The sequence below is a fragment of the Pseudomonas sp. 06C 126 genome (assembly GCF_001855215.1).
Classification (GTDB): domain Bacteria; phylum Pseudomonadota; class Gammaproteobacteria; order Pseudomonadales; family Pseudomonadaceae; genus Aquipseudomonas; species Aquipseudomonas proteolytica.
This window is the reverse complement of the sequence record NZ_MIFU01000102.1, coordinates 1-40,619: the sequence shown is the minus strand read 5'-3', so window position 1 is coordinate 40,619 and position 40,619 is coordinate 1. Positions and strand designations below refer to the sequence as shown.

Annotated in this window: 38 protein-coding genes and 1 pseudogene; 25 read left to right on the top strand and 14 right to left on the bottom strand. The window is 61.2% G+C overall.

Annotated features, from left to right (window positions below):
- Window positions 1-200: 200 nt before the first annotated feature.
- From BHC62_RS20175 to BHC62_RS20160, 4 genes are all read left to right on the top strand, one after another.
- Complete coding sequence (locus tag BHC62_RS20175; RefSeq protein ID WP_029295934.1) at window positions 201-455, top strand: hypothetical protein; 255 nt, start codon at window positions 201-203, stop codon at window positions 453-455.
- Window positions 456-485: 30 nt separating this feature from the next.
- Window positions 486-1,055, top strand: a complete 570-nt coding sequence (locus BHC62_RS20170) for a lipocalin family protein (protein WP_070995914.1) — start codon at window positions 486-488, stop codon at window positions 1,053-1,055.
- A gap of 173 nt (window positions 1,056-1,228) precedes the next feature.
- On the top strand, window positions 1,229-2,077 hold the full coding sequence (locus tag BHC62_RS20165; protein ID WP_029295938.1) for an EamA family transporter: 849 nt from the start codon (window positions 1,229-1,231) through the stop codon (window positions 2,075-2,077).
- On the top strand, window positions 2,077-3,000 hold the full coding sequence (locus BHC62_RS20160; protein WP_070995913.1) for a LysR substrate-binding domain-containing protein: 924 nt from the start codon (window positions 2,077-2,079) through the stop codon (window positions 2,998-3,000). Before BHC62_RS20165 ends, BHC62_RS20160 begins: the two co-directional genes overlap by 1 nt.
- A gap of 50 nt (window positions 3,001-3,050) precedes the next feature.
- Here the strand turns inward: BHC62_RS20160 and BHC62_RS20155 are convergent, their stop codons facing one another.
- Complete coding sequence (locus tag BHC62_RS20155; RefSeq protein WP_070995912.1) at window positions 3,051-4,415, bottom strand: formimidoylglutamate deiminase; 1,365 nt, start codon at window positions 4,413-4,415, stop codon at window positions 3,051-3,053.
- 147 nt (window positions 4,416-4,562) lie between these two features.
- Between BHC62_RS20155 and hutC the strand changes: the two genes are divergently transcribed.
- From hutC to hutG, 12 genes are all read left to right on the top strand, one after another.
- Entirely contained in the window at window positions 4,563-5,273 is a 711-nt protein-coding gene (gene hutC / locus BHC62_RS20150; protein WP_237150459.1) for a histidine utilization repressor, read from the top strand.
- Window positions 5,270-5,830 carry a HutD family protein gene (locus BHC62_RS20145; RefSeq protein ID WP_029295947.1) on the top strand — a complete coding sequence of 187 codons (561 nt, stop codon included), beginning with the start codon at window positions 5,270-5,272 and terminating at the stop codon, window positions 5,828-5,830. The genes hutC and BHC62_RS20145 overlap by 4 nt, the downstream gene beginning before the upstream one ends.
- 392 nt (window positions 5,831-6,222) lie before the next feature.
- Window positions 6,223-7,908, top strand: a complete 1,686-nt coding sequence (hutU, locus tag BHC62_RS20140; RefSeq protein WP_070995911.1) for a urocanate hydratase — start codon at window positions 6,223-6,225, stop codon at window positions 7,906-7,908.
- A gap of 177 nt (window positions 7,909-8,085) precedes the next feature.
- Complete coding sequence (locus tag BHC62_RS20135) at window positions 8,086-9,543, top strand: cytosine permease (protein ID WP_070995910.1); 1,458 nt, start codon at window positions 8,086-8,088, stop codon at window positions 9,541-9,543.
- A 68-nt stretch (window positions 9,544-9,611) separates the two neighbouring features.
- The gene (locus tag BHC62_RS20130; protein ID WP_029295953.1) at window positions 9,612-10,580 is read left to right on the top strand and encodes an ABC transporter substrate-binding protein; all 969 of its coding nucleotides are present in this window, start codon (window positions 9,612-9,614) and stop codon (window positions 10,578-10,580) included.
- 72 nt (window positions 10,581-10,652) lie between these two features.
- A complete protein-coding gene (locus BHC62_RS20125) occupies window positions 10,653-11,504 on the top strand; it encodes a proline/glycine betaine ABC transporter permease (protein WP_070995909.1) in 852 nt (283 codons plus the stop codon).
- Entirely contained in the window at window positions 11,501-12,325 is an 825-nt protein-coding gene (locus BHC62_RS20120; RefSeq protein WP_050492906.1) for a glycine betaine/L-proline ABC transporter ATP-binding protein, read from the top strand. The genes BHC62_RS20125 and BHC62_RS20120 overlap by 4 nt, the downstream gene beginning before the upstream one ends.
- Before the next feature lie 142 nt (window positions 12,326-12,467).
- On the top strand, window positions 12,468-13,991 hold the full coding sequence (gene hutH, locus BHC62_RS20115; protein WP_029295960.1) for a histidine ammonia-lyase: 1,524 nt from the start codon (window positions 12,468-12,470) through the stop codon (window positions 13,989-13,991).
- A 19-nt stretch (window positions 13,992-14,010) separates the two neighbouring features.
- Window positions 14,011-15,549: a histidine ammonia-lyase gene (gene hutH, locus BHC62_RS20110; RefSeq protein ID WP_143007563.1), complete on the top strand. Its 1,539-nt coding sequence runs from the start codon at window positions 14,011-14,013 to the stop codon at window positions 15,547-15,549.
- Between the two features lie 181 nt (window positions 15,550-15,730).
- Window positions 15,731-17,140 carry an amino acid permease gene (locus tag BHC62_RS20105; RefSeq protein ID WP_070995908.1) on the top strand — a complete coding sequence of 470 codons (1,410 nt, stop codon included), beginning with the start codon at window positions 15,731-15,733 and terminating at the stop codon, window positions 17,138-17,140.
- Window positions 17,141-17,155: 15 nt separating this feature from the next.
- Window positions 17,156-18,361 carry an imidazolonepropionase gene (gene hutI / locus BHC62_RS20100; RefSeq protein WP_070995907.1) on the top strand — a complete coding sequence of 402 codons (1,206 nt, stop codon included), beginning with the start codon at window positions 17,156-17,158 and terminating at the stop codon, window positions 18,359-18,361.
- Window positions 18,362-18,372: 11 nt separating this feature from the next.
- Window positions 18,373-19,170 (top strand): N-formylglutamate deformylase, encoded by a 798-nt coding sequence (hutG, locus tag BHC62_RS20095; protein ID WP_070995906.1) that lies wholly within the window; start codon window positions 18,373-18,375, stop codon window positions 19,168-19,170.
- A gap of 55 nt (window positions 19,171-19,225) precedes the next feature.
- On the opposite strand, the gene BHC62_RS20090 is transcribed toward hutG, so the two are convergent.
- Window positions 19,226-19,705: a hypothetical protein gene (locus tag BHC62_RS20090; protein WP_070995905.1), complete on the bottom strand. Its 480-nt coding sequence runs from the start codon at window positions 19,703-19,705 to the stop codon at window positions 19,226-19,228.
- A gap of 374 nt (window positions 19,706-20,079) precedes the next feature.
- Between BHC62_RS20090 and pip the strand changes: the two genes are divergently transcribed.
- From pip to BHC62_RS20050, 8 genes are all read left to right on the top strand, one after another.
- Entirely contained in the window at window positions 20,080-21,051 is a 972-nt protein-coding gene (pip, locus tag BHC62_RS20085; RefSeq protein WP_029295970.1) for a prolyl aminopeptidase, read from the top strand.
- Complete coding sequence (gene dtd / locus BHC62_RS20080) at window positions 21,048-21,485, top strand: D-aminoacyl-tRNA deacylase (protein ID WP_070995904.1); 438 nt, start codon at window positions 21,048-21,050, stop codon at window positions 21,483-21,485. Before pip ends, dtd begins: the two co-directional genes overlap by 4 nt.
- A gap of 267 nt (window positions 21,486-21,752) precedes the next feature.
- Complete coding sequence (locus BHC62_RS20075; protein ID WP_029295974.1) at window positions 21,753-23,489, top strand: glucan biosynthesis protein G; 1,737 nt, start codon at window positions 21,753-21,755, stop codon at window positions 23,487-23,489.
- Window positions 23,482-26,052 carry a glucans biosynthesis glucosyltransferase MdoH gene (mdoH, locus tag BHC62_RS20070; protein WP_029295976.1) on the top strand — a complete coding sequence of 857 codons (2,571 nt, stop codon included), beginning with the start codon at window positions 23,482-23,484 and terminating at the stop codon, window positions 26,050-26,052. Before BHC62_RS20075 ends, mdoH begins: the two co-directional genes overlap by 8 nt.
- 229 nt (window positions 26,053-26,281) lie before the next feature.
- The gene (locus BHC62_RS20065; protein WP_070995903.1) at window positions 26,282-27,082 is read left to right on the top strand and encodes a transporter substrate-binding domain-containing protein; all 801 of its coding nucleotides are present in this window, start codon (window positions 26,282-26,284) and stop codon (window positions 27,080-27,082) included.
- 222 nt (window positions 27,083-27,304) lie between these two features.
- A complete protein-coding gene (locus tag BHC62_RS20060; protein ID WP_029295979.1) occupies window positions 27,305-28,102 on the top strand; it encodes a transporter substrate-binding domain-containing protein in 798 nt (265 codons plus the stop codon).
- A 123-nt stretch (window positions 28,103-28,225) separates the two neighbouring features.
- Entirely contained in the window at window positions 28,226-29,185 is a 960-nt protein-coding gene (locus BHC62_RS20055) for an amino acid ABC transporter permease (RefSeq protein WP_070995902.1), read from the top strand.
- A complete protein-coding gene (locus BHC62_RS20050) occupies window positions 29,178-29,912 on the top strand; it encodes an amino acid ABC transporter ATP-binding protein (protein ID WP_029295984.1) in 735 nt (244 codons plus the stop codon). The genes BHC62_RS20055 and BHC62_RS20050 overlap by 8 nt, the downstream gene beginning before the upstream one ends.
- Before the next feature lie 15 nt (window positions 29,913-29,927).
- Here BHC62_RS20050 and BHC62_RS20045 read toward each other — a convergent pair whose 3' ends face one another.
- From BHC62_RS20045 to ubiE, 12 genes and pseudogenes are all read right to left on the bottom strand, one after another.
- A complete protein-coding gene (locus BHC62_RS20045; protein WP_070995901.1) occupies window positions 29,928-31,835 on the bottom strand; it encodes a methyl-accepting chemotaxis protein in 1,908 nt (635 codons plus the stop codon).
- A gap of 187 nt (window positions 31,836-32,022) precedes the next feature.
- The gene (locus tag BHC62_RS29370; RefSeq protein WP_371128927.1) at window positions 32,023-32,736 is read right to left on the bottom strand and encodes a methyl-accepting chemotaxis protein; all 714 of its coding nucleotides are present in this window, start codon (window positions 32,734-32,736) and stop codon (window positions 32,023-32,025) included.
- Window positions 32,737-32,877: 141 nt separating this feature from the next.
- Window positions 32,878-33,939: pseudogene (locus BHC62_RS29365) on the bottom strand (methyl-accepting chemotaxis protein); the annotation flags it as partial.
- Window positions 33,940-34,131: 192 nt separating this feature from the next.
- Window positions 34,132-34,839: a 16S rRNA (uracil(1498)-N(3))-methyltransferase gene (locus tag BHC62_RS20035; RefSeq protein ID WP_029295990.1), complete on the bottom strand. Its 708-nt coding sequence runs from the start codon at window positions 34,837-34,839 to the stop codon at window positions 34,132-34,134.
- Entirely contained in the window at window positions 34,836-35,627 is a 792-nt protein-coding gene (tatC, locus tag BHC62_RS20030) for a twin-arginine translocase subunit TatC (RefSeq protein ID WP_029295992.1), read from the bottom strand. The genes BHC62_RS20035 and tatC overlap by 4 nt, the downstream gene beginning before the upstream one ends.
- A complete protein-coding gene (tatB, locus tag BHC62_RS20025) occupies window positions 35,624-36,031 on the bottom strand; it encodes a Sec-independent protein translocase protein TatB (RefSeq protein ID WP_029295994.1) in 408 nt (135 codons plus the stop codon). The genes tatC and tatB overlap by 4 nt, the downstream gene beginning before the upstream one ends.
- A gap of 10 nt (window positions 36,032-36,041) precedes the next feature.
- Entirely contained in the window at window positions 36,042-36,320 is a 279-nt protein-coding gene (locus tag BHC62_RS20020) for a twin-arginine translocase TatA/TatE family subunit (RefSeq protein ID WP_070995899.1), read from the bottom strand.
- A 27-nt stretch (window positions 36,321-36,347) separates the two neighbouring features.
- On the bottom strand, window positions 36,348-36,680 hold the full coding sequence (locus BHC62_RS20015; protein WP_029295998.1) for a phosphoribosyl-ATP diphosphatase: 333 nt from the start codon (window positions 36,678-36,680) through the stop codon (window positions 36,348-36,350).
- 2 nt (window positions 36,681-36,682) lie between these two features.
- The gene (hisI, locus tag BHC62_RS20010; protein WP_029296001.1) at window positions 36,683-37,075 is read right to left on the bottom strand and encodes a phosphoribosyl-AMP cyclohydrolase; all 393 of its coding nucleotides are present in this window, start codon (window positions 37,073-37,075) and stop codon (window positions 36,683-36,685) included.
- Window positions 37,076-37,139: 64 nt separating this feature from the next.
- Window positions 37,140-38,744 carry a ubiquinone biosynthesis regulatory protein kinase UbiB gene (gene ubiB / locus BHC62_RS20005; protein WP_070995898.1) on the bottom strand — a complete coding sequence of 535 codons (1,605 nt, stop codon included), beginning with the start codon at window positions 38,742-38,744 and terminating at the stop codon, window positions 37,140-37,142.
- The gene (locus tag BHC62_RS20000; protein WP_070995897.1) at window positions 38,741-39,364 is read right to left on the bottom strand and encodes an SCP2 domain-containing protein; all 624 of its coding nucleotides are present in this window, start codon (window positions 39,362-39,364) and stop codon (window positions 38,741-38,743) included. The genes ubiB and BHC62_RS20000 overlap by 4 nt, the downstream gene beginning before the upstream one ends.
- On the bottom strand, window positions 39,364-40,134 hold the full coding sequence (gene ubiE / locus BHC62_RS19995; RefSeq protein ID WP_003209306.1) for a bifunctional demethylmenaquinone methyltransferase/2-methoxy-6-polyprenyl-1,4-benzoquinol methylase UbiE: 771 nt from the start codon (window positions 40,132-40,134) through the stop codon (window positions 39,364-39,366). Before ubiE ends, BHC62_RS20000 begins: the two co-directional genes overlap by 1 nt.
- A 157-nt stretch (window positions 40,135-40,291) precedes the next feature.
- Here ubiE and BHC62_RS19990 point away from each other — a divergent pair, with 157 nt between their 5' ends.
- Complete coding sequence (locus BHC62_RS19990) at window positions 40,292-40,567, top strand: polyhydroxyalkanoic acid system family protein (RefSeq protein WP_070995896.1); 276 nt, start codon at window positions 40,292-40,294, stop codon at window positions 40,565-40,567.
- The last annotated feature ends 52 nt before the right edge of the window (window positions 40,568-40,619 follow it).

The following is a 40,619-nucleotide window of genomic DNA, read 5'->3' as shown; positions in this document are numbered from 1 at the left end:
ATACCTCCTGACCATGCGTATTAACCTGTAAACCATGTCCCCGGTTAGAAATGTAAACGATGTCCCCGGTTTGTACCGGGACAAGCCCCCTCGCCACAGGGGGCTTTTTTTGTTTTTGCCTTCCGGGAACCAGACCCCCCTTTTCCCTTCTAAGCTTCTGGCAGACCCCCACTGCTGCGTGTCCCTCCAGGAGCTCTACCATGTCGTTACGCCGTCTCGCACTCTTGTGCTTTTGCGTCCTATTGGCCGCTTGCAGCAAGGTCACCCAGGAAAACTACCAAAAGCTCTCGGCTGGCATGGCCAAGGCTGAAGTGGAGTCGTTGCTGGGTAAGCCCACCGATTGTTCCGGCGCGCTGGGCATGTCCAGTTGCACCTGGGGCGATAAAACCAGCTTTATCAGCGTGCAGTACGCCGGTGACAAAGTTCTGATGTTTTCCGGGCAAGGCCTGAAGTAAACCGGGGCGCAAGCCTGCGGGAGAAGAAGAATGATGCGTTTCGTTTTATACCTTTGCGCCAGCCTGTTTTTGGCAGGCTGCGCCAGCCATTCTGGCGATGATCTGCAACCCAAGACCGTCGGCAGCGTCAACCTCAAGCGTTACCAGGGCACCTGGTACGAGTTGGCCCGCCTGCCCATGTACTTCCAGCGTAACTGCGCGCAGTCCGAGGCCCGTTACTCCCTGCTGCCCGATGGCGACATGTCAGTGTTCAACCGCTGCCTGACCACCGAGTGGAAGTGGGAAGAAGCCAAGGGCACGGCCACGCCGCAAGTACCGGGCAAGACCGACAAGTTGTGGGTCGAATTCAATAACTGGTTCACCGCGCTGTTGCCGGGCGTGGCCAAGGGCGATTACTGGGTGTTGTACGTCAGCGACGACTACAAGACCGCCATCGTCGGCAGCCCGAGCCGGCGCTACATGTGGCTGCTGTCGCGCACGCCGACCGTCAGCGCCGACACCCGCGAAGACCTGCTCAGCAGGGCACGCCAGCAGGGTTACGACACCACGCGTTTGATCTGGCGTACGCCGGATAAGCAGATGGCCAAGACGTCGCAGTAATGCGAAATAGAAAGGGCGGGTTTTTTAATAAACCCGCCCTTTTTTTTGCCCGCAGGGTTTGACCGCGTCGGGAACCATGATGGATTTTGATGGCTGTGCTGATGAGGATTCGCTTCTGGTCAGCGCGCGAGGCTGAGTTAAATACCCGCCTTTTCCTCTGAACAGCCGACTCCATGGACAACTCCGATATTGCGGTCACCCTGGTCCTGATCTCCGCCTTTATGCACGCCACCTGGAACGCCGTTGTCCGGGCCGGCAGCAGTCGCTTCATGACCCTGGCCCTGGTCGATGGCACGGCATTGCTGATCTGTCTCGCGGCGTTGCCACTGGTCAATGTGCCGAGCTTGCAGGTTTGGGGTTATGTGCTGCTCTCGGTGGTGCTCAATACGATCTATCGCCTGTTTCTGATCAAGGCCTATGAAACGGGCGACTTCGGCCAGGTCTATCCGGTAATGCGCGGCGTACCGCCGGTACTGGTCGCGCTGTTTTCCTACTTTCTGCTGCACGAACACCTGTCTTTCCAGGCGCTGGCAGGGGTGTTGTTGATTTGCCTGGGGATCATCAGCCTGACGTTTGTGCGCAGGATGACGACGCTGATGCTCCGGCCGATCCTGATGGCGGTGGGCGCGGGAGTGTTTATTGCGTCTTACACGGTGGTGGACGCCAAGGGTGTAAGAGCCAGTGAGACGGTGCTGCAATACATCATTTACCTGACGGTGTTCCAGAGTATTCCAATCCCGTTGCTGGCGTTTCTCAAGGCGCGTACGCAGTTTGTCCAGGCGATTGGCCGTCAGTGGCGGGTGGGCATGCTGGGCGGGGTTTTTTACCTGGCGTCCTACGGCCTGGTGTTGTTCGCGCTGTCCTTGGACGCGGTGGCCAAGGTCTCAGCACTGCGGGAAACCAGTGTTATCATCGGCGCCATTATTGCTGCACTGTTCTTTCGTGAGCGGTTCGGCTGGCGGCGGACGCTTTCGGCGCTGGTGATTGTTTGCGGGATCATCCTGATCAAAGTGAGCACCTGATGGCCCAGCGCCCGCCACCGACTCCTATGCTTCAAGCCTTTGTCAGCGCTGCGCAATGTGGCAGCTTTGCGCGTGCGGCGTCTGAGCTCAACCTCACAGCCAGTGCCATCAGCCATCAGATTGCGGGCCTGGAAGCGTGGTGGGACGTGCAGTTGTTCGAGCGCCACTCGCGGGGCGTCACGCTGACTGAAGCGGGGCAGGCCTTGCTGCCGGTGACCGCTGGATTTTTCCGCGAGCTGGATGGCGTGCTGCACTCCCTGCGCCCGGACACACCTCAACCGCTGTACCTTTCGTGTACCTCGTCCCTCTGCTCGACATGGCTGATCCCCAGGCTGCACGGCTCGCATACCGAGGCCTCGTTCAACCTGGACCTGATGTTGACCAGTACGGATAACCTGGGCGCCCATCAATACGACGTAGCCGTGGTGATGGGGTACGGCGACTATCCGGAGCATCACGTCGAACTGCTGATGCGTGATGCGGTATTCCCCGTCTGCTCCCCAGAGTTTGTGCGGGGCAATGGCGATATTTCGCTGGAGGATATCGCCCGGCACCCGCTAATCCACCGGGTCGACGATCAAGTGTGCCCGGGCTGGGAAAGCTGGTTTGCGTTCCAGGCACTGGCGGCTCCACCGTATCACCGTGGCCCGCGATTTCCGGATTCCAGCCAGGCCATCAGCCTGGCCGCAAAAGGCAGTGGGATTGCCCTGGGCAGGACGGCGCTGGTGTATGACGCGCTGAAAGAGGGGAGCCTGCTGGCGTTGAACGGTCCGGTGATGATGTCGCCGGCGGCGTACTACATCATTTGTCGAAACGGGCGACAGTCTGAGCCGGATATCGCCCGGCTATTTGCTTGGCTCAAGGCGACTGCCGATGAGTTTGTGGGAGAAGTCCGCGAGCAGTGTCCGCAAATCTGTAGCTGAAGAGGTGCATGTAGGAGCTGGCAAACCAGCTCCTTCAATGGGATGTACTGTTAGGACAGTAGGTCTCTAAGAACCTGCGTGAAGGCCCGGCTGCTTTCTTCCTCGCCAGCATGCCGCCCATCGCGCACCACCCACTGGCCATTGACCAGCACATCACGCACTTGCCGATCACCCCCGGCGAACAGCCAGCGGTTGAGAATCCCGTCTTCACTGGCCGTCGCCAGGTACGGATCGTTGCCGTCCAGCACCAGCCAGTCGGCGCGCTTGCCCACTTCCAGGCGGCCAATCGGCTGGCCCAGGGCCTGGGCGCCGCCGTCGAGGGCGGCGTCGAACAACGTACGCCCGACCATCGGTTGATCGCTGCGATACAGCCGGTTACGCCGCTGGTCGCGCAGGCGCTGGCCGTATTCCAGCCAGCGCAGTTCCTCGACCACGCTCAATGACACATGGCTGTCTGAGCCAATCCCCATGCGCCCGCCCTGGGCCAGGAAGTCCACAGCCGGGAAAATCCCGTCGCCCAGGTTGGCTTCAGTGGTCAGGCACAACCCAGCAATCGCTCGGCTCTGGGCCATCAGCGTCACTTCTTCAGGGTTGGCGTGGGTGGCATGTACCAGGCACCAACGCTGGTCCACTTCGACATTGTCATACAGCCATTGCAGCGGGCGCTTGCCGCTCCAGGCCAGGCAGTCATCGACTTCCTTTTGCTGTTCGGCTATGTGGATATGCACCGGGCAGGCCTGGTCACTGGCGGCCAGGACTGCGCTGATCTGTTGTGGCGTTACCGCGCGCAATGAGTGGAAACACAGGCCCAGTTGCTGTGCCGGTTGCGCGGCCACTATCGGTTGCAAACGCGCTTGCAGGTCCAGGTAGTTTTCGGTGCTGTTGATAAACCGCCGCTGGCCTTCGTTCGGCGCCTGGCCGCCAAAGCCCGAGTGGCTGTACAGCACCGGCAGCAACGTCAGGCCGATCCCGCTGCTGGCCGCCGCCAGGCTGATCTGGCGTGACAGTTCGGTGGGGTCGGCGTACGGCTGGCCGCTGACATCGTGGTGTACATAGTGGAACTCGGCGACCGAGGTGTAGCCGGCCTTGAGCATTTCGATATACAGCTGGCGGGCGATGATTTGCAGTTGCTCGGGGCTGATCTGGCCGACCATGCGGTACATCAGGTCGCGCCAGGTCCAGAAGCTGTCATTGGGGTTGCCGGCGACTTCCGCCAGCCCTGCCATGGCCCGCTGGAATGCATGGGAATGCAGGTTTGGCATGCCTGGCAACAACGGGCCTCTGAGCCGCTCGGCGCCGTCTGCGCTGGCATTGGCCGTTACGTTGGTCAGCAGGCCGTCGGCGCTGACTTCAAGACGTACATCAGTGGCCCATCCATTAGGCAGCAGCGCGCGTTCGGCAAAGAAAGCGGACATGATCAAGGCACCCCGGTCGTGTGTTTATTTGTATATACATATACAGACGTTTGCCTGCTCGGTAAACTCCGGCAATCTATGCATCTTTTCCCCCTGCAAGGATTCCCCGTGCCGACTCCGCCCGCCAAGTCCCCGCTGGCTGCCCACATGGACGAAAGTCCGGCGCCCTTGTATGCCCGCGTCAAGCAGATGATCAGCCAGCAGATTCTCAACGGCAACTGGCCGCCGCACTATCGCGTGCCGTCGGAAAGCGAGTTGGTCAACCAACTGGGCTTCAGCCGTATGACCATCAACCGGGCGCTGCGGGAGCTGACCGCCGAAGGTCTGCTGGTGCGCATGCAAGGCGTCGGCACCTTCGTCGCCGAGCCCAAGAGCCAGTCGGCGCTGTTCGAGGTGCATAACATCGCCGATGAGATCGCCTCCCGCGGCCACCGCCACACTTGCAAAGTCATTACCCTGGGCGAAGAGGCCGCTGGCTCCGAACGTGCCGTGGCCCTGGAGATGCGTGAAGGCGGGCGGGTGTTCCACTCGTTGATCGTGCACTACGAAAACGATATCCCGGTGCAAATCGAAGACCGCTTCGTCAATGCACTGGTCGCCCCCGAATACCTGCAACAGGATTTCACCCAGCAAACCCCCTATGCCTATCTCAACCAGGTGGCACCGCTGACCGAGGGTGAGCATGTGGTGGAAGCGATCCTGGCCGACGCACAGGAGTGCAAGCTGCTGCAGATCGAGGCCGGCGAGCCATGCCTGCTGATTCGTCGGCGCACTTGGTCCGGCCGCCAGCCGGTGACCGCTGCGCGTCTGATCCACCCCGGCTCCCGTCATAGCCTCGAAGGACGTTTCAGCAAATGAATGCAGTAAAGGTCTGGCGTGCTGCCGATTACGTGCGTATGCCGTGGAAGAACGGTGGCGGCAGCACCGAAGAAATCACCCGTGACGCCGGCCATGGCCTCGACGGCTTTGGCTGGCGCCTGTCGATTGCCGATATTGGCGAATCGGGCGGCTTTTCCACGTTTGCCGGGTATCAGCGGGTCATCACCGTGATCCAGGGCGCGGGCATGGTGCTGACAGTGGACGGTGAGGAGCAGCGCGGGTTGTTACCGCTGCAACCGTTTGCCTTCAGCGGTGAAAGCCAGGTGGCGTGCCGCCTGATCACCGGGCCGATCCGCGATTTCAACCTGATCTATTCGCCCCAGCGTTACCACGCGCGTTTGCAGTGGGTGGATGGTGTGCAGCAGTTTTTCAGCACCGCGCACACCGTGCTGGTGTTCAGTGTGGCGGATGAGGTGAAGGTGCTGGGCCAAGTGCTGGGGCATCATGATTGTTTGCAGGTGGACGGTAACACCGGGCTGCTGGACATTGCAGTAACTGGCCGCTGCTGCATCATCGAACTGACCGCACGCGCTTAAAAATGTGGGAGCTGGCTTGCCTGCGATAGCAATGTGTCTGACGCATCGCAATCGCAGGCAAGCCAGCTCCCACATCGGTTATGTATTAGCTACAAAATCTGTTTCCAGTCCCGCACCAAGTTGTTACCGAATGCCCCAGCATGGCGCAATGCCCTGCTTCAGTAGCAATCCCCCGGCACTTCAAAACCCCTCTGTAAGAAATTTCATCAAGCCCGGAAGCCTTGTTTTCCGAGGCTTACACGCACCCCACAAGAAAATCTTAGGCACATGGCGCAGAAGTTGGCCGCTTGATTGCATATGCTTGTATGTACAAGTAAAGGTGTGTGCATAAGAGTCGCTGGACATCCTCTTCGCACCATCGTGTTCGCGCATCGATTGCTGAGGAGTTTTTTGTGACTGACTTTTCCCAGAACAAGCCTACCAAGTACCGCGACGTTGAAATCCGCGCCGCCCGTGGCAACACGCTTACCGCCAAAAGCTGGCTGACTGAAGCACCGCTGCGCATGCTGATGAACAACCTCGACCCGCAAGTGGCCGAGAACCCCAAAGAGCTGGTGGTATACGGTGGCATCGGCCGCGCGGCGCGTAACTGGGAGTGCTACGACCAGATCGTCGAAAGCCTCACCCACCTGAACGACGACGAAACCCTGCTGGTGCAATCCGGCAAGCCGGTGGGCGTGTTCAAGACCCACAGCAACGCGCCCCGCGTACTGATCGCCAACTCCAACCTGGTGCCGCACTGGGCCAGTTGGGAACACTTCAACGAACTGGATGCCAAGGGCCTGGCCATGTACGGCCAGATGACCGCCGGCAGCTGGATCTACATCGGCAGCCAGGGCATCGTCCAGGGCACCTACGAAACCTTCGTTGAGGCTGGTCGCCAGCATTACGACAGCAACCTCAAAGGCCGTTGGGTGCTCACCGCCGGCCTCGGCGGCATGGGCGGTGCCCAGCCTCTGGCCGCGACCCTGGCCGGCGCGTGCTCGCTGAACATTGAATGCCAGCAGGTCAGCATCGACTTCCGCTTGAACAGCCGCTATGTCGACGAACAAGCCACCGACCTCGACGACGCCCTGGCGCGCATCGCCAAGTACACCAAGGAAGGCAAGGCCATCTCCATCGCCCTGCTGGGCAACGCTGCCGAAATTCTCCCGGAACTGGTCAAGCGCGGCGTGCGCCCGGACATGGTCACCGACCAGACCAGCGCCCACGACCCGCTCAATGGCTACCTGCCAGCCGGCTGGACCTGGGACGAGTACCGCGCCCGCGCCAAGACCGAGCCCGCCGCCGTGATCAAGGCGGCCAAGCAGTCGATGGCCGTGCACGTCAAAGCGATGCTCGAGTTCCAGAAACAAGGCATTCCGACCTTCGACTACGGCAACAACATCCGTCAGATGGCACAAGAAGAGGGCGTAGAAAATGCCTTCGACTTCCCGGGTTTTGTGCCGGCCTACATCCGTCCGTTGTTCTGCCGTGGCATCGGCCCGTTCCGTTGGGCGGCACTGTCGGGCGACCCGCAAGATATCTACAAGACCGACGCCAAGGTCAAAGAGCTGATCCCCGACGACGCCCACCTGCACAACTGGCTGGACATGGCCCGCGAGCGCATCAGCTTCCAGGGCCTGCCGGCGCGCATCTGTTGGGTCGGCCTGGGCCAACGCGCCAAGCTTGGCCTGGCATTCAACGAGATGGTGCGCAGCGGCGAGCTGTCGGCGCCGGTGGTGATCGGCCGTGACCACCTGGACTCCGGTTCGGTGGCCAGCCCCAACCGCGAAACCGAATCCATGCAGGACGGTTCCGATGCCGTGTCCGACTGGCCTCTGCTCAATGCCCTGCTCAATACCGCCAGCGGTGCGACCTGGGTTTCGCTGCACCACGGTGGCGGCGTAGGCATGGGCTTCTCCCAGCATTCGGGGATGGTGATTGTCTGCGACGGTACCGACGAAGCCGCCGAGCGGATTGCCCGCGTGCTGCACAACGACCCGGCCACTGGGGTAATGCGCCACGCCGATGCGGGCTATCAGATCGCTATCGACTGCGCCAAGGAGCAGGGCCTCAACCTCCCGATGATCAAGTAGCGCCTGGCTCGGTTCCTGTGGCAGCCGGGCTTGCCCGCGATGGCATCACTGTGGTCTGCCTGACAGACCGAGTTGTGCGTATCGCAGGCAAGCCAGCTCCCACATTTGACCTGCTGTGTACACAAGACCTGTTTTATCCGCGTCACCGAATAACAATCCATTAGAGGTTGAACCCCCATGGCTGCAAAAGACGCACGTGCAAGCTCCACCCCGTTGATCGAAAGGCGTTCGATCGACTACATCCCGGAAGCGGAAAGACACGGTCGTCTATTTAGCCAGTTCACCCTCTGGATGGGGGCCAACCTGCAGATCACCGCGATTGTCACCGGGGCCCTGGCCGTGGTGTTGGGCGGTGATGTGTTCTGGTCGTTGATCGGTCTGTTGATCGGCCAACTGCTGGGCGGCGCGGTGATGGCATTGCATGCGGCGCAAGGACCACGGCTTGGCCTGCCGCAGATGACCTCCAGCCGGGTGCAGTTCGGGGTATATGGCGCGGCCATTCCGATGGTGCTGGTGTGCTTGATGTACCTGGGGTTCACCGCCACCGGGACTGTGCTTTCCGGCCAGGCACTGGGCCAGTTGTTCGGGGTCAGTGACAGCCTCGGCATCCTTATCTTTGCCAGTGTCATCGTGCTGGTCACGGTGCTCGGTTATCGGGTGATCCATTTCATCGGCCGTGTCGCCAGCGTCATTGGGGTGATTGCCTTTGTCTACCTGTTCAGCCGCCTGATGAGCCAGACCGATGTTGGCGCACTCCTGCAAATCCGCCACTTCAGTTGGTCCAGCTTCCTGCTCGCGGTGTCGCTTGCGGCCTCCTGGCAGATCGCCTTCGGGCCCTATGTGGCTGACTACTCACGCTACCTGCCGAGCAACACGTCTTCGGTGAAAACCTTTCTGGCCGCAGGCGCAGGCTCGGTCATTGGTGCGCAGGTGGCAATGATCCTCGGGGTGTTTGCCGCCGCCATGTCCAACGGGCAATTTGCCGGTAACGAAGTGGCCTACATCGTGGGCCTGGGCGGCACCGGTGCTACGGCGGCGCTGCTGTACTTCAGCATCGCGTTCGGCAAGGTCACCATCTCCACGCTCAATTCCTACGGCAGCTTCATGTGTATTGCGACCATCGTCAGCGGTTTTCGGGGGCGTATGGAGGTGACGCGTTTGCAGCGCCTGGTTTTCGTGCTGTTGATCGTCGGCGCGGCGACCCTGATCGCGTTGCTCGGCCAGCACTCGTTCCTCAGTGCGTTCAAGTCCTTCATCCTGTTTTTGCTGGCGTTCTTTACGCCCTGGAGTGCAATCAACCTGGTGGACTACTACTGCATCACCCGCGATCGCTATGACGTGCCGGCGCTGGCCGATCCGAACGGTCGCTATGGCCGCTGGAACCCGCTGGGTATCAGCGTGTATGTGTTCGGTGTGCTGGTGCAGTTGCCGTTCATCGCCACCAAGTTCTACACCGGCCCCCTAGTGGCCAGCCTGGGGGGTGTGGATATTTCCTGGATCATCGGCCTGGTACTGCCTGCCGCCCTGTATTACGTGTGTGCAAAAAAATGGCACGGCGAGATTCCGCAGCGACTGATCCTGCCGGTAGAGCAGGGCGCTACGCCAACAACAACCGGGCAGCTTGCACAAGCCTGATGGGACGTGGACGAGGCAGGATGCCTTTTGACTGCCGTAATCCATTTCATGATTGGGAGCGTCACACAATGAAAATGCATAAGACCCTGCTGACCCCATTGCTCGCCGCAGGCTTGCTGGCCAGCGCTGGCGCCACCCAGGCGGCCGGCTGGTGCGAGTCAGGCAAACCGGTGAAGTTCGCTGGCCTGAATTGGGAAAGCGGCATGCTGCTGACCGACGTCCTGCAAGTGGTCCTGGAAAAAGGCTACGACTGCAAAACCGATAGCCTGCCGGGCAATTCCATCACCATGGAGAACGCCCTGGGCAGCAACGATATTCAGATCTTCGCCGAGGAGTGGGTCGGCCGCAGCGAAGTGTGGAAGAAAGCCGAGAAGGCCGGCAAAGTCGTCGGCGTCGGCGCCCCCGTGGTCGGCGCGGTTGAAGGTTGGTACGTGCCGCGTTATGTGATCGAAGGCGACGCCAAGCGCAAGCTTGAGGCCAAGGCGCCGGACCTGAAAAACATTGCCGACCTGGCCAAGTACTCTGCGGTATTCAAGGACCAGGAAGAGCCTGCCAAAGGCCGCTTCTACAACTGCCCGGCCGGCTGGACGTGCGAGCTGGACAACAGCGAAATGCTCAAGAGCTATGGCCTGGAAAGTTCCTACACCAACTTCCGCCCAGGCACCGGCCCGGCGCTGGATGCGGCGGTGCTGTCGAGCTACAAGCGTGGCGAGCCGATCCTGTTCTACTACTGGTCGCCGACGCCGCTGATGGGCCAGGTGGACCTGGTCAAACTCGACGAAAAACCCGGCGTGGACAAAAGCGTGACCATCAAGGTCGGCCTGTCCAAGACTTTCCACGAGCAGGCCCCGGAACTGGTGGCGGTGCTGGAAAAGGTCAACCTGCCGATCGACCTGCTCAACCAGAACCTGGCGCGCATGAGCAAAGAGCGCATTGACTCAGCGAAGCTGGCGAAGATTTTCCTCAAGGAACACCCGGAAGTCTGGCACGCCTGGGTCAGTGAAGACGCAGCCAAGAAAATCGACGCGGCCTTGTAGGCACAGTGCTCCCGGCTACCCTGAAAAGGCAGCCGGACACCCGGCCACACTCCACTGGATCGAGAGCACGCTATGTTTCCTGAGAGTTTTACGTTTTCCATCGCCGACTGGGTCAACGGTTGGGTCGATGGGTTGGTGACCAACTACGGTGATGTGTTCCGGCAGATCTCCGACACCTTGCTGTGGGCCATCGTCAACCTGGAAGGCCTGCTGCGCATGGCGCCCTGGTGGCTGATGCTGGCGATTGTCGGCGGCGTTGCCTGGCACGCTACCCGCAAGGTAGTGACCACGGCGGTGATCGTCGGCCTGCTGTTCCTGGTCGGCGCGGTCGGCCTGTGGGACAAACTGATGCAGACCCTGGCCCTGATGATGGTAGCCACGGTGATTTCGGTGCTGATCGGCATTCCCCTGGGCATTCTCTCGGCGCGCAGCAATCGCCTGCGCTCGGTGCTGATGCCGCTGCTGGACATCATGCAAACCATGCCCAGCTTCGTGTACCTGATCCCGGTATTGATGCTGTTTGGCCTGGGCAAGGTGCCGGCGATTTTTGCCACGGTGATCTACGCCGCGCCGCCGCTGATACGCCTGACCGACCTGGGCATTCGCCAGGTGGACCGCGAAGTGATGGAAGCCATCAATGCCTTCGGCGCCAACCGCTGGCAGCAGCTGTTCGGCGTGCAACTGCCGCTGGCCCTGCCAAGCATCATGGCCGGGATCAACCAGACCACCATGATGGCCCTGTCGATGGTGGTGATCGCCTCGATGATCGGCGCCCGTGGCCTGGGGGAAGACGTACTGGTCGGTATCCAGACCCTCAACGTCGGCCGTGGCCTGGAGGCTGGCCTGGCGATTGTGATTCTCGCAGTGGTCATCGACCGCATTACCCAGGCCTATGGTCGTCCACGGCATGAGGCGAGCAAATGACTACTGTCAGCAAGATCGAAGTTAAAAACGTCTTCAAGATTTTCGGCGCGCGGGAAAAAGAAGCCCTGGCACTTATTGGCCAAGGCCAGACCAAGGACCAGGTGCTGGCGCAGACCGGTTGCGTGGTGGGCGTCAATGACCTGTCCCTGAGCATCGGTACCGGCGAGATCTTTGTGATCATGGGCCTGTCGGGTTCTGGCAAGTCCACCCTGGTGCGCCACTTCAACCGCCTGATCGACCCCACCAGCGGCGCGATCCTGGTGGACGGTGAAGACATTCTGCAACTGGATATGGACGCCTTGCGCCAGTTCCGCCGGCACAAGATCAGCATGGTGTTCCAGAGCTTCGGCCTGTTGCCCCACAAGAGCGTGCTGGACAACGTGGCCTACGGCCTGAAAGTGCGCGGCGAAAGCAAGCCAGTGTGCACCGAGCGCGCGTTGCACTGGATCCAGACCGTGGGCTTGAAGGGCTACGAAAACAAATACCCGCACCAACTGTCGGGCGGCATGCGCCAACGGGTGGGCCTGGCCCGTGCGTTGGCGGCGGACACCGACATCATCCTGATGGACGAGGCGTTCAGCGCCCTCGACCCGCTGATCCGTGCCGAGATGCAGGACCAGTTGCTGGAGCTGCAAAAGACCCTGCACAAGACCATCGTGTTTATCACCCACGACCTGGACGAGGCCGTGCGTATCGGCAACCGCATTGCGATCCTCAAGGACGGCAAGCTGATCCAGGTCGGTACGCCGCGGGAGATTTTGCATTCGCCGGCGGATGAGTATGTGGACCGGTTTGTTCAGCGGCGGGCGGCGGTGGTCTGAGCCAGCAGGTGCAGTGAGGCTGCTGGCCCCATCGCAGGCAAGCCAGCTCCCACATTTGAATGCATTCACAAATCAAAATGTGGGAGCGGGCTTGCCCGCGAAGAGGCCGGCAAGGCTGTAAAAAAATAAAGAAGGTATGAAGATGTCCCAGGCTAAAAAAATCATCATCGCCGACACCCCCCTGCACTGGCAGGACGTGGTCGCCGTCGCTCGCTGGGGCGCTGAGCTTGCGCTGTCGGGCCAGGCCTGGGCGCGCATCGATAATGCCCAGGCCATCGTGCAACGCATCGTCACCAGCGGCGAGCGCGCCTATGGCGTCAACACCGGCCTGGGCGCCCTGTGCAATGTGTCGCTCAAGGGCGAGCAACTGAGCCAGTTGTCGCGCAACACCTTGCTTAGCCACGCCTGCGGTGTCGGTGCGCCGCTGAGCAATGAACAGACCCGCGCCATCATCTGCGCCGCCGTTATCAACTACAGCCAGGGCAAATCCGGCCTGCATCCGCAGGTGGTGCATTCGCTGCTGGCGCTGCTCAACCATGGCATCACCCCGCAAGTACCGTCCCAGGGCTCGGTGGGCTACCTGACCCATATGGCCCATATCGGCATTGCCTTGCTGGGTGTAGGAAATGTTAGTTATCGCGGGCAGATCGTTACCGCCCAGGCCGCCTTGGCCGCCGAAGGCCTGCAGCCCGTGGTGCTTGGCGCCAAGGACGGCCTGAGCCTGGTCAACGGTACGCCGTGCATGAGCGGCCTGAGCTGCCTGGCCCTGGCCGATGCCCACCATTTGCTGCAATGGGCCGATGTGATCGGTGCCATGAGCTTTGAAGCACAGCGCGGGCAGATCGACGCATTCGACGAGCAGGTCATCGCCCTCAAACCGCATCCGGGCATGCAGCAGGTCGCCAGCAACCTGCGGGCCTTGCTCGATGGCAGTGAGGTGATTGCCGCGAGCAAGGGCATTCGCACCCAGGACGCGCTCAGCATCCGTTCGATCCCCCAGGTCCATGGCGCTGCCCGCGATCAACTGGAGCACGCCACCCGGCAGATCGAGACCGAACTCAACGGCGCCACCGACAACCCGCTGTTGCTGGGCACGCCGGACAACTACCGGGTGGTGTCCCAAGCCAACCCCCATGGCCAGTCCGTGGCATTGGCGGCGGATATGCTGGCCATCGCCATGGCGGAAATCGGCGCCATCGCCGAGCGCCGCCTGGACCGCCTGATCAACCCCCACGTCAGCGGCCTGCCGGCATTCCTGGTGAGCAACCCCGGGGTTAACTCGGGGATGATGATCGTGCAGTACGTCGCCGCTTCCCTCTGTGGTCAGAATCGCCAACTGGCGCAGCCGGCGGTGCTCGACAATTTCGTCACCTCGGGCCTGCAGGAAGACCACCTGAGCATGGGCACCAATGCCGCGCTCAAACTGCACGCGGTGCTGGACAACGTCACCCAGATCCTCGCCATCGAATACCTGCTGGCGGCCCAGGCCTTTGAGTTCCTCAAGGAGCAACGCTTCGGCGCCGGCACCCACACCGCCTGGCGCCTGCTGCGCGAGCAGGTCCCGGCCTATGAACAGGACCGCTGGCTGGCGCCGGATATCGCGACCGCCGCCACGCTGCTCAAGAACACCGATTTGCTGAACCACGCTTTACCGAATGTGCACTGAACCCTATTTCAAAAGGAGCATGAATGTGACCGCGCTAAATCTGATTCCAGGCCAACTGAGCCTTGCCCAACTGCGTGCCATCTACCAGCAGCCGGTAACCCTCAGCCTGGATGACAGCGCCACGGCGCAGATCGAAGCCAGTGTTGCCTGTGTCGAGCAGATCCTTGCCGAGAACCGCACTGCCTATGGCATCAACACCGGTTTTGGCCTGCTGGCCTCGACCCGTATCGCCAGCGAAGACCTGGAAAACCTCCAGCGTTCCCTGGTGTTGTCCCACGCTGCCGGCGTGGGTGAACCGATCAGCGATGCGCTGGTGCGGTTGGTGATGGTGCTCAAGGTCAACAGCCTGAGCCGGGGTTTCTCCGGGATTCGCCGCAAGGTGATCGACGCGCTTATCGCCCTGATCAACGCCGAGGTCTACCCACATATCCCGCTCAAGGGCTCGGTGGGTGCTTCCGGTGACCTGGCGCCGCTGGCCCATATGTCCCTGGTGCTGCTGGGCGAAGGCAAGGCCCGTTACAAAGGGCAATGGCTGGAGGCCACCGAGGCGCTGAAAGTCGCCGGCCTCACGCCTCTGACCCTGGCGGCCAAGGAAGGCCTGGCGCTGCTCAACGGCACCCAGGTTTCCACCGCCTACGCCCTGCGCGGTCTGTTTGAAGGCGAAGACCTGTTTGCCGCCGCCATCGCCTGCGGTGGCCTGACCGTCGAAGCCGTGCTGGGCTCGCGCTCGCCGTTCGACGCGCGCATTCATGCGGCCCGTGGCCAGCGTGGGCAGATTGACTCGGCGGCCGCGTATCGCGACCTGCTTGGCGACAGCAGCCAGGTGTCCCAGTCCCACCAGAACTGCGACAAGGTGCAAGACCCGTACTCCCTGCGCTGCCAGCCACAAGTCATGGGCGCCTGCCTGACCCAGTTCCGCCAGGCGGCCGAGGTGTTGGTGGTCGAAGCCAACGCAGTGTCGGATAACCCGCTGGTATTTGCCGCCGAGGGTGATGTGATCTCCGGCGGTAACTTCCACGCCGAACCGGTGGCGATGGCTGCCGACAACATGGCCCTGGCCATCGCTGAAATCGGCTCCCTCAGCGAGCGTCGTATTTCGTTGATGATGGATAAGCACATGTCGCAACTGCCGCCATTTTTGGTGGGCAACGGCGGGGTGAACTCCGGGTTCATGATCGCCCAGGTGACTGCTGCGGCCTTGGCCAGTGAGAACAAGGCGCTGTCCCATCCCCATAGCGTCGACAGCCTGCCGACGTCGGCCAACCAGGAAGACCACGTCTCCATGGCCCCGGCTGCCGGCAAGCGCCTGTGGGAAATGGCTGAAAACACCCGTGGCATTCTCGCGGTGGAATGGCTGGCCGCGTGCCAGGGCCTGGACCTGCGCGATGGCCTGAAAACCTCGCCGAAGCTGGAACAGGCCCGTGGGATCCTGCGCGCCAAAGTAGGGTTCTATGACAAGGACCGCTTCTTCGCCCCGGACATCAATGCCGCCAGTGAGCTGTTGGCCAGCCGCTGCCTGAATGAGCTGGTACCCGCCAAGTTGCTACCAAGCCTCTAAACACTCCCCCGATCCCGTGTGGGAGCTGTCTCGCCCGGCGAGGCTGCGATAGCGGTGGACCAGGCAATGTAAATGTTGCCTGTGCCGCCGCCATCGCAGCCTCGCCAAGGCTCGACAGCTCCCACAGGTGATCGTCCATAGGTTCGGATTCTCTCTGGATAACAATAATTAGGGACGAGAAATGCACCAGCAAGCACAAGGTCTCAAACGCGGACTGACCGCCCGCCATATTCGCTTCATGGCACTGGGGTCGGCCATCGGCACCGGGCTGTTCTACGGCTCCGCCTCGGCCATCCAGATGGCCGGCCCGGCGGTGTTGCTGGCCTACCTGATCGGTGGCGCTGCGGTGTTCATGGTGATGCGCGCCCTCGGTGAAATGGCCGTGCACAATCCGGTGTCTGGCTCCTTCGGCCAGTACGCCAGCACCTACCTGGGCCCGATGGCCGGCTTTATCCTCGGCTGGACCTACGCCTTCGAGATGATCATCGTCTGCCTGGCGGACGTCACGGCCTTCGGCATCTACATGGGCTTCTGGTTTCCCGAAGTCGCACGCTGGGTCTGGGTGCTCGGCATTGTCCTGCTGATCGGCGGGCTGAACCTGTGCAACGTCAAGGTGTTTGGCGAGATGGAATTCTGGCTGTCGCTGCTCAAGGTCGGCGCGATTGTCGCGATGATCCTCGGTGGCTTCGGCATCATGCTGTTCGGCGTGCATTCGGCCGGTGACGCGCCAGCCAGTGGGTTGAGCAATCTGTGGGCCCATGGCGGCTTCATGCCCAATGGCGTGGGCGGCCTGATCGCTTCGTTTGCGGTGGTGATGTTTGCCTTTGGCGGCATCGAAATCATTGGCATCACTGCGGGTGAAGCCAAGGACCCGCAACGGGTAATCCCCAAGGCGATCAACGCGGTGCCGCTGCGTATCCTGCTGTTCTATGTGCTGACCCTGTTTGTGCTGATGGCCATCTACCCATGGCCGCAGATCGGCAGCCAGGGCAGCCCGTTCGTGCAGATCTTCAGCAACCTGGGGATTGGCTCGGCGGCGACTATCCTCAATATCGTGGTGATCTCGGCGGCGGTCTCGGCCATCAACAGTGACATCTTCGGCGCAGGCCGCATGATGTACGGCCTGGCCCAGCAAGGGCAGGCACCCAAGGGCTTTGCGCAACTGTCGCGCCACGGTGTGCCGTGGATGACCGTGGTGGTGATGGGCGCTGCGCTGTTGGGCGGCGTGGTATTGAACTACCTGATCCCGGAAAACGTGTTCCTGGTGATTGCCTCGATTGCCACCTTCGCCACCGTCTGGGTATGGCTGATGATCCTGGTCACGCAGGTGGCAATGCGCCGCTCGATGAGCAAGGAACAGATCGCCGAACTGAAATTCCCGGTACCGTTCTGGCCCTATGCGCCGGCGGCGGCCATTGTCTTCATGCTGTTTATTTTTGGCGTACTGGGCTACTTCCCGGACACCCAGGCCGCGCTGCTGGTGGGTGCCGCATGGATTGTGCTGCTGGTCGTCGCCTACCTGCTGTGGGTCAAGCCTGCAGCCGGGCAAGCGGCCAAGGTCCATTACGACCCGGCTTTGTCTCATCGATAACTTAGGGAGGCGTTGATGAAAACGCTTTGGCAACACTGCCACATCGCAACCATGGCCCAGGGCGAGTACTCGATCATCGAGGATGGCGCGATGGTCACGGCCGGCACGCTGATCGAGTGGATCGGCCCACGGGCCGAGCTGCCCAGTGGCGACTACGGGCAGACCCATGACCTGCAGGGGGCATGGGTCACGCCGGGGCTGATCGACTGCCATACCCACACGGTATTTGGCGGCAACCGCAGCGGTGAGTTCGAGCAGCGCTTGCAGGGCGTGAGCTACGCCGAGATCGCCGCGGCCGGTGGCGGCATTGCCAGCACCGTGCGCGCCACCCGTGCGGCGACCGAAGACGAGCTGTTCGACAGCAGCCGCAAGCGCCTGCGCAGTTTGCTGCGCGATGGCGTGACCACCGTGGAGATCAAGTCCGGCTACGGCCTGGACCTGGCCAACGAGCGCAAGATGCTGCGGGTGGCCCGGCGCCTGGGCCAGGAGCTGCCGGTCAGCGTGCGTGCCACGTGCCTGGCGGCCCATGCGTTGCCGCCGGAGTACAAGGACCGTGCCGACGACTACATCGAGCATATCTGCAACGAGATGCTGCCAGCCCTGGCCGCTGAAGGGTTGGTGGATGCCGTGGATGCGTTCTGCGAATACCTGGCGTTTTCCACCGAGCAGGTTGAGCGTGTGTTCAAGGTTGCCCAGCGTTTGGGCTTGCCGGTAAAGCTGCACGCCGAGCAATTGTCGTCCCTGCACGGCTCCAGCCTGGCGGCGCGGTATCAGGCGCTGTCGGCCGACCACCTGGAATTCATGACCGAAGAAGATGCCATCGCCATGGCCGCCTCCGGCACTGTCGCCGTGCTATTGCCGGGGGCGTTCTATTTCCTGCGTGAAACCCAGTTGCCTGCGATGGATGCCTTGCGCAAGCACGGGGTGAAGATCGCGATTGCCAGCGACCTCAACCCCGGCACTTCACCGGCCCTGTCATTACGGCTGATGTTGAACATGGCCTGCACCTTGTTCCGCATGACCCCGGAAGAAGCCCTGGCCGGCGCCACCCGGCATGCCGCCACGGCGCTGGGCATGGGTGACACCCACGGCTCGCTGGAAGTGGGCAAGGTGGCGGACTTTGTCGCCTGGCAGATCGATCGCCCCGCCGACCTGGCCTACTGGCTGGGCGGCGAGCTGGATAAACGCGTCGTGCGCCATGGCGTCGACGTCACTGTGTAAGGAGTAGCGTTGTGGACAAGGTTCTGAACTTCAAACAAGGCAGCACCCCGCTGCTGATCAGCATGCCCCATGCCGGCCTGCGCCTGACGCCTGCGGTGGCGGCGGGCTTGATCCCCGAGGCACAAGGCCTGCCGGATACCGACTGGCATATCCCTGCGCTGTACGATTTTGCGGCAGAGCTGGGGGCCAGCACCCTGGCGGCCGAGTATTCGCGGTTTGTGATCGACCTGAACCGGCCATCTGACGACAAGCCGCTGTATGCCGGCGCGACCACGGGCCTGTTTCCAGCGACGTTGTTTGATGGCGTGCCGTTGTTCAGCGAAGGCAAGGAGCCGTCGAAAGAGGAACGGGCGACCTACCTGGAGCAGATCTGGACGCCCTATCACCAGACCCTGCAGCGCGAACTGGCGCGGCTCAAGGCCGAATTCGGCTACGCATTGCTGTTCGATGCGCATTCTATCCGCTCAGTCATCCCGCACCTGTTCGACGGCAAGTTGCCGGACTTCAACCTCGGCACGTTCAACGGTGCCGCCTGCGATCCCGGGTTGGCCAGCCAGTTGGAAGCGATCTGCGCGGCGCACCCGCAATACAGCCATGTGCTGAACGGGCGTTTCAAGGGCGGGCACATCACCCGGCACTACGGCAACCCGGCGCAGGCTATCCATGCGGTGCAACTGGAGTTGGGGCAGTGCACGTATATGGAGGAGTTTGAGCCGTTTCGTTATCGGGCTGACCTGGCCGAGCCGACGCGGGTGGTGTTGAAGGCGTTGTTGGAAGGTGTTTTGGCTTGGGGTCGCAAGCAGTATTGAAATGGGATCGGTGCGATTTCGAATCTGGAAATCGCACCGGTATTCATCCTGACCGTTAGATAGTGTGAGCACCACGATTTAATATGTGAAAATAACCATTTACTTTAAAAGGCTGATTGTTGTTATCTATTGAAGTGAAACCGAAGTTGCCTTCTGCTTGGCTGGGGTCGGTACTCCATTTGTATTTTATAGAGCCCTCTTTACCGAGGTAGGTTAGCTCGGTTGATTTTTTTGTTTCGTAGTCGATGTTTATAATTTTAAAATAGCTTGCACTGTTGATCTTCAGCTCTGCAGACGCGGCGGGTGATAGGTCAACCTCTGCGGCTAAAGAACTCTTAGGCAAGATGATATGAATGGCCCGTATCTCATGGGGCCTTTGGCCTTTCTCAAAAATGTCCTGAAAAGCCATTATTGTCCAGCACTCAACGCCTGAGTTGTCTTTTCCCGCAATAATATTAACTTTGTTGGCGACAAAGTTTTCCGTGCTGTTTGCATATTCCACAAGCGCTTTGAATTCTTCGGGTGGGACAGTCATGATATTCCTCCAGTTATCAGTGCAGCAATGTGCTGCGTGCTTTAATTGAAAGCTCTACATGGCGTTGTATCTACTGTTGAAGTTGACAGTTCTTTAGACTGTTTGGCGATTTGAATAAGATAGGTTATTAGAGTTGTAGTGAAAGCTGCGTACTGGAAAGGGGCCGCATTTTAGTCAGGTTGCGGTGGTGTAAATTTTAACTTTCAGGCTGGGTCGCCTGTGCGATTGGCTGTCTGGCTGCCTCCGCAAGGTTCTACTGACACAGATCCAGGCCTTCGAGGGCATGCTCATTGCACAATTCGGGTTTATGATGCCAGACGGCAAAATAATAGACGTCCCCCCAGGGATGGACCCGACCCCTTACGGAGCGCGCAATGCAGACTTTGTTCCCGCAGATCAAACCCTACGCCCGGCACGATCTGGCCGTCGATGAAACCCACACGCTGTATGTCGACGAAAGTGGTTCCCCGCAAGGTTTGCCCGTAGTTTTCATCCACGGCGGCCCCGGCGCCGGCTGCGATGCCAACAGCCGCTGCTATTTCGATCCCAACCTGTACCGTATCGTCACCTTTGACCAGCGCGGTTGCGGGCGCTCCACGCCACGGGCCAACCTGGAAAACAACACCACGTGGGATCTGGTCGCTGACCTTGAGCGCATTCGCGAGCACCTGGGCATTGAAAAATGGGTGCTGTTCGGCGGCTCCTGGGGCTCGACCCTGGCCCTGGCCTATGCGCAAACCCACCCCGAGCGTGTGCTTGGCCTGATCGTGCGCGGCATCTTCCTGGCCCGCCCCCAGGATATCCAGTGGTTCTACCAGGCCGGCGCGAGCCGTCTGTTCCCCGATTACTGGCAGGACTACATTGCGCCAATCCCTGTGGAAGAACGGCACGACATGATCAGCGCCTACCACAAACGCCTGACCGGCAACGACCAGATCGCCCAGATGCATGCCGCCAAGGCCTGGTCCACCTGGGAAGGCCGCATGTTGGGTCTGTGCCCCAACCCGCAGTTGATCGAGCGTTTTTCCGAGCCCCAGCGCGCCTTGTCGATTGCGCGTATCGAGTGCCACTACTTCACCCATAACTCCTTCCTGGAGCCCGACCAGCTGATTCGCGACATGCACAAGATCGCTCATCTGCCGGGCGTCATCGTGCATGGCCGCTACGATATGATCTGCCCGCTGGACAATGCCTGGGAATTGCATCAAGCCTGGCCGAACAGCGAATTGCAGGTGATCCGCGAGGCGGGTCATTCTGCCGCCGAGCCTGGAATCACCGATGCGCTGGTGCGAGCCACGAACGAGATGGCACGGCGCCTGCTTGATCTGCCGCCAGAAGAAGCATGAAGGGGCTTTTACAACGGGTGCGCGGCGCCCGGGTCGAAGTGGCAGGCGAAGTGGTGGGGGCGATAGACCAGGGTTTGCTGGTGCTGGTGGCCGTCGAACCTTCAGATACAGCGGCCAGTGCCGACAAGCTGTTGCATAAGCTGCTTAACTATCGGGTGTTTAGTGACGGCGACGGCAAGATGAACCTGTCGTTGAAGGATATTGGCGGTGGTTTGCTGCTGGTGTCCCAGTTCACCCTGGCGGCCGATACCAAGAGTGGCCTGCGTCCCAGCTTCTCCACGGCGGCGCCTCCGGCGTTGGGCGAGGCGCTTTTTGGGTACTTGCTGCTACAAGCGCAACAATTGCATGGCACGGTGGCATCGGGGCGTTTTGGCGCGGATATGCAGGTACATCTGGTCAATGACGGGCCGGTCACCTTCCTTTTGCAGACCTGATTGTATGAAAAACGACTTTTAATGCGCAAAAACCCAAGTTTTCGCTACAAATACTTCGCTGCCCCTGCTGCGTTATCTCACGGGCTACTAGATAATCGCGCGCTACGGGGATCAGCGTAAATTGGTCCAATTTTGATTTAGGTAGAGACTTGTCCGCTCGCCCTTGGGGAATCATTTAGCCCCATCGGAGTCGGAACAATGCTCGCCAACCTGGCATATAGATAGCTGGCCGTTGGTTTTTTGATCTGTTTTCGGCGAGGGTTGCTCGTGATTGTTAGTCCCTGTAATGCACCAAAATTGTCTGCCAAACGGTTACGAAACGCACTGGTAACGGGCTCCGCCCTGTTTTGCCTGTTCGGCGCGGGTCAACTGTGGGCATTCAGTCTGGACGATGTGTCGGCCAAGGCAAAAGAGCTGGCCGGGCAGAAGTACGAAGCCCCGCGCAGCAATCTGCCGAACGAATTCCGCGAAATGAAATTCGCTGACTACCAGAAAATTCGTTTCCGCAATGAAAAAGCCGAGTGGGCCGATCAGAAAACCCCGTTCAAGCTGTCGTTCTATCACCAGGGCATGCACTTCGACACGCCGGTGAAGATCAACGAAATCACCGCGACCGACGTCCAGGAAATCAAGTACGACCCGACTCGTTTCGATTTCGGCGACGTCACGTTTGATCCCAAAGCCACCGATCAGCTGGGTTATGCCGGCTTTCGCGTGCTGTACCCGATCAACAAGGACGACAAGCAAGACGAAATCATGACCATGCTCGGCGCCAGCTACTTCCGCGTCGTGGGCAAGGACCAGGTCTATGGCCTGTCCGCCCGTGGCATGGCGATCGATACCGCGCTGCCGTCCGGCGAAGAGTTCCCGCGTTTCACCGAGTTCTGGATTGAGCGTCCAAAACCGGGTGACAAGCACCTGGTGATCTTTGCCTTGCTGGATTCGCCACGGGCCACTGGCGCCTATCGCCTGATCCTGCGCCCGGGTACCGACACCATTGTTGACGTCAAGTCGCAGATGTTCCTGCGTGACAAGGTCAGCAAACTGGGGGTTGCCCCGTTGACCAGCATGTTCCTGTTCGGCGCGAACCAGCCGTCCAAAGTGCTCAACTACCGTCGTGAACTGCACGATTCCAGCGGTCTGTCGATCCATGCCGGCAACGGCGAGTGGATCTGGCGCCCGCTGAACAACCCAAAACACCTGTCGGTCAGCAACTTCTCGGTAGAAAACCCGCGTGGTTTCGGCCTGTTGCAGCGCGGTCGCAACTTCAGCCAGTACGAAGACCTCGACGACAACTACGACAAGCGCCCAAGCGCCTGGATCGAGCCTGAAGGCGACTGGGGCAAGGGTTCCGTCGATCTGGTAGAGATTCCCACAGCCGACGAAACCAACGACAACATCGTTGCGTTCTGGAGCCCGGCCGAGCTGCCCAAGCCCGGTGAGCCGCTGGATATCGCCTACCGCCTGCACTGGACTCTCAACGACGCACCGTTCCACTCGCCAGACAGCGCCTGGGTCAAGCAGACCCTGCGTTCGACCGGTGACGTGAAGCAATCGAACCTGATCCGCCAGCCAGACGGCAGCGTGGCCTACCTGGTGGACTTCGAGGGCCCGTCCCTCAAGGCCCTGAAGCCCGATGCGGCAGTGCGCAGCCAGGTCAGCGTCGGCGAAAACGGCGAAGTCGTGGAAAACAGCGTGCGCTACAACCCGCACACCAAAGGCTGGCGCCTGACCCTGCGCTTGAAGATCAAGGACGCAGGCAAGCCGACCGAAATGCGTGCGGCCCTGGTCCAGGACATCGTCAAGCCTGAGCCAGAGCAGGCTTCCACCCAAGTCCTGAAGGCTGACAAAGTCCTGGCCAAGCAACACGAGAAACAGGCCAAGAAAGATGCCAAGGACAAGCAAGACAAGCAGCCAGAAGCTGCCCCAGCCACCCCGGAACCGGTCAAGACAGAACAAGTCCTGACTGAAACCTGGAGCAATCAGTTGCCTGCCGATGAGTAACTCCCCAGTCCAGCCAGAGACTCTTGCCGAGTATCTGGCGCATCTTCCGATGACCGACGAGCAGCGCGCCGAACTGGCGGGCTGCAAGTCCTTCTCCGAACTGCACGAGCGCCTGTCGTCGTCGACCTTTGACGCACCGGTGGACGCCGCGCAGGCGTCGGTTGGCCGCCGCTTGACCCTCAACACGGCCGAAGAGCTCGAAGACGCCGAAATGCTGGTGCTCGACGCCGCGGGTCGGGTTTGCCTCAAGGCCACGCCGCCGATCCGCCGTACCAGGGTGGTGCCCGAGCCTTGGCGCACCAATATCCTGGTGCGCGGCTGGCGCCGGCTGACCGGCCGCAGCAACCCGCCTGCGCCGCCCAAAGACGAACGCGTGCTGCCGGCTGCGCGCTGGCGCACGGTCGGTTCGATCCGCCGCTATATCCTGCTGGTGCTGATGCTCGGCCAGACGATTGTGGCCGGCTGGTACATGAAAGGCATCATGCCTTACCAGGGCTGGTCCTTCGTCGACTTTGACGAGGTACGCAACCAGACCCTGCTGCAAACGGCCACCCAGGTACTGCCATACGCCTTGCAAACCAGCATCCTGATCATGTTCGGGATCCTGTTCTGCTGGGTTTCGGCAGGTTTCTGGACTGCATTGATGGGCTTCCTCGAACTGCTCACCGGTCACGACAAGTACCGCATCTCCGGCAAAAGCGCCGGCGACGAGCCGATCCCGAAAGAAGCCCGTACCGCGCTGGTCATGCCGATCTGCAACGAAGACGTGCCGCGGGTTTTTGCCGGCCTGCGCGCGACCTTCGAGTCGGTGGCTGCTACCGGTGACCTGGATCGTTTCGACTTCTTCGTGCTCAGCGACAGTAACGACGCCGATATCTGCATCGCCGAACAGCAAGCCTGGCTCGACGTCTGCCGCGAAGCCGGTGGCTTTGGCAAGATCTTCTATCGCCGCCGTCGCCGTCGCGTCAAACGCAAGAGCGGTAACCTCGACGACTTCTGCCGTCGCTGGGGCGGTGACTACAAGTACATGGTGGTCCTCGACGCCGACAGCGTGATGAGCGGCGAATGCCTGACCAGCCTGGTGCGCCTGATGGAAGCCACGCCGGACGCCGGGATCATCCAGACCGCGCCACGGGCTTCGGGCATGGACACCCTGTATGCGCGCATGCAGCAGTTCGCCACCCGCGTCTATGGCCCGCTGTTCACCGCCGGCCTGCACTTCTGGCAGTTGGGTGAATCCCACTACTGGGGCCACAACGCCATTATCCGCATGAAGCCGTTTATCGAGCATTGCGCCCTGGCGCCATTGCCAGGTAAAGGCGCGTTCGCTGGCTCCATCCTGTCCCACGACTTTGTTGAAGCAGCGCTGATGCGCCGTGCCGGCTGGGGCGTGTGGATTGCCTATGACCTGCCCGGCAGCTACGAAGAATTGCCGCCCAACCTGCTGGACGAACTCAAGCGTGACCGTCGCTGGTGCCACGGTAACCTGATGAACTTCCGCCTGTTCCTGGTCAAGGGCATGCACCCGGTACACCGCGCGGTGTTCCTCACCGGCGTGATGTCCTACCTGTCGGCGCCGTTGTGGTTCCTGTTCCTGGTGCTGTCCACGGCCCTGCTGGCGGTCAACACCCTGATGGAGCCGCAGTACTTCATGGCGCCACGCCAGTTGTACCCGCTGTGGCCGCAATGGCACCCGGACAAGGCGGTGGCACTGTTCTCCACCACCATCGTGCTGCTGTTCCTGCCCAAGTTGCTGAGCATCATCCTGATCTGGGCCAAGGGCGCGAAAGAGTTCGGTGGCAAGTTCAAGGTGACCTTGTCGATGCTGCTGGAGATGTTGTTCTCCATGCTGCTGGCGCCGGTGCGAATGATTTTCCACACCCGCTTTGTACTCGCCGCGTTCCTCGGCTGGGCTGCGACCTGGAATTCGCCGCAACGTGACGACGACTCCACCCCATGGAGCGAGGCGGTCAAGCGCCACGGCCCGCAGACCTTGTTGGGCTTCTTCTGGGCCCTGCTGGTGGTGTGGTTGAACCCTAGCTTCCTGTGGTGGTTGGTGCCGATTGTCGGTTCGTTGATGCTGTCGATCCCGGTCTCGGTGATCTCCAGCCGGGTCAAGCTGGGCCTCAAGTCCCGCGATGAAAGCCTGTTCCTGATTCCCGAGGAATACAATCCGCCGCAGGCGCTGCTGTCGACCGACCTCTACACCCACGAAAACCGTTGGCATGCACTCAACGACGGTTTTGTACGGGCAGTGGTCGATCCGCAACAGAACGCCCTGGCCTGCGCCCTGGCAACCTCGCGCCATGGTCAGGCGGAGCCGATTGAGTGGCTACGTACCGATCGCGTGCGCCATGCGTTGAAAGTCGGCCCGGCTGGGCTGACCAACAACGAGCGCGTAGCCTTGCTCAGCGACCCAGTGGCCCTGGCTCGCTTGCATGAGCAGGTCTGGAGCGAAGGGCACGCTGAATGGCTTGGCGCTTGGCGCGAGTCGGTCAAGGCCGATCCCCATGCGCCGTTGCTGCCGCTCAAACCGCTGTCCTCTCAGGTGCAACCTGCCTGATTCAGACGCCCCCGAGACCTGTCTCGGGGGCGCTTGATACGCCCGTCCTACAGCGCTTGTCGCTCGCGTCTCAACCTTCTAACTTCGATACAAAAGACCCTGGCTCAAGGCGTATTGCCGTGCCTGCCAGTGGGTTAGGATCGCCCCCCAAATCTGAATAGACCGCCTCTGGTTTGCGCTGAATCCGCAACGCCCGGTGCGCGGCTGCTTAATGAAAAAGGGGCTTTTCATGGTCAAGGGTTACTGGTCGATACTGCTGCTGGGCTTTATCGTGTTTCTGCAGGTGCAGGTGGCACAGGCAGGCGCCATCGATGAGGCCGTGCGGCGCGGGGTACTGAAAGTGGGGACCGACCCCAACTACGTGCCCTTTGAAATGACCGACAAGCACGGGCGTGTGATTGGCTTTGAAGCCGACCTGCTCGAAGAGATGAGCAATGCCCTGGGGGTGACGCTGGAATGGGTCCCGGTGGCCTACACCGAACTGATCCCGGGCCTGCTCGCCGGCCGCTTCGACCTGATCGGCAGCGGCATGACCGTGACCCAGGAGCGCAACCTGCAACTCAACTTCAGTGATTCGTTCATCATTGTCGGCCAGACCGTCCTGCTCCACCCGCGCCTGGCCGGCAAGGTCGGCAGCATTGAAGACTTGAACGAAGCCGGCTATCGCATTGCTGCCGCAGACGGCACCACGGGCGAAGCCGCGGCGCGTCGCTTCCTGGGGGCTGCACAGCTGCGCAGCTTTGCCACGGCGGAGGAAGGAGTACGGCAGGTGGTCAGCGGCGAGGTGGATGCGTTTATCCACGATGCGCCCTATAACCTGATTGCCCTGGCCAAGCCGCAAAACTACGGGCTGCTGGCCCTGGAACAGCCTTTTACCTATGAACCCCTGGCGTTTGGGGTGAAGAAGGGCGATTACGACAGCCTGAACTGGATCAATCACTTCCTGAATCAGATTGCCCAGGACGGCACCTACGATCGGCTGCATGACAAGTGGTTCCGGGACACGGACTGGTTGTCGGAGATCGAATGATGGTCACAACTGCTTACATAAGTTCTAGAGCCTGGCCCCCTGTGGCAAACCGTCTAACTGCGCTTTTCTCCGGGGTTTTGTGGGGTTTTTCTGTCATATCCGCCAACAAATCCCGGCTAGACCTTTGTGCCGGTGGGCGAGTGGGTTAGCATCGCTCCCCGAAGAAATAGTGCGGCCGTGCTAAGGCCTGCATCAAAATAAAATGAGTCAGGGGACTTGGTGATGAAAAAGTATCTTTCGATGCTCATGCTCGGTGTTACAGCCTTGCTGGCAGTCAATACGGCCCAGGCCGGTGCGATTGACGACGCGGTCAAGCGCGGCACCTTGAAAGTCGGTATGGATCCGACCTACATGCCGTTCGAGATGACCAACAAACGCGGCGAAATCATTGGTTTCGAAGTCGACCTGCTCAAGGCGATGGCCAAGTCCATGGGGGTCAAGCTGGAACTGGTCTCCACCGGTTACGACGGCATTATCCCGGCCTTCCTGACCGGCAAGTTCGACATGATCGGCAGCGGCATGACCCTGACCCAGGAGCGTAACCTGCGCCTGAACTTCAGCGAACCGTTCATCGTGGTGGGCCAGACCCTGCTGATCCGCAAGGACCTGGAAGGCACCATCAAGTCCTATAAAGACCTGAATGACGAGAAATACCGCCTGACCTCCAAGCTCGGTACCACCGGCGAGATGGTGGCCAAGAAGCTGATCTCCAAGGCCAAGTACCACGGCTACGACAACGAGCAGGAAGGTGTGCTTGATGTGGTCAACGGCAAGGCCGACGCCTTTGTCTACGACGCGCCGTACAACGTGGTTGCCGAGAAAAAAGTCGGCAATGGCAAGCTGGTGTACCTCGAAGAACCCTTCACCTACGAGCCTCTGGCATTTGGCCTGAAGAAGGGCGACTACGACAGCATCAACTTCATCAACAACTTCCTGCACCAGATCAAGCACGACGGCACCTACGATCGCATCCATGACAAGTGGTTCAAGAGCTCCGAGTGGCTCAAGGACATGGAATAAGCTAGAAATCGCGTCGCGCCCATCGCGGGCAAGCCCGCTCCCACAGTTGGAGTGCATTCCAAGGTGGGAGCGGGCTTGCCCGCGATGGCGGCCTGACAGCCGATACACATCCCGGAACCCGCAATGAAACAGAAAAAAGCCCAATGGCCCTGGCACCTGCTGACCGTGCTGGTGCTGGTCGGCCTGGCCGGCGCGTTGTACTACGCCACCTCGCTGATGTCCTACGAATGGCGCTGGAACCGCGTGCCGCAATACTTCGCCTACCAGGCTGAAGAGTCCAAGCGGGCGGCGGATATTTCCACCGTGGTCGAGTTGGTACGCAAGGGCGACGTTGCTGAAGTTACCTTGCGCAACGACGCCGGCGCCGAGCAGCACCTGACGGTGGCCGAAAACAGCCTGCAAGTGGCCCGTGGCGACGATGTGGCCGAAGGCGATGTGATCGGTGTGACCCGACATTGGGCGCTGGGCCCGTTGATGTGGGGGTTGTGGACCACCCTGTGGCTGTCGCTGGTCTCGGGGGTATTGGGCTTGTTGATTGGCCTGGCGACGGGCCTGTGTCGTTTGTCGAATAACCCGACCCTACGCGATCTGTCGACGATCTACGTCGAACTGGTACGCGGCACGCCGCTATTGGTGCAGATCTTCATTTTCTACTTCTTCATCGGCACGGTACTGAACCTGTCCCGTGAGTTCGCCGGTATTGCTGCGCTGTCGCTGTTTACCGGCGCCTACGTGGCGGAAATCGTGCGTGCCGGTGTGCAGTCGATTGCCCGTGGCCAAGGCGAAGCGGCCCGGTCCCTGGGTTTGAGCGCCAGCCAGTCGATGCGCCACGTGGTGTTGCCGCAGGCCTTCAAACGCGTGCTGCCGCCGTTGGCCGGGCAGTTTATCAGCCTGGTCAAGGACACCTCGCTGGTCTCGGTGATCGCCATTACCGAGCTGCTCAAGAGCGGTCGCGAGGTCATCACCACCTCGTTCTCGCCGTTTGAAATCCTGTTCTGTGTCGCAGGCCTGTACCTGCTGATCAACCTGCCGCTGTCGAAAATGGCCAGCCGGCTTGAGCGGAGGCTCGCGCAAAGTGATTGAAGTCCGCGATCTGGTAAAAGTCTTCGACACCCGTGGGCATGTGGTCCGCGCCGTGGATCACGTCACCACCCAGGTGGCCAAGGGCGAAGTGCTGGTAGTAATCGGCCCATCTGGCTCTGGTAAGTCGACGTTCCTGCGCTGCCTCAATGGCCTGGAGGAGTTCGACTCAGGCTCGGTGAGCATCGACGGCTTGCAACTGGCCGACCCCAAGACCGATGTGAACGCCTATCGTCGCGAAGTCGGCATGGTGTTCCAGCACTTCAACCTGTTCCCGCACATGACCGTCCTGGAGAACCTGTGCCTGGCGCAGAAAGTCGTGCGCAAGCGCGGCAAGAAAGAGCGTGAGGCCAAGGCCCTGGCGTTGCTGGAAAAGGTCGGCATTGCACAGAAAGCCAACGAGTTCCCCTCGCGGCTTTCCGGTGGCCAGCAACAGCGTGTGGCGATTGCCCGAGCTTTGGCCATGGAACCCAAGGTCATGTTGTTTGACGAGCCGACTTCGGCGCTGGACCCGGAAATGGTCGGCGAAGTGCTGGATGTCATGAAAACCCTGGCCCTGGAAGGCATGACCATGGTCTGCGTCACCCACGAAATGGGCTTTGCCCGGGAAGTGGCGGATCGGGTGTTGTTTTTCGATCACGGCAAACTGCTGGAAGATGCTGCGCCCGCGCAGTTCTTCGATTCGCCGAAGGATCCACGGGCACAGGCGTTCTTGCGTCAGGTCCTGTAAGTCGCGGGGGCAGGTTCAAACCTTGAACTTGCCCACGCACTTCTGAAGATTGCTGCCCAATCGGGCCAGTTCAATACTTGCCGCCGCTGTCTGTTCGCTGGCCGCGGCGGTTTGTTCCGACACATCCCGGACTTTCAACACGCTGCGATTGATCTCTTCGGCCACCGCACTTTGCTGCTCGGCGGCGGCGGCGATCTGTGGGTTCATTTCCTGGATGAGCAGCACAGTGCGCGCGATTTCCGTCAGGGCATCCCCGGCGTTGCGGGTCAGGCCGACACTGCGATCGGTCAGCGTGCGGCTGTTGTCCATGATATCGGCCACCTGTTGCGTGCCACTGTGCAGCCCGCCAATCAGTTCTTCGATTTCCTCGGCAGACTGCTGGGTGCGTTGGGCAAGGCTGCGCACTTCGTCAGCGACCACGGCAAAGCCTTGGCCGGCTTCCCCGGCGCGGGCGGCTTCGATCGCCGCATTGAGCGCCAGCAGGTTGGTCTGCTGGGACACCGACTTGATCACCTCCAGCACACTGCCGATCTTCTGGCTTTCCCGTTGCAGGCCCAGCATCGCCTGGCTTGAGCGCGCCATCTCGTGGGCGAGGTGTTCAATGTGCGCCACCGCATCTGTCACCACCTGGTCCCCCAGTTCGGTCTGCTGATTGGCCTGGCTGGCGGCAATCGCGGCCTGTTCGGCATGCCGGGCCACTTCCTGGGCGGTGGCGAGCATCTGGTTCATGGCGGTCGCTACCTGCTCGGTTTCGTCGCGCTGATTGCTGACGCCCGCGCGGGTTTGCTCGGTGACGGCCGAAAGCTCTTCGGCGGCGCTGGCGATCTGCCGGGCATTGTCGCTGATGCTGCCGATTAGGCTCCGCAGGTTGAGGGTCATTTGCGCCATGCTGCATTGCAACTGACCCAGTTCATCCCGGCGCCGGGTTTGCACATCGTGGCTCAGGTCTCCATCGGCGATGCGGTTGGCCACGGCCAGCGCCCGGCGTAGCGGTTTTACGATCTGCCCGGCAATCACCCAGGCCGCCAGGGCGCCGAACAGCAAGGCTGCAGCAGTGATGGCAACGGTTTGGGTGCGGGCATTTTCCGCCTCTTGGTTGCGACGCTCGGTCTGGTCCTGACTGAGCAGGTCACTTTGTGCCAACAGTTGGTCCAGTTGCTGCTCCAGCAGATTCTGCGCCTTTTCGGTGTTGAGTTGGGTATCGCGCAGGCGTGTCAGATGGGTGCGGATGCTGAGTACGACATTTTTCAATGCGCCGCTGTCCACCGGTAACTTTTCTACGGCGGCCTGGGCCAGTTCGAGGCTGCGTTGCGCGTCGCTGACGGCCTGGGCATAGGCATCCAGGGAACTGGCGGTCCAGGCCGGGCTTGTGGCGCGGTCTTCGGCCTGTTCGATGGCCAGGCGCAAATCCTCGACGGTATCGAGGGCTTTCTGGTCTTCTTGATCGGGTAGGTCGCTGGCCAATTGGGACAGGGCGTCACCGCTGTCGATTGTGCTTTGCTTCAATTGTTCACGGGCGGTTTCCCGCTGCTTGACCAGTGCCGGTACATCCTTGAGCGTGGTTTTGAACTGGCCGGAAATACTGACCATGCTTTGCAGGTATTGGAGCGGCTTGGCTACCTTGACCCGTGTTGTAACCTCGGCCAGATACCCGTCGACCCGCTCTATGGAGAGGCTGAGTTTTTTCAGGCTGGCCTCATCGTCAAGGGTGCGGTAGACGATGCGGTCGGCTCGCAGCTCTTCGCCGGTCACCGCCAGTTGCGCCAGTACGCTCAGGGTCTGCGAACGGTAGAGCGAGGCGGCCAGGGCCTGCCAGCCGGTGAGGGCAATCACCAGGCTCAGGGCCAAGACCAAGGCAAAACCCAGAACCAGTTTGAGGGTGACGCTGGCGTCACCCAGCAGTTGAGTCATTCGACGAAGCATGGTCAACCTCCGGCAAGTGAACAAAGGCGTTCGCTGTACCGGGGCGCCGAAGGGCGTGGACACAGTGAACCCATTTGAACGCTAGTTCCGTTGGGCGCCGGGCGTATGGATCACGGTCTGAAAAGAATGTAGGAAACTTCACAAGCTTTAAGCGGCGACCCGGACGGATCGCCGCGAAGGGCAGGTATCAAACCCGGAAGCGGCCGACCAGTGCCTGCAGATGGGTGCCCAGGCGCGCCAGTTCGGTACTGGAGGCGGCGGTCTCTTCACTGGCCGCTGCGGTCTGCTCCGACACGTCACGCACATTCAGCACGCTGCGGTTGATCTCTTCGGCCACCGCGCTCTGTTGCTCGGCGGCGGTGGCGATCTGCTGGTTCATGGCCTGGATCGCCGAAACCGTGCGAGTGATGTTTTCCAGGGCATTGCCGGCCCGGCGGGTCAGCTCGACGCTGCTGTCGGTGAGGCTGCGGCTGTTGTCCATGATGGTCGCCACTTGTTGGGTGCCACTTTGCAGGCCGACGATCAGTTCTTCGATTTCCTCGGTGGATTTCTGCGTGCGTTGCGCCAGGCTGCGCACCTCATCGGCCACCACCGCGAAGCCACGACCGGCTTCCCCGGCGCGTGCGGCTTCAATAGCGGCGTTGAGTGCCAGCAGGTTGGTTTGTTGGGCCACGGACTTGATCACGTCCAGGACGCTGCCGATCTTGTCGCTTTCGCGCTTGAGATGGCCCATGGCCTCGGTGGAGTTGCCGACTTCACCGGCCAGGCGCTCGATCTGGGCGATGGCCTCGCCGACCACTCTGTCACCTTCGCGGGCCTGTTGGTCGGCGGCGACGGCGGCTTCGGAAGCCTCTTCGGCATTGCGCGCCACTTCCTGCACGGTGGCGGCCATTTCGTTCATGGCGGTGGCGACCTGGTCAGTCTCGACCTTCTGGCTGTTGACCCCGGCGCTGGTCTGCTCGGTAACGGCCGACAATTCTTCGGCAGCGCTGGCGATCTGCGTCACGCCGTCGCTGATCCCGCCGATCAAGTCGCGCAGGCCCATGGTCATGCTTTGCATGGCACGTTGCAGTTGGCCCAGTTCGTCCTGGCGTTGCGACACCAGGTCGTGGGTCAGGTCACCGGCAGCGACCCGCTCGGCGACCTTGAGGGTCTGGCTCAGTGGAATCACGATCTGGCGGGTGATCGCCCAGGCCGCCACGATGCCGAAGACCAGCGCCAGGGCGGTGGCGAGCATCAACAGGAACTTGGCCTGTGCAGCGTCGGCGTCGCGGATGATGGTTTGTGAGGCTGTGAGTTTTTTGCTGCGGTCGAACAGCAGGTCGCCTTGTTCAGCCATGGCCTTGAGGGCTGCGGCGCTGGCCACCTGGGAATCACGGAACTGGCTGACTGCCGCGAGGTAGGCCTTGAGGGAGTCGCTGGCCTCTTGCAGGTTGGCGCTGTATTGCTCCGGCAATTGACTGCGCAGGCTGTCGGCGTTTTTCAGGGCGTTGGCGATGGCGTCCAGGGCCGGCTGCTCGGCCTCGACCTTGGCGCTATAGGTGTAGCCACGTACCTGGAAGCGCGCCTGCTGGATCAACTTGCTCAAGTCGATCACGCTGTTGAATTGGCTGACGCTGTCGCCTTGCAGCAGGCTCTTTTCGATCTCCGACACGCGGGCGACGGCGTTGTCAGCGGTGGCGCCGAGTTTGCTGCGGGCGTCTTCGCGGCTGGCACCGGCCTGGACCATGGCGCTGAAGGACTGCTTGTACTTGGCGACGGCAGCCAGTTGCTCGTCGATCAAGGCGACATCGGCCGGCTGCTCGATCTGGCTACGCGCGGTCTTGAGGCCGCTGTCGAGTTTTTCCATCAGTTCGTTGACCAGCCCGGGACCCTGTTCGCCACGGCGCATTTCATAGTCCAGGCGGGCCTGGCGCAGGTCTTTGGTCAGTTCATTGAGGCTGGAAATAAAGCCCAGTTTATCGCCCCGGCTGATCACGCCGCTAAGGCCCGTCCAGCCAGTGAAGGTGATCAGAAGCGTGAGGAGCAACACCAGGCCAAAGCCCACGCTCAGCTTGCGATTGACGCTCACATTTCCCAGTTTTTCAGCTAGCCAACGGTGCATGCGGTGAACTCCCCTGAACAAGGCTTGGACTTATCCTGAGGGTATCGGCATGCACGCGCGATTCTGTAGGAGCGAGCTTGCTCGCGAAAATTGTCAACGATAACGGGTACTTGCCAAATGAACGCGCGGCTCTCAAGTTTTTCGCGAGCAAGCTCGCTTCTACAGGAGATTTCAGTGGTCTATCAGAGCGGGTTAGAAGAGGCGGGCCAGCAGCGCGGTGACGGCGGTTTCTACCCGCAGGATCCGCGCACCCAGCTGCACCGGCTGCAACCCGGCCTTGGCCAGCAAATCCACCTCATAGGGGATCCAGCCACCTTCGGGGCCGATGGCCAGGGTCACCGGCTCATCCACATCGCGAGGGCAGGGCGGGTACGCGCCGGGGTGCCCGACCAGGCCAAGGGTGCCCTGGGCCAGGGCCGGCAGGCGGTCTTCGACGAAGGGCTTGAAGCGCTTTTCGATGATGATCTCGGGCAACACGGTATCCCGGGCCTGTTCCAGGCCAAGGATCAGTTGTTCGCGAACCGCTTCGGGCTCCAGGAAGGGCGTCTGCCAGAAGCTCTTCTCGACCCGATAGCTGTTGACCAGCACCACCCGTGGCACGCCCATGGACGCCACCGTCTGCAACACCCGGCGGAGCATCTTCGGACGCGGCAGGGCCAGCAGTAACGTCAGTGGCAGTTTGGCCGGTGGCGGCTGGTCGAGGGTGATTTGCAGCTCGGCTTCGTCCGCTTCCAGGCGCAGCAGCTGGGCATTGCCCATCAGAGCGCCAATGCGCCCCACGCGCAGGCTGTCGCCGACCGCCGCGCGATGCACTTGCTGCATGTGCACCAGGCGTCGGTCACGCAGCACCACCCGGTCGGCCGCGATAAAGTCGGCGTCTTCAAGCAGCAGCAGGTTCACGGTTGTGTCGCTGGCGGCTGGTCGTCATCGGCGGGTTGGTCATCCGGGTGTTCGCCACGCTTGCTCACCAGGCTGCCAAACAGGATGCCTACTTCAAACAGCATCCACATCGGCACGGCCAGCAAGGTTTGCGAGAAGATATCCGGCGGGGTCAGGATCATGCCGACCACGAAGCAGCCGATGATCACGTAAGGGCGGATCTTGCGCAGGTACTGCACGTCGACCACGCCGATCCACACCAGCAATACCACCGCCACCGGGATCTCGAAGGCCACGCCAAAGGCGAAGAACAGCGTCATCACGAAGTCGAGGTAGCTGGTGATATCGGTCATCATTTCCACGCCGGCCGGGGTGGCGGCGGCGAAGAACTTGAAGATCAGCGGGAACACCAGGAAGTACGCAAACGCCATGCCGGTGTAGAACAGCATGATGCTCGACACCAGCAGCGGCACCGCGATGCGCTTTTCATGCTTGTACAGGCCCGGGGCGATAAAGCCCCAGATCTGGTGCAGGATCACCGGGATCGCCAAAAACAGCGAAACCATCATCGTCAGCTTGAGCGGCGTCAGGAACGGCGAGGATACGTCGGTGGCGATCATCGTCGCGCCCACCGGCAGGTACTCGCGCAGCGGCGTGGAGACAAAGGTGTAGATCTGCTGGGTAAAGGCAAACAGCCCGGCAAAGATCACGAAGATCGCCGCGACACACCGCAGCAGGCGGGTGCGCAACTCGGTGAGGTGCGAGACCAGCGGCATGTGCTGGTCGTTTTCCGGTTTATCAGCGCTCATGGGGCTCGCGGCGGCAATGTAGGGTCGTGGGGAGCGGGCGACGCGGCGGGCGTCGGCGCTGGCTCTGCTGGGGGCACGGGCGTTGCGGCCGGGGTGGTTTGGGCCACTGGCGCAATGCTCTGCTCGGCCACCGGCTCAACCGGTGTCGGCGCCTGTTGCTGGGGCGCGAGGATTTTCCGCGCTTCCTGCTCCAGGGACAGAATGTGTTCGTTGTGCAGTTGCCGGCGGATCTCGTCGGCGCCGATTTCCCGTTCAACTTCCTGTTTGATGGCGTTGAAACTGCGTTTCAGGCGCCCGACCCACAGGCCGGCCGTGCGTGCGGCGCCGGGCAGGCGTTCAGGCCCCAGCACCAACAGGGCAACAAGGCCGACGAGCAGCAGTTCAGAGAAGCTGATACCAAACATTAGTCAGTGCTCACGAGTCTTTGCGGGACGGCTCTTCGACTTTCTCGGCCTGTACGTCGAAGGTGCGACGCTCAGTGATCGGCTGCGCGGCCTGGGGGTGTACAGGTTGCGCCGGAGGAATCGGGTTGGCGCCGGCATCGGCCGGTTTTTCGTCGTCGTTCATGGCCTTGCGAAAGCCCTTGATGGATTCGCCGACATCGGTGCCCAGGTTCTTCAGTTTCTTGGTACCGAACACCAGGACGACTACCACGAGAATGACGATCCAGTGTTTCCAGTCAAAAATGCCCATGCTGCAATTCCTCAGTCAGAAAGTTATTCAGGCGGACGGGCGCGAGGCCTTTTCGGCGTGCCCGGACAAGCCGAAGCGACGGTCCAGTTCATCCAGCACGGCCTGTGGGTGCTGCCCCAGTTGGGCGAGCATCACCAGGCTATGGAACCACAAGTCGGCGGTTTCATAGATTACATCGCTGTAGTCGCCGCTGATTTCGGCATCCTTGGCGGCGATGATGGTCTCGACGGATTCTTCGCCGAGTTTTTCCAGAATCTTGTTCAGACCCTTGTGGTACAGGCTGGCGACATAGGAGCTGTCGGCGTCCGCACCTTTGCGGTCTTCCAGCACCTGGGCCACACGGTTCAGGGTATCGCTCATGTTCAATGTCCTGCCGAGTAAATGGCGTGCGGGTCTTTGAGCACCGGCTCGACGGTTTTCCACGCGCCGTTCTCGAACACCCGGTAGAAGCAGCTGTGGCGGCCGGTATGACAGGCGATGTCGCCGATCTGCTCGACCATCAGCACGATCACATCGGCGTCGCAATCCAGGCGCATCTCGTGCAGTTTTTGCACATGCCCGGACTCTTCGCCCTTGCGCCACAGTTTGCCACGGGAACGTGACCAGTAGATGGCACGCTGCTCGGCGGCAGTCAGGCTCAGGGCCTCGCGGTTCATCCAGGCCATCATCAGGATGCGCCCGGTCTTGTGGTCCTGGGCAATGGCTGGCACCAGGCCGTCACTGTCCCACTTGATCTCGTCCAGCCAGTCTTTCATCTTCGACTCCGACAGCCGTGCGTGGCCCGCCCCGGCATTGTGCAACAGTGTATAACCGGTCGGCCTATCGACGCACGACCAGATAAAGGCCCACGGCGACCATGATTGCGGCCGGCCAGTGACCCAGTTCGTGCAACGGCCCGCCGACGGCAAGCACCGCGCCAGCGCCCAGGTGCGCCGCGCCCAGCAGGCGCAGGAACCAGTCGTCCTTGCGCTGGTGCCACGGCGGCGCCGGGTCCTTGGCGTGGGGCTGGGACATGCGCTCGAGCAGGTCGCGGGTCATGTTGGCCAGGTGCGGCAGTTGCTCGACCTGGCTTTGCAGGTTGCCCAGCAGGGTTTTCGGGCTGACGCGCTCGCGCATCCAGCGCTCAAGGAACGGTTGTGCGGTGTTCCACAGGTCCAGGTCCGGGTACAGCTGGCGGCCCAGGCCTTCGATATTGAGCAGGGTCTTTTGCAGCAGTACCAGTTGCGGCTGCACTTCCATATTGAAGCGCCGCGCCGTCTGGAACAGGCGCATCAGTACCTGGCCGAAGGAAATATCTTTTAACGGTTTTTCGAAGATCGGCTCGCACACGGTGCGGATCGCCGCTTCGAACTCATTGAGCTTGGTTTCGGCCGGCACCCAGCCCGAATCGATGTGCAATTGCGCCACGCGGCGGTAGTCACGCTTGAAGAAGGCAAACAGGTTGCGCGCCAGGTAGTCCTGGTCCTCGGGGGTGAGACTGCCGACGATGCCACAGTCGATGGCGATGTACTGCGGGCTCCACGGGTTCACCGTACTGACGAAGATATTGCCGGGGTGCATGTCGGCGTGGAAGAAACTGTCGCGAAACACCTGGGTAAAGAAAATCTCCACACCGCGCTCGGCGAGCATCTTCATATCGGTGCGCTGGTCGGCCAGGGTCGCCAGGTCGGTGACCTGCACCCCGTAGATACGCTCCATCACCAGCACTTTTGGCCGGCACCAGTCCCAATACACCTGCGGCACATACAGCAGCGGCGAGCCCTCGAAGTTACGCTTGAGCTGGCTGGCGTTGGCCGCCTCGCGCAGCAGGTCGAGTTCGTCGTAGATGGTTTTTTCGTAGTCGGCGACCACGTCCACCGGGTGCAGCAGGCGCGCATCGGCAGAGAACCGCTCGGCGGCGCGGGCGAGGATGAACAGCCACGCCAGGTCTTGGCCGATGATCGGCTTGAGCCCGGGGCGGATCACCTTGACCACGACTTCTTCGCCGGTTTTCAGCTGCGCGGCATGCACCTGGGCGACCGAAGCCGAGGCCAGGGGCTCGACGTCGAACCGGCTGAACACCTCGCTGATTTTCTTGCCCAGCTGTTCTTCGATCAGCTTCATCGATTGCTGTGAGTCGAACGGCGGCACGCGGTCTTGCAGCAGCATCAGCTCGTCGGCGATATCTTCGGGCAGCAGGTCACGGCGGGTGGACAGGATCTGCCCGAACTTGATGAAGATCGGCCCCAGGTCCTGCAAGGCCAGGCGCAGGCGCGCACCACGGCTCAGGTCCAGGGTCTTGCGCGGGAACCAGCGCCACGGCAGCACGTAGCGCACCGCCAGCAGAAACCACGGCAGCGGCAGGGCGAACAGCAGGTCATCGAGGCGGTAGCGAATGACGACGCGTTGGATTCGGAACAGACGGCGGACGGCGAGCAGCTTCATGCGTTATCGCTTGGATCAAGGGAGCGGCTCAGGCGCTCGAAGCGCGCCTCAAGCCGTTCCAGGTCGAGTTTGGCCTGGTCGAGTTCACGAAAGCGCGCTTCGGCTTCCCGTTGTCCGACGAGGGTGCGCGATTCTTCGCTCAGGTATTCGGCGAGGTTTTGATTGAGGCTGGCGAAACCCTGCTGGTACCAGCGCGAGCGGCTGCGCAGGTGCCCGCTGATCAGTTGGGTGGCCACGGGGCCGAGCCAGCGGGACAGCTCGTATTCCCAGTCCAGCTTCAGGTCTTGCAGCACGGCGGCCAGGTCCATCAGTACCGCGCTGTCGCCCTCAAGCTCCACGTCCGGGCCGTGCAGGATCGCGGTCTTGTCCCGGCTCATGGCCAGGCGCAGCAGGCTTGAGCCGGAGGCACGCAGGGTGCAGTCGGCATCGGCGGCCCAGTGTGCCGCCAGCAACAGGCCTTCATCGCTGGGCAGGATGAACAGTTGCAAGGCGGGGCTGGTGCAATCGACGGCAATGATCTTGCCATTGAGGTGCGCCAGCCGCGCCAGAGCGGTGCTGTCCAGGCGCAGGACACGGTTGAGGCCGTGTTCGACGCTGGCGAGAAGGCCCGTGAACAACATCAGGGTTTGATGCCGCGGTGCAGGGCAACGATGCCGGAGGTCATGTTGTGGTAGGTCACGCGGTCGAAACCGGCCTCGACCATCATCGACTTCAGGGTTTCCTGGTTCGGGTGCATGCGGATCGATTCGGCCAGGTAGCGATAGCTTTCGGCGTCATTGGTGATCAGCTTGCCCATCAACGGCATGAAGGCGAACGAGTAGGTGTCGTAGACCTTGGACATCAGCGCGTTGGTCGGCTTGGAGAACTCCAGCACCAGCAGGCGGCCGCCCGGCTTGAGCACCCGCAGCATCGAGCGCAGGGCGTCTTCTTTATGGGTCACGTTGCGCAGGCCGAAGGCGATGGTCACGCAGTCGAAATGGTTGTCGGGGAACGGCAGCTTTTCAGCGTCGGCCTGGACGAATTCGATATTGCCCGCCACGCCCTTGTCCAGCAGGCGATCGCGGCCCACCTTGAGCATCGAGCCATTGATGTCGGCCAATACCACCTGGCCGGTAGGGCCAACGAGCTTGGAGAACTTGGCTGCCAGGTCGCCTGTGCCGCCGGCGATGTCCAGCACCCGGTTGCCGGTGCGCACGCCCGACAACTCGATAGTGAACCGTTTCCACAGGCGGTGCATGCCGCCCGACAGTACGTCGTTCATCAGGTCGTACTTGGCGGCCACGGAGTGGAACACTTCAGCGACTTTTTCCGCTTTCTGGCTTTCCGGGACGTTCTTGAAGCCGAAGTGAGTGGTGGGTTCGGCATCGCTGCCTTTGCGCTGATCAGTCATATCGCTGTCACCAAAAGAGAATGCGGGACATGATAATCCCCAGGGCCTGCTTTGTCTTGGCAAGGCTGAAGGTAAGATAGATCGCCACCGAGACCTTTTGCCGCATGGCCGGGTAAACAAGGGGCTCACTAAGTCTTTGCAGCGAGGAGTCATTCACATGGCCCGGATACAGGTTGAACGTGCCCATACACTTGGCAAAGAAGTCGCCAGGGCGAAGGCCGACAAGTTGGCGCACAAACTCAAGGAACAATACGGCCTTGAGCCGTCGTGGTCCGGCGATACGCTGAACCTCAAGCGTTCCGGGGTCAAAGGCACGGTGAAAGTAGCCGAGGACTCTTTAAGGATTGAGGTGGAACTGGGCCTATTGATGTCGGCCATGAGTGGCACCATCAAGTCGGAAATCGAAAAGGCCCTGGATAAGGCACTGGCCTGACCTGTACTTGCAGCGCAAACACTCAACTGTGGCAAGCAGGCTGTTGTGGCGA

What these genes read in the sequence shown, in the direction of transcription:
- tatC (WP_029295992.1), bottom strand. Translation starts at nt 35,627, where the DNA reads ATGAGCGCTGATAAACCGGAAAACGACCAGCACATGCCGCTGGTCTCG.
- BHC62_RS20175 (WP_029295934.1), top strand. Translation starts at nt 201, where the DNA reads ATGTCGTTACGCCGTCTCGCACTCTTGTGCTTTTGCGTCCTATTGGCC.
- BHC62_RS20060 (WP_029295979.1), top strand. Translation starts at nt 27,305, where the DNA reads ATGAAAAAGTATCTTTCGATGCTCATGCTCGGTGTTACAGCCTTGCTG.
- BHC62_RS20125 (WP_070995909.1), top strand. Translation starts at nt 10,653, where the DNA reads ATGTTTCCTGAGAGTTTTACGTTTTCCATCGCCGACTGGGTCAACGGT.
- BHC62_RS20020 (WP_070995899.1), bottom strand. Translation starts at nt 36,320, where the DNA reads ATGGGCATTTTTGACTGGAAACACTGGATCGTCATTCTCGTGGTAGTC.
- BHC62_RS29370 (WP_371128927.1), bottom strand. Translation starts at nt 32,736, where the DNA reads ATGAACGAAATGGCCGCCACCGTGCAGGAAGTGGCGCGCAATGCCGAA.
- hisI (WP_029296001.1), bottom strand. Translation starts at nt 37,075, where the DNA reads ATGAAAGACTGGCTGGACGAGATCAAGTGGGACAGTGACGGCCTGGTG.
- BHC62_RS20090 (WP_070995905.1), bottom strand. Translation starts at nt 19,705, where the DNA reads ATGACTGTCCCACCCGAAGAATTCAAAGCGCTTGTGGAATATGCAAAC.
- BHC62_RS20105 (WP_070995908.1), top strand. Translation starts at nt 15,731, where the DNA reads ATGCACCAGCAAGCACAAGGTCTCAAACGCGGACTGACCGCCCGCCAT.
- BHC62_RS19990 (WP_070995896.1), top strand. Translation starts at nt 40,292, where the DNA reads ATGGCCCGGATACAGGTTGAACGTGCCCATACACTTGGCAAAGAAGTC.
- tatB (WP_029295994.1), bottom strand. Translation starts at nt 36,031, where the DNA reads ATGTTTGGTATCAGCTTCTCTGAACTGCTGCTCGTCGGCCTTGTTGCC.
- ubiE (WP_003209306.1), bottom strand. Translation starts at nt 40,134, where the DNA reads ATGACTGATCAGCGCAAAGGCAGCGATGCCGAACCCACCACTCACTTC.
- BHC62_RS20170 (WP_070995914.1), top strand. Translation starts at nt 486, where the DNA reads ATGATGCGTTTCGTTTTATACCTTTGCGCCAGCCTGTTTTTGGCAGGC.
- BHC62_RS20015 (WP_029295998.1), bottom strand. Translation starts at nt 36,680, where the DNA reads ATGAGCGATACCCTGAACCGTGTGGCCCAGGTGCTGGAAGACCGCAAA.
- dtd (WP_070995904.1), top strand. Translation starts at nt 21,048, where the DNA reads ATGAAGGGGCTTTTACAACGGGTGCGCGGCGCCCGGGTCGAAGTGGCA.
- BHC62_RS20145 (WP_029295947.1), top strand. Translation starts at nt 5,270, where the DNA reads ATGAATGCAGTAAAGGTCTGGCGTGCTGCCGATTACGTGCGTATGCCG.
- BHC62_RS20120 (WP_050492906.1), top strand. Translation starts at nt 11,501, where the DNA reads ATGACTACTGTCAGCAAGATCGAAGTTAAAAACGTCTTCAAGATTTTC.
- hutH (WP_029295960.1), top strand. Translation starts at nt 12,468, where the DNA reads ATGTCCCAGGCTAAAAAAATCATCATCGCCGACACCCCCCTGCACTGG.
- BHC62_RS20165 (WP_029295938.1), top strand. Translation starts at nt 1,229, where the DNA reads ATGGACAACTCCGATATTGCGGTCACCCTGGTCCTGATCTCCGCCTTT.
- mdoH (WP_029295976.1), top strand. Translation starts at nt 23,482, where the DNA reads ATGAGTAACTCCCCAGTCCAGCCAGAGACTCTTGCCGAGTATCTGGCG.
- hutH (WP_143007563.1), top strand. Translation starts at nt 14,011, where the DNA reads ATGAATGTGACCGCGCTAAATCTGATTCCAGGCCAACTGAGCCTTGCC.
- pip (WP_029295970.1), top strand. Translation starts at nt 20,080, where the DNA reads ATGCAGACTTTGTTCCCGCAGATCAAACCCTACGCCCGGCACGATCTG.
- BHC62_RS20130 (WP_029295953.1), top strand. Translation starts at nt 9,612, where the DNA reads ATGAAAATGCATAAGACCCTGCTGACCCCATTGCTCGCCGCAGGCTTG.
- BHC62_RS20135 (WP_070995910.1), top strand. Translation starts at nt 8,086, where the DNA reads ATGGCTGCAAAAGACGCACGTGCAAGCTCCACCCCGTTGATCGAAAGG.
- BHC62_RS20045 (WP_070995901.1), bottom strand. Translation starts at nt 31,835, where the DNA reads ATGCTTCGTCGAATGACTCAACTGCTGGGTGACGCCAGCGTCACCCTC.
- BHC62_RS20155 (WP_070995912.1), bottom strand. Translation starts at nt 4,415, where the DNA reads ATGTCCGCTTTCTTTGCCGAACGCGCGCTGCTGCCTAATGGATGGGCC.
- ubiB (WP_070995898.1), bottom strand. Translation starts at nt 38,744, where the DNA reads ATGAAGCTGCTCGCCGTCCGCCGTCTGTTCCGAATCCAACGCGTCGTC.
- BHC62_RS20055 (WP_070995902.1), top strand. Translation starts at nt 28,226, where the DNA reads ATGAAACAGAAAAAAGCCCAATGGCCCTGGCACCTGCTGACCGTGCTG.
- BHC62_RS20065 (WP_070995903.1), top strand. Translation starts at nt 26,282, where the DNA reads ATGGTCAAGGGTTACTGGTCGATACTGCTGCTGGGCTTTATCGTGTTT.
- hutC (WP_237150459.1), top strand. Translation starts at nt 4,563, where the DNA reads ATGGACGAAAGTCCGGCGCCCTTGTATGCCCGCGTCAAGCAGATGATC.
- BHC62_RS20000 (WP_070995897.1), bottom strand. Translation starts at nt 39,364, where the DNA reads ATGTTGTTCACGGGCCTTCTCGCCAGCGTCGAACACGGCCTCAACCGT.
- BHC62_RS20160 (WP_070995913.1), top strand. Translation starts at nt 2,077, where the DNA reads ATGGCCCAGCGCCCGCCACCGACTCCTATGCTTCAAGCCTTTGTCAGC.
- hutI (WP_070995907.1), top strand. Translation starts at nt 17,156, where the DNA reads ATGAAAACGCTTTGGCAACACTGCCACATCGCAACCATGGCCCAGGGC.